The organism is Rhodococcus sp. 05-340-2 (assembly GCF_002258915.1).
Lineage (GTDB): Bacteria > Actinomycetota > Actinomycetes > Mycobacteriales > Mycobacteriaceae > Rhodococcoides.
The window spans coordinates 1-56,769 of the sequence record NZ_NOYU01000043.1 but is presented as its reverse complement, the minus strand read 5'-3'; the positions used below and the strand labels follow the sequence as shown (position 1 = coordinate 56,769).

Below are 56,769 nucleotides of genomic sequence, written 5' to 3'. Positions count from 1 at the left end.
ACGAGGTCGATGAGCCAGATCCCGATGAACGGGGTGATGACACCGCCCACTCCGTAGAGCAGCAGATTGCGGCGCAGCAGTGTCGAAGCGCTCGACGGGACGTAACGAACACCCTTGAGCGCCAGCGGAATCAGCCCGATGATCACCAGAGCGTTGAAGATGACCGCGGACAGGATCGCCGATTCGGGGGTGGCTAGCCGCATGATGTTGAGGCCGTCGAGTTGTGGGTAGACGACGCTGAACATCGCCGGCAGAATCGCGAAGTACTTCGCGAGGTCGTTGGCGAGGGAGAACGTCGTCAATGCTCCGCGGGTGATCAGCAACTGCTTACCGATCTCGACGACCTCGATCAACTTGGTCGGATCGGAATCGAGATCCACCATGTTGCCGGCCTCTTTTGCTGCCGACGTTCCGGTGTTCATCGCGACACCCACGTCGGCCTGCGCCAGAGCGGGGGCGTCGTTGGTGCCGTCGCCCGTCATCGCGACCAGCCGGCCGCCTTCCTGCTCCTTGCGGATCAATGCGAGCTTGTCCTCGGGTGTGGCCTCGGCGAGGAAGTCGTCGACACCTGCTTCGGCTGCAATGGCTTTCGCGGTCCGCGGATTGTCACCCGTGACCATGACGGTCCTGATGCCCATGGCCCGCAACTGAGCGAATCGCTCCGCGATGTGGGGCTTGACGACATCGGAGAGTTCGATGACACCCAGTGCGCGGGCAGGACCGCCCTGGGGTGCAGTGGCGACCACCAGGGGTGTCCCGCCCATCTCGGCGATGCTGTTCGAGATGTCGTCTATCTCGACGGCGATCGACGGACCGCCGTTGCTGCGCACCCATGCCAGCACCGAATCGGAAGCCCCCTTACGGACCTGGGTGCCGTCGAGATCGATTCCGCTCATACGTGTTTGGGCGGTGAAGGCGACGAACTCGCCGGTCTTCTCGGTGTCCGTGGCGTGCAGCGGCAACGAGTATTCCAGTCCGCACAGATCGACGATGCTGCGACCTTCGGGTGTGCCGTCGGCGAGTGAGGACAACCGTGCTGCTGCGGCGAGTTCGCCTGCCGTCGTGCCGGGTGCGGGATGAAGCCCGGTGGCGCGACGGTTGCCGAAGGTGATCGTGCCGGTCTTGTCCATCAAGAGTGTGTCGATGTCGCCCGCTGCCTCGACGGCGCGGCCGGACATCGCCAGGACGTTGCGCTGAACCAGTCGGTCCATACCGGCAATTCCGATGGCGGACAACAACGCTCCGATGGTGGTCGGAATCAGGCATACAAGTAGCGCGATCAGCTTGATCGGGTCTTGCTGCTCGCCGCCGTACGCGCCCATCGGTCCGATCGCGACGACGGCCAGCATGAAGATGATCGTCAGCGAAGCCAACAGGATGTTCAGCGCGATCTCGTTCGGGGTCTTCTGGCGCGATGCACCCTCGACGAGGGCAATCATCCGGTCGACGAAAGTCTGTCCCTGGGCCGCGGTGATCCGTACGACGATTTCGTCGGAGAGAACTCCGGTGCCGCCGGTCACTGCGGAACGGTCACCGCCCGATTCGCGGACGACCGGCGCAGATTCGCCGGTGATGGCCGACTCGTCCACGCTCGCAATGCCTTCGATGACATCGCCGTCTCCGGGAATGATCTCGCCGGCCGAGACGACGACCTCGTCACCGACCTTCAATTCGGTGCCGGGAACCTCTTCGATGGTCCCGTTCGATGTCCGACGGCGCGCGACCGTGTCTCGCTTGACGGCACGCAGGCTCGCGGCCTGGGCCTTGCCTCGGCCCTCGGCCACGGACTCGGCAAGGTTGGCGAACAACAGCGTGAACCACAGCCACGCCGCTACGAGCCAGGAGAACACGGAAGGATCGAGGACCGCGAGCACGGTGGTGACGACGGAGCCGATGAGTACGACGAACATGACCGGGTTGCGGGCAAGATGCCGAGGGTCGAGTTTGGCGAACGCGGACGGCAGTGACGTCCACATCTGCCGGGGGCTGAAGTAACCGGATCGAACCGGGGTGGGGGAGTCGTCGACGTCGGACTCGTCGTCGATGAGCCTGGATGAGGTGACGGTCATTGCAGTGCCTCTGCGATCGGGCCCAAAGCCAGGGCCGGGAAGAAGGTCAGTGCCGCAACAAGAACGGCGGTTCCGAGTACCAGTCCGGTGAACAGCGGTCCGGTCGTGGGAAGAGTGCCCGGGTTCGGAGCGGTGCGTTTGGACGTGGCGAGCGAACCGGCCAGTGCCAGCACGAAGATGATCGGCAGGAAGCGTCCGAGCAGCATCGCGATGCCCAGGGAGGTCTGGAACCAGTCGCTGGTGACGGTCAACCCGCCGAACGCGCTGCCGTTGTTGTTCGAGGCGGAGGCGTAGGCGTAGAGGACCTCGGTGAATCCGTGGATCGATCCCGGCGTACCTGGGTCACCCGAATTGCCCTGGAAGCCGGTCGTGGAGGACAGGATCACGGTGATCGAGGTGCCGATCAGAACCAATGCGGGCATCACCAGTACCGACAGTGCGGCGAGAGTGATCTGGCGCTGCCCGATCTTCTTGCCGAGATACTCGGGCGTACGCCCCACGAGGAGTCCACCCACGAACACCGCGATGATCGCCAGCACGAGCAGTCCGTACAGACCGGTTCCGACACCACCCGGGGCGATTTCACCGAAGAGCATGTTGAGCAGGACTGCTCCTCCGCCGAGCGGGGACATACTGTCGTGCGCGGAATTGACTGCGCCGGTGGAGGTTCCCGTCGTTGCGACGGCGAAAAGGGTGGATCCGGGGATGCCGAACCGAACTTCCTTGCCCTCCATCATCGAACCTGCGGCCTGTGCTGCGACGCCGCGCGCACCGGACTCCGCGACGGCAGCGACAGTGAGGAGAGCTGCGAACAGTGTCGCCATGACTGCCAGCAGGGTCAGACCTTGACGACGGTCGCCGACCATCGTGCCGAAGGTGCGGGTCAGTGCCACCGGGATGAGCAGGATCGAGATGATCTCGACGACGTTGGACAACGGGGTCGGGTTCTCGAACGGGTGCGCGGAGTTCGCGCCGAGGATCCCGCCACCGTTGGTGCCCAGTTCCTTAATCGCTTCCTGTGACGCGACGGGAGCCAATGCATTGGAGACGGACGACCCGTCGAGCCCTGTCGAAGGGAAGCCCGTGCTGAAGGACTGAATTACGCCTTGCGTCAACAGAATCAGCGCGATGACGAACGACAGAGGTAGAAGGATGCGTAGGATTCCTCGAACGAGATCGACCCAGAAGTTTCCGATCTCGCCGCCGGTCCGCACGCGCACGAAGCCTCGGATGACGGCGATGGCGACAGCGAGGCCGACGGCGGCAGAAACGAAGTTCTGCACTGCCAAGCCCAGGGGCTGCGTCAGGTTCGACATCGTCGTCTCGGGTGTGTACGACTGCCAGTTGGTGTTGGAGACGAAGGAGATCGCGGTGTTGAACGCGACCGACGGGCTCACTCCCGACAGTCCTCCGTTCAGTGGAAGTACACCCTGAACTCGTTGCAGCACATAGAGAAAGAGGACGCTCGCAGCGGAGAAGCCGAGTAGCGAGAGTGCGTATCCGACCCAGGTCTGCTGGGACCGTGGGTCGATCCGGCAGAGGCGGTAGATCAGCTTTTCGATACGAAGATCTGCCCACACGGTCGTGCCGCCGCGCGTGCGCTGCAGGGTGGCTGTACTCCCCGCGGCGCCGAGGCTTCCTGCGTCTGTATCGACATCATGTTCGGTGGCAAAGACTTTCGCCATGTAGTCGCCGAGGGGCACGTACGCGATCGCCAGAACGACGACGACCACGAGGATCTGGAGCGATGCTGCCAGAGCTGCAGTCATGTTCTCAGAACCTCTCCGGGTCGAGCAGAGCGACGAACAGATAGATGACCACTGCGGCGGCGATCACCACGAGTACGACGTTGATGGTTCCGTCGAGCGTCATTTCGCCTTCGCCTTCGTAGTGGCAGTGGTCGCCAACGCCCGCAGAATCAGTGCACACACACCGAATCCCGCGGCCGTGACGAGGAGATAACCCAAATCAGCCATGAACGTTCGAGCCTCTTCGACATAGTGCGGTCCAACGCATCTTCAGCGCTGGCGGTCCAACGCATCATCAGCGCTGGTCGGAGGGCTTATGGCCCTCCGGTCACCGATATGTTTACGCCGTCGAAATTGGCCTGAAGACGATCCTTACGGATCCTTTACGCCTGGGAATTCAGTCATGACACAAATATGACGCGGCCTTTTAGTCAGCTCTCTCCCAGCAGAGCCGAGCGCTGCTCGGTGACGACCGCGCGGATCGCGTCGACCACTGCCGATACCTCCGGTCGTCGCAAGGTTTCGGTGCGGGTGACGAGCCAGTAGGTCAGTTTCACCGCGATGGCGTCGGGCAGGATTCGTCGTAGGTCGGGGTGGCGGTCGGCCATGAAGCACGGCAGCAGTCCGATGCCCGCCGAGGCGCGAGTGGCCTCGACGTGGACGAAGACGTTGGTGGAGGTGACCGATTCGCGCATCGTCGGGGTGAAGTTGGGGGCCAGATCCAGATCGTCGACGTGCAACATGGAGTCGATGAAATAGATGAAGGGGTGTGCGGAGAGGTCGGCCGGCACCTGCGGCGTTCCGTGGTCCTTCAGATAGGCCTCGGATGCGTAGAGGCCGAGTAGATAGTCCCCGAGTCGGATGGCCTCGGCGCGATGCACCTGCGGTTGGCCGACGACGATCTCGATGTCCAGGCCAGATCGTTGCTGCGACGCGCGCCGGGTGACCGCCACGATCTCCACGGACACCCGCGGATGAGCACGCTGCACCCGCGCCGCGGCCGGAGCCGCGATGTAGGCGCTGAATCCGTCGGTCGCGGAAATACGTACGACGCCCTCCAACGCACCTGCGTCGGTCGAGACGAGGGTCCGTAGCGCATCCTCGACGGCCTCGGCAGCGGCCAGCGCGCCGCGGCCCAGCTGTGTCAGTTCCCAGCCACCGGCACCTCGGGTCAGGACGCGGCCGCCGAGCGTGTCCTCGAGTGCGGCGATGCGTCGGGAAATGGTCGTGTGGTTGATCCCCAGGTCGTCGGCCGCGGAGCTGTAGCGACCGGTTCGACTGACAGCGAGCAGCACCAGCAGGTCGTCTGCACTGGGGATCTTCGCGCCACCGAGCGTCATGTGTGCAGTTTTGCAGATCCGACCTGCGTTCATGGCTCTTGCGCCCACAAACATCTGCACCAATACTCAGAGCAACCCGCAGTTGTGTGGTCCATCACATGCATGAACGTGACGTGCTGAGTAACACAGGAGAAAACATGAGCGTCGATCAGCCGCTGACAGAACGACCCGAACCGGATCCCGATGCCACCCCCACAGGCCTGAAGAAGGTCGTCGGAGCATCGATGGCAGGCACCATCGTCGAGTGGTACGAGTTCTTCCTCTACGGCACCGCCGCAACACTGGTGTTCAGCAAGATCTTCTTCGCTGCCGGAACCAGTGAGCTCGACGCGATCCTCGCGGCCTTCGTCACGTACGCCGTCGGCTTCGTCGCCAGGCCGTTGGGCGGCATCGTCTTCGGCCACTACGGCGACAAGTACGGCCGAAAGAAGTTGCTGCAGTTCAGCCTCGTCCTCGTCGGCGGAGCCACGTTCCTCATGGGCTGCCTACCGACCTTCGAGGCGATCGGCTACTGGGCCCCGGCCCTGCTGGTGACGCTGCGATTCATCCAGGGCTTCGCCGTCGGAGGCGAATGGGGCGGCGCGGTTCTCCTCGTCGCAGAACACAGCCCCAACAAGTCTCGCGGATTCTGGGCCAGCTGGCCGCAGGCAGGCGTCCCCGCAGGCAACCTGCTCGCCACCGTCGCGCTGCTCGTCCTGACCACCACCCTGTCCGACGAGGCCTTCCTCAGCTGGGGCTGGCGCGTCGCGTTCTGGCTCTCCGCCGTCATCGTCTTCGTCGGCTACTACATCCGCACCAAGGTCTCCGACGCCCCGATCTTCCTCGAGGCCCACAAGCAGGCCGAGGTCATCAAGGCCGCGTCGTACGGCGTCTTCGAGGTCGTCAAGCGTTACCCGCGTGGCGTCTTCACCGCGATGGGACTGCGCTTCGGTGAGAACGTCATGTACTACCTCGTCGTCACCTTCTCCATCACGTACCTCTCGGTCGAGGTGGGTACCGATACCTCCACGATCCTGTGGTGGATGCTGATCGCCCACGCGATCCACTTCTGCACGATTCCGTTGGTGGGCAAGCTCGCCGACCGCATCGGTCGTCGCCCGGTCTACTTCGCCGGTGCCGTCACCGCGGCGACGTGGGGTTTCTTCGCCTTCCCGATGATGAACAGCGGCCACAATGTCGTGATCATGCTGGCCATCATCATCGGCCTGATGTTCCACGCCTTCATGTACGCCACACAGCCGGCCATCATGGCCGAGATGTTCCCGACGCGGATGCGGTACTCCGGTGTGTCCCTCGGCTACCAGGTCACCTCGATCGTCGCCGGTTCGCTGGCCCCGATCATCGCCGTGAAGCTGCTCGACGTCTACGGCTCGTCCGTCCCGATCGCGGTGTACCTCGCCGTGGCCTGCGCCATCACCGTCGTGGCGGTCGTCGTCGCTCGGGAGACCAAGGGACTGGCGCTCGAGAGCATCGATATCGCCGACGCCAAGAACCTGGCCACCGAGGCCGAGCTGGCGAAGGCCGGTCTCAAGTGACCGACCTGAACGGACGCTCCGCCCTCGTCACCGGGGGAGCGTCCGGCATCGGGGCCGCCTGCGCTCGCGAGCTGGCCGGCCGGGGTGCGCACGTCACCGTCGCCGATGTGAACGACGTTGCGGCAAAGGAATTGGCGTCGGAGATCGGCGGTGACGTCTGGTCGGTGGATCTGCTCGACACCACCGCGCTGGACGACCTCCGCTTGGACGTCGACATCCTGGTCAACAATGCGGGCATCCAGACCGTCGCACCGATCGTCGACTTCGACCCCGGCGCATTCCGCAGAATCCAGACGCTGATGGTCGAGGCTCCGTTCCTGCTCGTTCGAGCTGCGTTGCCGCACATGTACTCTCGCGGCTTCGGTCGAGTGATCAACCTGTCGTCGGTGCACGGACTGCGGGCCTCGGAATTCAAGGTCGCCTACGTCACCGCCAAGCACGCACTCGAAGGACTGTCGAAAGTGACGGCCCTCGAAGGCGCAGCCCACGGAGTGACGAGCAACTGCGTCAACCCGGGATACGTCCGAACGCCGCTGGTGGAAAAACAGATCGCCGACCAGGCCAAGGCACACGACATCCCCGAGAACGAGGTACTCGAGAAAGTCCTGCTGACCGAGGCGGCCATCAAGCGACTCGTCGAACCGGACGAAGTCGCCTCACTGGTGGGGTGGTTGACCTCCGAGAACGCGGGCATGGTCACCGGCGCGTCGTACACCATGGACGGTGGTTGGTCGGCTCGCTAGGTTCGGTGCCGCCCGCTCGGCGTCAATGGACCACTGCATACGTCTGAACGCTGCACTGTGCCATTGACGCAGAGCGCGCCGCCGCGTGAATGGACCACTGCATACGTCTGAGCGGTGCAATGGTCCATTGACGCGAACGGGGTAGACGCGAACGGGGTGGGCGCGCGGCCCGGTTGACGCGGGCAGGCGAATGGCAACACCCTCGAACAGCAAGAAGCCCCCGTGACATGTCACGGGGGCTTCTCTGGCGGAGGATAGGGGATTTGAACCCCTGAGGGCGTTAACCCAACCCGCGTTCCAGGCGAGCGCCATAGGCCACTAGGCGAATCCTCCGTGGGGGAGCTTACCCGGTTACCCCCACCATCTCCCAAATCGGGAGGCGCGAAGGGTGGTGATGCGTTGCCCGACGGGAGGCGGCTACACTTCCTAACGGATCCCGCGCGGCGCGCATCCTGTGAACTCCCCCAGGGCCGGAAGGCAGCAAGGGTCAATGGGCTCTGCCGGGTGCGCGGGGTCCCCTTTATTTCAGTGACATCAACACTGTCCGGGGAACCAGTCACCGAGAGGCCGCTCCGCATGTCAGCGCAAACCCAGTTGGGTCTGATGAACCATGAGGAGCTTGCCTCCGAGCACGAGCGGCAGAGCGCGAAGTACACGCAGCTCAAGACCGAGAAACTCGCACTCGACCTCACCCGTGGCAAGCCGTCACCCGAGCAGCTCGATCTCGCAGCCGACCTGCTGACGCTCCCGGGCGCGGATTTCAAGGACGGCAACGGCACCGATTGCCGCAACTACGGCGGCCTTGCCGGCCTGCCCGAACTGCGGGCCATCTTCGGTGAACTCCTCGGCATCCCGGTGAAGAATCTGCTGGCCGGCAACAACGCCAGCCTCGAAATCATGCAGGACCTCGTCGTCTGGGCGCTGCTGCACGGTTTGCCCGACTCGCCGCGAGCCTGGTCGGCCGAGCCGAACGTGCGCTTCCTGTGCCCGGCCCCCGGCTACGACCGGCACTTCGCGATCACCGAGAGCTTCGGCATCGAGATGGTCCCCGTTCCCGTGGGACCCGACGGCCCGGACGTCCACGAGATCGCCAACCTGGTGGCGTCGGATCCGCAGATCAAGGGCATGTGGGTGGTCCCGAACTACTCCAACCCCACCGGTGCCGTGTACTCGGAGGACGTGGTTCGCGCGCTGGCCACCATGCCCACTGCTGCACCCGACTTCCGTCTGTTCTGGGACAACGCCTACGCGGTGCATCCGCTGACCGAGGAATTCGCGCCGTCCTACGACGTCATCGGCATGGCCGCCGAGGCCGGTTTCCCCAATCGTGCGTTCGTGTTCGCCTCGACGTCGAAGGTCACGTTCGCCGGTGCGGGCGTCAGCTTCTTCGGCAGCTCCGAGGAGAACCTCGCCTGGTATCAGAAGCACCTCGGCAAGAAGAGCATCGGCCCGGACAAGCTGAACCAGCTGCGGCACCTGCGTTTCTTCGGTGATGCCGAAGGTGTGCGGGCCCACATGGCCAAGCATCGAGAGATCCTGGCTCCCAAGTTCGCTCTGGTGCAGCAGATTCTCGAGGACCGGCTCGGTGCGTCGAAGATCGCGTCGTGGACCGAACCCAAGGGCGGTTACTTCATCAGCCTCGACGTGCTCGAGGGCACGGCTGGGCGGTCGATCGCGCTGGCCAAGGACGCCGGAATTGCTCTGACGGCCGCCGGTTCGGCCTTCCCGTACGGAAAAGATCCGGAAGACAAGAACATTCGCCTCGCCCCGAGCTTCCCCTCGCTCGGTGAGCTGGAGAAGTCGATGGACGGCGTCGCGACCTGCGTATTGCTGGCCGCGACCGAAAAGTTGCTCGAAGGCTGACGCACGTGAGCGGAACCTCGCAGCAGGCTACGAGGTTCCGCTCACATGCGGCGAAGCCGCTCAGTGTCCGACGACTACCGCACCTTCGGGAGCCGAAGGCAACGGTCCGTTCTTCAGAAGCGTGGCCGAGAGCACCGCGCCGAGCAGGAAGATTCCCGACGCCCACCAGAACGTGGTGGTGTAGCTGGCGATCTCCGCGTTGGCCTGCAGCAAGGCCGCATCGGTTGCCGTCGCCATGTTCGAGCTGACGTAGCTGGTCGCCGCATTGGCGGCCACGGTACTCAGCAGCGCGGTGCCGATCGAACCACCGACCTGCTGCATCGTGTTCACCGTCGCCGATGCGACGCCGGAGTCGTCCGGATCGACGCCCGAGATCGCGCCCTGCATGGCCGGGGCCATGGTGGCACCGAGGCCGAGGCCCATGATGACCAGGCCGGGCAGGATGTGCGTGACGTAGCTGCTGTCGACGTCGATCTGCGTCAGCAGTGCCATGCCGATGGACGCCACGACCAGGCCGGTCGTCATCAGGATGCGGGGTCCGAAGCGGGGGAGAACCAGCGCGGTCGACAGTGTCGCGGTGAGGATGAGCGACGCGATCATCGGCATGAACGCGAACCCGGTGGTGATGGGTGTGTACTTCAGCGTGTTCTGCAGGTAGTAGGTCAGGAACAGGAACACTGCGAACATGCCTGCGCCGGTGACGAATACGGCGAGGAACGACCCTGCGCGAGTCCGGTTCAGGACGATCCGCAGCGGCAGCAACGGATGCTCGACGCGCATCTGGATGGTCACGAACACCGCGAGCAGCACCACACCTGCGGCCAGGAATCCGAGGGTGACCGAGTTGCCCCAGCCGTCGGACTCGGCGTGAGCGAAGCCGTAGACGATGGAGAACAGTGCGGCCGAGACGGCGAGGGTGCCGGGGATGTCGAGCTTGGGCCGGACATCGACCTTGTGCTTGGCCAGGAACAGGAACCCGCCGACGAATGCGAGCGCGGCGAAGATCAGGTTGACGTACAGGCTCCAGCGCCAGTTGGCCCATTCGGTGAGCATGCCGCCGAGCAGCAGGCCGAGGGCGCCGCCGCCGCCGGCGATGGCACCGAAGATGCCGAATGCCTTGGCGCGTTCCTTGGTGTCGGTGAAGGTGGTGGCCAACAGGGACAGGGCCGCGGGGGCGAGCAGAGCGCCGAAGAGACCCTGACCGGCGCGAGCCGCGACCAGCATGCCGAAGTTGACGGCCGCGCCGCCCACTGCCGACATCAGCGCGAAGCCGACGAGCCCGATGAGGAAGGTGTTGCGTCGTCCGAAGAGGTCGCTCAGTCGTCCACCGAGCAGCAGCAGGCTGCCGAACGCGAGTGCGTACGAGGTGACGACCCAGGAGCGGTCGGCGTTGTCGAAGCCCAGGTCGAGCTGGGCGGCGGGGAGTGCGATGTTCACGATGGTCGCGTCGAGCACGACCATGAGCTGAGCCAGTCCGAGCGTCGCGAGAATCAGCCAACGATTCCGATGCGAACGTTCGTCGACCGGCGAGGTGGTCGACGTGGCGTCGCCCACGTTCTCCGATGAAAGGGTGGTCATAGTGTCCTCGGTTCGACTATGCGGAGGTGTACCCTCCGGTTGTAGAGCTAAGGTAGCAGCTAAGTGGAGGAATGTCCTCCGCTTATCGGGTGAAACGGACATCGAATGAGTGTGAGAGCGGACACAGCGGCATCGAAGCCGCTACGGGCAGATGCCGAGCGCAATCGACGACGCATCGTCGACGCGGCCCGTGAGCTGTTCGCCTCGCACGGCATCGACATCACGCTCGACGACGTCGCAGCGCACGCCAAGGTGGGCGTCGGTACCGTCTATCGACGCTTTTCGTGCAAGGAAGAACTGATCGACGGCGTGTTCGAGCAGCGTCTCGAAGACATGCTCGCCACCGCACAGCGCGCGCTCGAGGCCCAGGACCCGTGGGAGGGGCTGGTGCAGTTCCTGACCGATGTGTGTGAGGGAATGTCGGCGGACCGCGGTCTCGGTGACGTCGTCCTCGGGTCCGACGAGGGCTGCCGCGGTATTGCTCAGGTTCGCTCGCGCATCGATCCGTTCTTCGAGAAGATCGTCGATCGAGCACTGGCGTCCGGGCAGCTACGGCCGGACGTGGCGGTCAACGACTTCTATCCCGTGCTCGGCATGATCGGCTCGTGCGTCGAATTCTCCAGCGCCGTCGACGCCGCCAACTGGCGTCGCTACTTCACCGTGCTGCTCGACGGCTTGCGGGGTGACGGCGTCCCCCGATCGGCTCTGCCGGGGCGTCCCTTCACCAGCGACGAGGTCGACGCGGCCAAGACTGCGATGCATCGCCGACGCCGCTGATCGTGAGGAGCCCGAACCAGCCCCTATGCGTTGTGTGGTGCATCACGTAAGGTGCGTCACGATAAGTGCTACACGGGGTAGCGCTCACTTGAAGACAAGTGATCGACGTTGGGGGTTTCCAGGGTGCGGTACAAGCGCGTGTTCGGTTCGGCCGTCGCAGTGGCGGCAGTGTTCATCGGGGTGACGGCACCGGCCGTGTCGGCTGCTCCGTCCACGGGTTCGACCGTCGAATCCGATTTCTACGTTCCACCGAGTCCGCTGCCCGCAGGCTCGCCGGGTGACGTGATTCGGTCGGAGCCGTCGAATCTGGCTCTGTCGGTTCCCGGAATCGGCGGTCCGCTGCCCGGCGCGGCAACGCGAATCATGTACCGCAGCACCGATTCCAACGACGCAGCCAATGCTGTCACGGGAACCTACATCGATCCTGCTGCGGAGTGGACCGGGCCCGGTCCGCGTCCGCTCGTCGTCCTCGCCCCGGGAACACAGGGGCAGGGCGATCAGTGTGCGCCGTCGAAGATGCTCAACAACGTCATCACCTACACCCCGCCGCTCGGCTTCATGGTCGAGTACGAGGTGCTCGCGGCGTACTCGCTGCTCTCGCAGGGTTACGGCGTGGTCATCACCGATTACGAGGGTCTCGGTACGCCGGGTGCGCACACCTACGTCAATCGCGCCTCGGAAGCTCACGCTGTGCTCGACGCGGCCCGCGCAGCGCAGAACCTGCAGGGCACCAAGATCTCCGCTGATGGCCCGGTGGCCGCGTACGGCTACTCCCAGGGTGGTGGCGCAGCCGCTGCCGCAGCGGAACTCGCCGATGAGTACGCACCCGAGATGAACCTCGTCGGCACCTACGCAGGCGCACCTCCCGCGGATCTGAAGGCGACCCTCGAGCAGGTCGACGGCACCATTCTGACCGGCGTCATCGGGTACACCCTCAACGGTCTGCTCAACTCCGACCCCGGCCTGCGGCCCATCATCGACGAGAACATCAACGACGCAGGCAAGGCCATGCTGAATCTGGTCGCGAATCAGTGTGTCGGAGAAACGATTCTGAACGTCGGGCTGCACCGCACCAACGAGTACACCAAGACCGGTGAGCCGTTGTCGGTGGTGCTGGACAGGCTGCCCGTCGCTCAGGAGGTCCTGGCCAAGAACAAGATCGGCGAGCGGACGCCGAATGCTCCGGTGCTGATTCAGTCCGGTACGTCCGACGACATCGTTCCCCACGGACAGGCCGTCGGACTGGCCGGTGACTGGTGCGGCAAGGGTGCCACCGTGCAGCTGAGCGCCGCGCAGGTTCCGGCCATCGTGCCGGGTTCCGGTGCAGGACACCTCATTCCGGACCTCCTCGGCCTCGGCGAGGCGCAGAACTGGATCAAGGACCGGTTCTACGGAGTGCCCGCGCCGTCCAACTGCTGATCTGTCGAAGTACGGCCCGTGCGAATCAGCGCGGGCCGTACATGATCACCGCGACACCGATCAGTGCGATCGACGCACCGGTGATGTCCCAGCGGTCGGGTCGAAAGCCGTCGAGCACCATCGCCCACACCAGAGATCCAGCGACGAACACTCCGCCGTACGCGGCGAGGATGCGACCGAAGTTCGCGTCGGGCTGGAGGGTGGCGACGAAGCCGTAGGCGCCGAGGGCGATCACGCCCGCTCCCGCCCAGAGCCACCCGCGATGCTCGCGGATTCCCTGCCACACCAGCCATGCCCCACCGATCTCGAACACAGCTGCCACCGCGAACAGCATGACCGACCTCACAATGTTCATGCGACAAAGGCTCCCACAGCAGCGACTCGGTGTAGAAGGATGCGTTTGGGGGTACAGGCCTACAGGCCCCGCGTCGAGGGCCGATTCGGTAGGGGTGAGTGGTACATGCGGGACAGTTACACGGAGGCGCTGGACTCACTGGCGTCGAACCTGTCCGAAATGTCGAGAATTGCCGAAAAGGCGATGGTCGATGCCACCAGTGCGCTGCTGACCGCCGATATCGTGCTGGCCGAGCAGACCATCGAATACCGCGAGGAGATCGACGCACTCGCGGCCGATTGGGAACACGGAGCCTTCGGCTTCCTGGCCCTGCAGGCACCCGTTGCCCACGATCTACGACGCGTCGTCTCCGGAATCAACATCGTCGCCGATCTGCAGCGGATGGGCGGCCTCGCCGTCCACGTCGCAGAACTGGTCCGTCGTCGCCATCCCGCGCACGTACTGCCGCCCGAGGTCGAGGGTGTGTTCGAGCAGATGGGTCGAGTTGCCGTCGCGCAGGCGGAGGCAACGCAGCGCGTCCTGGAAACCCGAGACGCCGAACTCGCCGCCGACCTGCGAATCCAGGATCAGGAAATGGACGCGCTGCACCGCAGCCTGTTCATGCTGACCTCCGCACCCGACTGGCCGCACGGCGTCCCGGCCGCAGTGGACATCACGCTGCTCGGGCGCTTCTACGAGCGATACTCCGACCACACCGTCGAGGTCGCCAAACGAGTCATCTTCCTGGTGACCGGCGATCGCCTCACCGACGAGTCATAGTCTGCGCGAACGGCCCGAAGATGGCAGGATCGGCACGATGAAACGTGACGTCTCTGCGTACCTCGATGTCGACGTGACCGAGGCCAGCACCCTCGAGTTCCAGATCGCAATCGCTCCGCATCCAGGAACCGATGTGTGGGAAGCACTCTCGTTCACACTCGACGGTCAGCCGATCGAAGCGCAGGAGATCAGCGGTGCTCACGGCACCCGTATCCACAAGATCCACGCCGGCGTCGGCAAGCTCGAGGCGTCGTACTCGGCAACGATCTACGGCAACACCGAGCCTGCTCCGGTCTCCGATTACGACCTCTCGCTGTACCTGCGGCCCAGCCGATACTCCGAGGCAGACAAGTTCTTCGGCTTCGCGGCAACGGAATTCGGGTCCTACCCGCCGTCGGAGAAGCTGCTCGCCGAGGTCTCGTCCTGGGTCGGAGCGCGGCTGAGCTACGTCCCGGGCAGCAGCGACCCCATCGACGGCGCGGTCGACACCCTCCTCGCCGGTGCCGGAGTGTGCCGCGACTACACCCACCTCGTGGTGGCACTGCTGCGCGCAGTCAACGTCCCCGCTCGCCTGGTCGCGGTGTACGCACCGGGCTGCGATCCGATGGACTTCCACGCGGTCGCCGAAGCGTTCGTCGAAGGACAGTGGCGAGTGGTGGACGCGACGTGCCTCGCACCGCGATCGACCCTGGTGCGCATCGCCACCGGACGCGACGCAGCCGACACCGCCTTCCTCGACAACCACGGCGGATCGATCATCCTCAACAGCGCCGTCGTCGGTGCCGTCGTCGACGGACCGCTGCCCTTCGACGACATCACCCAGTTGGTCTCGATCACCTGATCTGCACGCTCTGCTCCTGGCACCCGCCATCGCAGGGCATGGCAGGATCGGTCTCATGTCTCGCACACTGCACCTCGTCGGCGATCCTGAGGCCGATGCACTGCTCGCCGAGGATCCCTTCGCACTGTTGATCGGCATGCTGCTCGATCAGCAGGTACCGATGGAATCGGCGTTCGCAGGACCGAAGAAGCTCGTCGACCGTCTCGGTGACCTGAAGGTCGACACCGTCGCCGACGCCGATCCGGAGGAATTCGCGACCCTGTGCGCGCAGACCCCGGCCGTCCATCGGTTCCCCGGTTCGATGGCCAAGCGCATCCAGGGGCTCGCGGCGTTCCTGGTCGAGAACTACGACGGGAAGCCGCAGGAGATCTGGACCCGCGACGATCCCGACGGTGCCGAAGTGCTCAAGCGTCTCAAAGCGCTCCCCGGCTACGGCGATCAGAAGGCCCGCATTTTTCTCGCACTGCTCGGCAAGCAGATGGGCGTCACGCCCGACGGGTGGCGCAAGGCCGCCGGAGCGTACGGCGACGACGGTGCGCGTCGATCCATCGCCGACGTGGTGGACGAGAAATCGCTGCTCGAGGTTCGCGAGTTCAAGAAGGCAGCGAAAGCCGCAGCCAAGAACAAGTAAGTCTGTCGGTGCCCGTCGATACAGTGACCAGAACTTTCACCGGGGGGCGAGATGACCGAGAGTATCGGGACCTACGAGGGCTGGCTGGCGTCTCTCGACGAGGACGCACTGACCGATCTGCTGCACCGTCGGCCGGACGTGGCCACCGACCCGCCACCGCGCTCGTTCGGCTTGCTCGCGCAGTTGCTCGGTGCACCGTCTCGGGTGTCGATGCTGCCGCGTCGACTCGACAGTGGCGCGCTCGCTCTCCTCGAATTGTTCGCGCTCATGGGCGATCTGAGCCGCGCCGAGATTGGGCACTGGGCCAGTGAGGGCCCGATCAACGAGACACCGCACATCGATGCCGCTCTCGCCACACTGACGGCCTACGGGTTGATCTGGCCGCACTCCTCACCCGGCGCCGGCACCGTCGAGTATTCGGCCATCGATCTGTCCGGGGTGTTCTCGCATCCGTTCGGACTTGCCCGCAGGCAGCGAAAGCTGTTCCTGCACTGCGCCGTCGAGCAGGACCGGCTGGCTGTGCTGTCGTTCCTCGGTATCGACCCGATGCTCGAGCGAGGGGCGCGCGCCGACTCCGTTGCAACTGCGATGACGCCCGAGCGTATCCGCGCACTGTTCGACGGCGGGCCGGAGGAGATGCGAGCGATGTTGTCTCGCTTCGTCGATGGCAAGCCGGTGTCACTGATCTTCGACATTCCATCGAGCGCGGGGACCCCTGCCTTCGAGCGTGGATTGTTGTATCGACTCGACGGGCACCGTGTCGAGATGCCGCTGGAGGTGAGCATCGCCTTGCGCGGGGTCGGGTGGCGTTTGCCCATCGAACTCACGCCGCCGACCTTCGATACCCGAGTGCTCTCGCACGACGACGTGCGGCGCACTCGTTCCATTGCGCTGCTGCAGTTCTGCGAACACACGCAGGCGTTGCTGACGGCCGTCGACGCCGACGGCCTGACGACGATGAAGACCGGTGGCATCAGTGCCAAGGAACTCCGGTCGCTGACGAGCAGGTTGGGATTCGCCGACGAACACGACACCGCGTTGATGCTGATGCTGGCACGCGAAGCCGGGCTGCTGGCCGAACGCGGAAAGACCGGCGTCGCGTTGACTGCGGCCTACGAGACGTGGTCGACGAGCACCCGAGCCGAACAGGCGGCCACGCTGGTGACCGCGTGGTGGAGTTCGCCTTTCACTCCCACTCACCGAGTTCCCCGTGCGTCGCAGAAGACGGTTCCGGTGCTCAAGAAGATGCTCGACGACCCCGCGGCAGCGGACCTGCGCGCGACGGCGCTGACAGCTCTGCTCCGATACGAGGACGCCGACTCACCGGTGACGGTTCTGCACGATTCGGAGGACTTCGACCGGTACCTGGACTGGCACATCCCGGTCGTCTCGACGAGCGCCGGGCCCGGTCACGTGCACGCGCTGTGGCGGGAGGCCGGTCGACTCGGGATACTGGCCGACGGTGCGCCGACCGATCTGTGCCGCACGCTCACCGAGTTCCCTGTGGGTCGAGACGGTGACCCTCACGAAATCCGTGCGGCTCTGGCCGCACAGTTGCAGGACATGGCGGAGTGGGTTCCGTTCTCCGTTCGGCTGCTGCCCGATTCCACGGCGGTGGTGACCGGGCCACCCAGCACCGAAGTGGCGTCGATACTCGGCGCGGCCGCACAGCCCGAGTCGAGGGACGTCGCATCGGTCTGGCGGTTCACCCCGGCGACCATCCGGGGTTTCTTCGACACCGGCGGCACCGGCGAGGAGTTGATCGATGCCTTGACCGCGATGGCCGACACCGACCTGCCGCAGGCTCTGAACTACACGATCCGGGACTGCTGGCGCACCTACGGCGCACTGGCCGTACGCAGGATTCCCTGCGCCATCGTTTCCGAGGACGTCGTCCTGCTGACGAACATCGAGACCGACGAGTCCCTGGCCGTGCTGCAGTTCCAGCGCCTCGCGCCCACCGTCCTCGTCAGTTCGGCCACGCCGATCGACACCATCGCCGTGCTCCGCAGGAACGGATACTCCCCGGTGCGGCACTCCGACACCGGGCAACTCCAACTCGACAGCGCACCTCGGATCCGCGCGGGAGACAACCGGCCGACGCATCGTGCCGTCCATCCGGCGCAGCATCGACGCGAACCACGAGAACTCGCGCGGCTCCTGCTGGCCGGTGGCAGCGGCACCGTCGACGAGGCACGATTGAGGTCTGCACTGGACTCCCACAGCCGGCTGCTGCCCCGTGAGCTGGATCTGTTGACCGACGCCGCAGCGCGCGGCACACCCGTCTCCATCGACTACCAGAACTCGAGGGGAGCCATCGTGCGGCACGCGATCTCGGATGCGCTGCAGGACGGCCACTGGCTGTACGCGCTCTCGGAATCGACCGGCGGCCGCGAGAGCTTCGCCATCATGAACATCAGAGCGGTGTCCACCGGCCCACAATGACCGGCGATGCAACTGTGTCCGTGGTCGCCGGTACCCTTTCGGGCGTGGCCCTCTACCGGAAGTACCGTCCTGCGACGTTCGCCGAGGTCGTCGGTCAGGAACACGTCACCGAGCCGATCAGCGTGGCGTTGGACAGCAACAGAATCAACCACGCCTACCTCTTCTCCGGGCCGCGCGGCTGCGGAAAGACCTCCTCGGCGCGCATCCTCGCCCGATCGCTGAACTGCGCCGAAGGTCCGACGTCGACGCCCTGCGGCGTGTGCAACTCCTGCGTCGCTCTCGCCCCGGGCGGACCGGGCAACTTCGACGTCGTCGAGATGGACGCGGCCAGTCACGGTGGCGTCGACGATGCCCGTGATCTGCGAGACAAGGCCGTGTACGCACCGGCCGAATCGCGCTACGTCATCTTCATCATCGACGAGGCACACATGGTGACCCCGGCAGGCTTCAACGCGCTGCTCAAGGTCGTCGAGGAACCACCCGAGCACCTCGTCTTCATCTTCGCGACCACCGAGCCCGAAAAGGTGCTCCCCACCATCCGCTCGCGTACCCACCACTACCCGTTCCGGTTGCTCGCGCCGTCGACGATGCGCGTTCTGCTGGAGAAGATCTGTGGCCAGGAACAGGTCCCGGTCGAGGATGCGGTCTACCCGTTGGTCATCCGCGCAGGCGGCGGTTCGCCCCGTGACTCGCTCAGCGTCATGGATCAGCTCCTGGCCGGAGCCGGACCCGAGGGCGTCACGTACCCGCGGGCACTCTCGCTCCTCGGCGTCACCGACGTCGCACTGATCGACGAGGCCGTCGACGCATTGGCCGCCGGCGACGGCGGCGCACTGTTCGGCACCGTCGACAAGGTGATGGACGCGGGCCACGACCCGCGTCGCTTCGCCATCGACCTCCTCGATCGCATGCGAGACCTGATCCTGATGAAGGCCGTGCCCGACGCCGGAGAACGCGGTCTGGTCGACGTGCCGGGCGACGTACTCGAGCGACTGCGTGACGAGGCCGATCTGTTGGGTTCGGCGACGCTGACTCGCTACGCCGAGATCGTGCACTCCGGACTCGGCGAGATGCGCGGTGCCACGGCCCCGCGTCTGCTGCTCGAAGTGATGTGCGCCCGCATGCTGCTGCCCTCGGCCTCCGATGCGGAGTCCGCGGTGCTGCAACGACTCGAACGCGTCGAACGTCGCTTGGACGTCACGCTTCCGGCGGGGGAGCAAGCAGCCGTCGCGCAGGCAGCCGCGGATCCGACGCGACCGCAGTTGCAACCCACCGAGGAACCCGCACCTTCGGGTCCGGCACCGGTGAGCAAGTTCCAGCGACCGTCGCAGCGCCCGCCGGCCGCAGAGCCGGCAGCGCCCGCTCCCGTGGTGCCCGCACCGGCGCCAGCTCCCGTAGCGCCCGCACCCGCTGCCTCTATTCCGGCACCGGCACCGGCACCGGCACCCGAGCCGGCCCCGACACCCGAACCGGCCCCGGAACCCGAGCCGACTCCGACCCCGGAGCCCGAGCCCGTCCCGACCCCGGAACCCGCGCCCGAGCCGACCCCTGAACCGGCACCGGCACCCGAGCCGACTCCGGAACCTGTTTCTGCACAACAGGACTCGGTTCCCGTCGCCTCGGTGCCGCACGAGGATTTTCCGCCGGAGCCCGAGGACGATTACGGCCCCGAACCGGATCCCGTGTTCGAGTCGGAACCGGAACCCGTGGCGGCCCCTGCAGCCGCGTCGAGCGAGCCCGACGCAGCTGCGGTTCGCGCGGTGTGGTCCGAGGTGCGCACGAAGGTACGAGACCGCAGCCGGACCGTCGAGGTGATGCTCTCCGGTGCCTCGGTGCGCACCGTCGAGAACGGCACCATCACGCTCGGCCACGACTCGGCACCGTTGGCCAAGCGGCTGGAGGAACCCCGCAACGCCGACGTCATTCGCGACGCTCTGCGTGACGTCTTCGGTGTCGAATGGTCGGTGGTGTGTCTGGTCGGTGCCGCGGCACCACCGGAACAGTCATCAGCAAAAAAAGATGAACCGGCAGCGAAACCCGCGTCGCTGCCGAAGTTCTCGAGGCCGAGCCAGGCAGGGGCTCCCCGTCCCACGTCGGACGGGTTCGGATCAGCGGGCGACGGATCCTCGGCGGGCATCGGGGCGGACGACATTCCGATGCCGGAAGCGCCGGACTACCCCGACGAGCCCGAGCCGATAGGCCCACCGCCACCGGAGACCCCGGAGGACGAGGAAGAGCTGCTCAAGGCCGCGGCCGAGCCTGCCGATCCGACGGTGCGCCGCGACCCGGAAACCGTCGCGATGGAGCTGTTGGTCAGCGAGCTGGGAGCGGTACCGCTCAAAGAGATCTGATCGACGGGCGTGTCAGCCGACGGTGAGATCCTCGTTGTCGGCGAACACCAAGCGGCCACTGTCGAGTGCCACGGCCCAACGCCGTGCCACCGCCCAGTCCCGTGAGGTGGTGTCGGGTGTCTGAACACCGAAGTCCTCGACGATGGCTCCGGTTTCGTAGGCGTCATGACCGGCCTCGTCGTCGGTGCTGGTGGAGTGAATACGTACTTTGACGCGAGCGCCCACGGCCAGTTCGTCGTCGGTTTCCATGGAGGTCTTCTTCCGCGTTCGGTAGATCTGATCTATCGGGGTGTCCCGAGCCGACGTCGTTCAAACCTCAACAGTCGGATCGGTCATGGAGGACGCTCGTTTCGGTCCTTATATCGGATCCACCCGCGGCCCTACTGTGGCATGAGCTGAGGTCTGTCATGGCCTCGCACCGATGCGGCCGGCCGCGACGGCGACCGCGAGAAGATCGAGTATCTGGAAGGAACTGCGCGCTGTGACTACAGAGGCATTCATTTATGAAGCCATCAGGACTCCCCGAGGCAAGGGAAAGAACGGCTCCCTGCACTCGGTGAAGCCGATTTCCCTGGTGACCGGCCTGATCGACGAGCTTCGTCGACGTTTCCCCGACATGGACGAGAACCGAATCTCCGATCTCATCCTCGGAGTGGTCTCACCCGTCGGAGATCAGGGTGCCGATATCGCGCGCACGGCAGTGCTCGCAGCGAAGATGCCCGACACCGTCGGCGGATTCCAGCTCAACCGCTTCTGCGCGTCCGGTCTCGAAGCCGTCAACCTGGCTGCGCAGAAGGTGCGCTCGGGTTGGGACGAGCTCGTCGTCGCCGGTGGCGTCGAGTCGATGTCGCGCGTGCCGATGGGCAGCGACGGCGGCGCGTGGGCCATGGACCCCGTCACCAACTACGACACCTACTTCGCCCCGCAGGGCATCGGTGCCGATCTCATCGCGACGATCGAGGGGTTCAGCCGCGAAGACGTCGACGCCTACGCCGTGCAGTCCCAGGAGCGCGCCGCAGCGGCGTGGTCCGGTGGCTACTTCGCCAAGTCCGTCGTTCCGGTGACGGATCAGAACGGCCTTCTCATCCTCGATCAGGACGAGCACATGCGTCCGGGCAGCACCGTCGAATCGCTCGGCAAGCTGAACCCGGCCTTCACCGGTATCGCGGCCATGGGCGGGTTCGACGACGTCGCGCTGCAGAAGTACCACTGGGTCGAGAAGATCGATCACGTGCACACCGGCGGCAACAGCTCTGGCATCGTCGACGGCGCAGCACTCGTCCTCGTCGGCAGCGAGCAGGCCGGTAAGGACCTGAACATGGTGCCGAGGGCGCGCATCGTCGCGACGGCCACCAGTGGTGCCGATACGACCATCATGCTGACCGGGCCCACCCCGGCGTCGAAGAAGGTTCTCGCGACCGCGGGCCTGACCGTCGACGACATCGATCTCTTCGAGCTCAACGAGGCATTCGCCTCCGTCGTGCTGCGTTTCCAGAAGGATCTGAACATCCCGAACGAGAAGCTCAACGTCAACGGTGGTGCCATCGCCATGGGCCACCCGTTGGGAGCAACCGGAGCGATGATCACCGGCACCGTGCTCGACGAGCTCGAGCGCCGCGGCGGTCGATACGCGTTGATCACCCTGTGCATCGGCGGCGGCATGGGCGTCGCCACCATCATCGAGCGAGTCTGAGGTATTACGATGTCTGACAACATGATTCAGTGGGACCAGGACGCCGACGGTATCGTCGTTCTGACGATGGACGACCCCAACCAGGGCGCCAACACGATGAACCAGCTGTACAAGGATTCGATGGGAGCGACCGTCGACCGCCTCGAGGCCGAGGTCGACTCCATCACCGGCGTCGTGCTCACCTCCGCCAAGAAGACGTTCTTCGCAGGCGGCGATCTGCACACCCTCATCGCCGCTCAGCCCGAGGACGCCCAGCGGGTGTTCGACGAGGTCCAGGAAGTCAAGAGCCAGCTGCGTCGCATCGAGAAGCTCGGCAAGCCCGTCGTGTCCGCCATCAACGGCGCTGCACTCGGCGGCGGACTCGAGATCGCCCTCGCGACGCATCACCGCATCGCGGCCGACGTTCCCGGTGTCCAGATCGGTCTGCCCGAGGTCTCGCTGGGACTGCTGCCCGGTGGCGGTGGCGTTGCCCGCATCACGCGACTCCTCGGCATCCAGACCGGCTTCATGACCGTCCTCGCCCAGGGCACCCGGTTCCGTCCGGCGAAGGCTCTCGAGATCGGTCTGATTCACGAATTGGTCGGCAGCATCGACGAATTGGTGCCCACCGCCAAGGCCTGGATCAAGGCCAACCCCGAGGGTGGCGTCGCACCGTGGGACGTCAAGGGCTACAAGATCCCCGGCGGCACGCCGTCGAATCCGAAGCTCGCCCAGATCCTGCCTGCATTCCCGTCCAACCTGCGCAAGCAGATCAAGGGCGCACCGATGCCGGCTCCGCGTGCGATTCTCGCCGCCGCCGTCGAAGGTGCGCAGGTCGATTTCGACAACGCGTGCACCATCGAGTCGCGTTACTTCACCGAGTTGGTCACCGGTCTGGTGTCCAAGAACATGATTCAGGCGTTCTTCTTCGACCTGCAGGCGATCAACGCAGGCAAGTCCCGTCCCGACGGCATCGAGAAGACCACCTTCACCAAGGTCGCCGTTCTCGGCGCAGGCATGATGGGCGCGGGCATCGCGTACGTGTGCGCCAAGGCCGGAATCGACGTGGTGCTCAAGGACGTTGCCCTCGAGTCGGCGCAGAAGGGCAAGGCCTATTCCGAGGCCATCGAGGCCAAGGCGCTCTCGCGTGGCAAGACCACCCAGGAGAAGTCCGACGCACTGCTTGCGCGTATCCACCCGACGGCCGATGCCAAGGACGTCGAGGGTGCCGACCTCGTCATCGAGGCCGTGTTCGAGTCGGAAGAGTTGAAGCAGAAGGTGTTCCAGGAGATCGAGGACCTCGTCGATCCGACGGCGCTGCTCGGTTCCAACACCTCGACGCTGCCCATCACGAGCCTCGCTCAGGGCATCAAGCGTCAGGAAGACTTCATCGGAATCCACTTCTTCTCCCCCGTGGACAAGATGCCGCTGGTGGAGATCATTCGTGGCGAGAAGACGTCGGATGCGGCCTTGGCCAAGGCATTCGACCTGGTGCAGCTCATCAAGAAGACCCCCATCGTCGTCAACGACAGTCGCGGCTTCTTCACCTCGCGGGTCATCGGCACGTTCATCAACGAGGCCATCGCGATGCTGGGCGAGGGCGTCGAGCCGTCGACCATCGAGCAGGCAGGTCTGCAGGCCGGCTACCCGGCTGCGCCGCTGCAGCTCTCGGACGAGCTCACGCTCAACCTGATGCAGAAGATTCGCAAGGAGACCTACGACGCGCTCATCGCCGCGGGTCAGACTCCTCCCGAGGATCCGGCCGGTGCAGTCATCGACAAGATGGTCGACGAGTTCGAGCGTCCGTCGAAGGCCAAGGGCGCGGGCTTCTACGAGTACGAGGACGGCAAGCGCACCGGACTGTGGCCCGGACTGCGTGATGCGTTCAAGTCGGGTTCGGCGGACATCCCGTTCGAGGACCTCAAGGAACGCATGCTGTTCATCGAGGCCATCGAGACGCAGAAGTGCTTCGACGAGGGTGTGCTGAACACCACCGCCGACGCCAACATCGGCTCGATCTTCGGCATCGGCTTCCCCGCCTGGACCGGAGGCGTGCACCAGTACGTCGTCGGCTACCCGGGAGGTCAGGCCGGATTCGTCACTCGTGCAGACGAATTGGCGAAGAAGTACGGGGATCGCTTCCAGGTTCCCGCCTCACTGCGCTAGCACCACTGCCGAAAGCACCTACCCGCGGTGCGCGATCAACCTCTCGGCGCCGTCTGTGAATTGTTGCTTCATCAATTCGCAGGCGGCGTCGATGTCGTTTCGAACGAGTGCCTCGATGAGTTCCTCGTGGTTGCGCACTGCCGCCCGGCCCCATTCGCGGTCGGTGGCATAGAGGCGAGTGGGTGTGTAGCGAGTGGCATTGTTGAGAAACCACGCCAGTTTCGCGGATTCGGCGAGTCGGTTGAGGACTCGGTGGAACTCGAATTCGCAGTTCTCGACGTCCTCCGGCCTACCGTTCTCGACCGCGATCGACAGTGCGGCGGTGAGTTCGGCGAGCCGGTCGAGCTCGGTCTCGGTGATCTTCGGCGCGGCGCGGCGAACCAGCTCGACGGCGATGCGCCCCTGCAGCCAGAAGATGTCGACGATGTCGTTGGGAGTCAGCGGCGAAACCTTGTATCCGCGATGCGGGACGAGTTCGACGATGCCCTCACCCCGCAGCGTCAGCAATGCCTCGCGTACCGGAGTGACGCTCACTCCGAGTTCGGCGGCGGTCTCGTCGAGTCGGATGAAGTCGCCCGGGCTCACTTCGCCGGACATGACGAGGTGCCGGACGTGGTTGGCCACCTCCTCCGACAGCTGCGGCCGTCGGCGCAGAACCGATGCTCGACGCTTGTCCACCATGGGGAAAGCCAATCACACCGTGGGCTTGGTTCGTAGCACGACCTTCGCGACGGGTTCGACGACGCGGGCGGCGATCGGTCCGAGGATGGCCATCAACAGCACGTATGCCGTCGCCAGAGCGGTCAGCTCGCCCTCGACGGCTCCGGCGGCCACGGCCAGCCCGGCGATGACGATGGAGAACTCACCGCGCGCCACCAGCGCGGCACCGGCACGCAGCCGTCCCGGACGACCGATTCCCTGACGGCCCGCCGCCCACCAGCCCGTCGCGATCTTCGTGGCGGCGGTGGTCACCGCGAGCACGACGGCCCAGCCCAGAACGGGTGGGATCGTCGCGGGATCGGTGGCGAGCCCGAACACCACGAAGAACATGGCTGCGAACAGGTCGCGTAGCGGTTCGAGGACGCGCGTGGCGTTGTCGGCCGTCGACCCGGAGATCGCGATGCCGAGCAGGAACGCGCCGACGGCGGCCGAGACCTGCAGTTCCGACGCGATGCCGGCCACCAGCAGGGCCGACCCGAGGACTTTGAGCAGCACGACCTCGCGGTCGGGACTGTCGACGATCGCGGAGACCAACCTGCCGTACCGCAGCGCGACGACGAGCACGAACGTGATGACCAGCAGTGAGATTCCCAGGGCTTCGAGTCCGCCGAGGAAGCTCACGCCGCTCAGTACCGCGGTGAGGATGGGCAGGTAGACGGCCATCGCGAGGTCCTCGAACACCAGGATGGACAGCACGACGGGCGTTTCACGGTTGCCGAGTCGGCCCAGATCGGTGAGGACCTTGGCGATGATCCCCGAGGACGAGATGTAAGTGACACCGCCCATCACCAGGGCTCCGATTCCGCCCCAGCCGAGCAGTAGTGCGACGGCAGCGCCAGGAGCGAAGTTCAGGACGATGTCGACCAGTCCGGCCATCCACGATCGACGCAGTCCGGTGACGAGTTCGGTGGCGGTGTATTCGAGTCCGAGGAGAAGCAGCAGCAGGATGACGCCGATCTCGCTGGCTATTTCGCTGAACTCGTCGATGCCACCGAGGGTGACGATGCCGCCGTTGCCGAAGGCGAGGCCACCGAGCAGATAGAACGGGATGGGGGAGACGCCGATTCGACCGGCGAGCCGAGCGAGCAGACCGAGAACGAAGAACACTGCGCCCAGCTCGGTGAGGGCGAGCGCGCTCTCGGCCATCGCTCAGCCCCGACTGGTCTCAGGCATGGCCGAGCAACTTGGCCGCTGCGTCGAGTCCCTCTGCGGTGCCGACGGCGACCAGCAGGTCACCTGCGGCGAGCGTGAAATCGGGGGTGGGTGACGGCTGTACCTGACCGGCGCGCATGACAGCGACGATCGATACTCCGGTCTTGGTGCGCATCGCGGTGTCGCCGAGTGTGCGGCTGACGAACCGGGAATTGGCGCGAATGGGGAGTTGGCGGGTGTTGATTCCGGGGAGGTCGCGATGCTCTTCCCCGAGCTGAGCGATGAGTTGCGGCGACCCGAGCAGATTGCCCAGGGCCGCCGCTTCCTCATTGCTCAGCGTGATCGATGCCTGCGTGGCATCGGGGTCGTCCTTGCGCGAGACGATCAGCTCGTTCGCGCCGTCCTTGCGGGTGATGACGCCTATGCGGCGCCCGGAAGCGAGGGCGAAATCCTTCCGCACCCCGATCCCGGGCAGCAGGGTCACTTCGACGTTCATGGCCGAAATGCTAGCCCTGCAGGCAGCGCATTATCGCAGGATCGGGCGTGGAGCCCGACCCATCTCGATCAGGATGCGACGGCAGCCAGGAGGGCTTCGCGCTGGTTTGCACCGAGGCCACCGATACGGCGGGTATCGGCGATGGACAGCTGCTCGAGCAGCTGTGCGGCGCGCACGGAACCAACACCCGGCAGGGCCTTGATCAGGGCGGACACCTTGGTCTTCTTGACGATCTCGTCGTTCTCCGCCTTGGCGAGAACGTCAGCGACGCTGAGTTCGCCGGACTTGACGGATGCGAGCAGCTTCGACCGCGCAGTGCGTGCCTCGGCCGCCTTGGCCAGCGCCGCGGTGCGCTGTTCCGGTGTCAATACTGGTAAAGCCATGGCCTGTTCTCCTCGATTGTGGTGACCCGTCGCTCGTTGACAGGTCTCGACCCTCTTGCATCGTGCCTGGTGGCTCTTCCAATCTAACCGAACAACACGGGTGTCATTCACGGTCGAACCACCGAACCTTCCCAGCCAGGCTACGTCCTATCCGATTCGTGGTGTGCCCCGACCAGCACATCGGCCCTCCGAGGCCTGATGTATCGGGTCCGTTCGACGGCTCATGCCGGGTCCGCCGATGCCAGCAACCAACGGTCGCCCGAGCGTTCGAGTCCGATCAACATCCGGGAGGAATCGGTCCGCCCATCGGGCACCGCGAGATTGGACACCTCCTGATCGAGGAACACCGCAACGACGGCGTGTTCACCGTCGATCTCGACGATTCCGGCCGTAACTGCGTGACCGGTCGCTCGGCCCTGACCCTGGGTCAACAAGTCGGTCAGGCTCGTCGACACGTCCCGATAGTCGGTGGCGAAATCGTCGGTGGACGATGCGATCACACGGTCGAGATTCGTTGTCGGTGTGGCGTAGTCGTAGGTGGAGAGCTCCTCGGTGTACTGCCGTGCCGAGTCCAGCGCCTCGGTTCGGAGGCCGTCCATCGTCCGGCTGCCCTGATACAGGTAGCCGAGCACGGCGACGCCTGCGACGAGAGCGATGAACAGCACTAGTGCGATTCCTCGGCGGATGGTCATTGCTGTACTCCTTCGAGCAGTTTCTTCCAGTAGTCGAGCGCCTCGAGTCCAGTGGGAATCAGCACCGGATCGTCGGCGATCGGTGGTCCGGTCACGTTGCCGGGACGGGTCGAATCGGTCAGGCCCAGGTCGTTGGGACGGGGTGCGTTCTGTGACCCGCGTTGGGCCAGGTTCTCGCCGGGCGGGCAGTACAGCGTCAGATTCGGATCGCGCGGAGATTCGTCGCCGACGGCGCGGCGGGGGGTGTCGTACCAGCAGACCGGGCCCTGGGTTGCGACCAGCGTGAAGTCTCCGCGGTCTCCGTGTACGACGGAGGTGAGTTTGCCGAGCGTGTCGGGCAGGGCGGTGAGCAGCGCCGACAGTGCGGGGGTTCGGTCGCCCAGAACTCCGGTCACCGACACCAGATTGGTGAGAAGGGCCCCTGCTGTTCCTCGGGTGTCGTCGAGAAGGTGCTGGGTTCTGGTGAGCATCGCGGGGGACCGGTCGAGCAGGTAGACCAGTGACGGTTCGTTTCCCACGAGTTGTCCGGTCACATCACGTGTCACAGCAGCGGTGGCCGGGAGCGAGTCCGATGCAGGCGCGAGTGCGTCGAGCATCGGGAGCCCGGTATCGAGAATGTTGGCCAACGCCGGTGCCTGCGCGTCGAGCATTCGGGTGAGGGTGTCGACGTCGTCGATCACTCGGCCCAGCGCAGGCCCGGTCCCGTCGAGGGCCGTCCCCATGGTCTGCGTGAGGGAACTCACCGTGGCGGGATCGATCGAGTCGACCAGTGTCGAGATGCTGGTGATGACCTCGTCGAGTCGGCGAGGCCGATCGGCGTCGTCGACGGTCAAGGTGTCCCCGTCGACGAGATACGGGCCCTCGGCGGTGGTCGGCACGATGTCGAGTGTCTGAATGCCGAGTGCGTTGCTGTCGGTCACCCGAGCCGGTGAGCCGACGGGAACGGAGGCGTCGGGGTCCAACGAGACTGCGATGTCGGCGCCGAGCCCGTCGGCGGACAGCGCGACGTCGGTGACTCGACCGATCTCGATGCCGCGATAGGTGACACCCGCGCCCACTCCCAGGTTCGCGGCATCGGTCGTCGTGGCGGTCACCGTGATCGAACCCTGCAGTGCCGAGGGGCCGAGCGCATAGACGGTCCCTGCGACCAATGCCACCACGGACGTGATGGCGAAGAGAATCAGCTGAACGGTGACGGGCCGCCTCATCTCGGGCCCCGCAACACCGGTGCCAACAGCTGTCCGAGTGCCGAGGGCACGTCGGCGATGCGCCCACCGGTGGTCAATTCCCCCACTGTCTCGGGCAGGTCGAGTGCACCGTCGAAGGCGAGGTAGTCCCCCCGCACGGCTCCGCTGAAGCCTGCGATGAAGTTGTTCATCTCGTTCAGTGTCGGGGTGATCGAATCGTTCCATCCCTGAACCGAACTCAGTACGCGGGCGATGTCGTCGACACCGTCCTCTAGTTGCTTCCCGTTGTCCGACAGGATGTCTCGAGCCGTTGTGGCCAGCGAGGCGGTGTTGTCGAGCAGGGACGCCAGTCGGTCGCGTTGCTGGACGAGCAACTCGATCGTCGGCGCGGACATGGCGAGCCCGTCGTCGATGACGGTGCGATTGTCGGCCAGCGCGGCGGAAACGTCGCGTGCGGCCTGCAGTACGCGATCGAATTCGCGACGCTGCGCGTCGGCTGCGGCGAGGATGGTGTCGGTGCTGCGCAGCAGCTCCCCGACCTGCGGCCCACGGCCGGAGAATGCCGTGTCGAGCTCGGTGACGATGGTGTCGAGCTGGCCGATTCCGCTGCCGTTCAGTACCAGACCGAGTGCAGCGAGCGATGATTCGAGTTCGGGCCCGATGTCGGTGTCGGTGATGACGGCACCGTCGGACAGCCGATCTCCCGACGGCGTCTGCGGTGGATCGAGTCGGATGTACGGATCCCCGAGCGCCGACGCCACCTCGATCGATGCGGTGACATCTGCCGGAACCGCTACGGCTCGGGACAGGCTCAGCCCGACCCGAGCCATACCCCCGTCCGTCGACAGGTCGTGGACCCGGCCGACCAGTTGCTGCCCGCTCCGCACCTCGGCACCGAGCCTGATGCGGTCGGCTCGCGAGAACTCTGCGGTCACACGGTAATCGGACCCGTCCGCAGACCGGCCAAGTGGAAGTTCGCCCAGACCGACACCGCATCCGGTGAGTGTGCCGACGAGGACGGCCGACACCGCCAGGGCAGCGGGGCCTCTCATCGGCCCTGCGCCAACAGTTGAATGAGGCCCAGTGGATCGGATGCTCCGATGGGCACCGGTATCGGGTTGGTGAATCCGGCCCCGGTGCAGATGGGCAGAGCCAGGTCGCGGCACAGCGGAACCGTCGAGGCGAACTGGTCGAGATCGGTGGAGACGTTCAGACGGATGCGTCCTCGCTGGTCGTCGCCGATGGTTCTGCCGATGTTCTGCATCGCCAACGGCAAGACGTCCATCAGTTCGGCGAATTGTGCTTCGTGCGTGGCCAATCGACCGGTCAGGTCGGCGGCGTTGTCGAGTGCGGCGCGTAGGTCGTCGCCCCGGCCGGCGAGCAGACGGTCGAGTTCGTCGAACATGGACGTCAGTTGGGCGATCGGAGTGCTCACATCGAGGTCCTGAGTGCGGAACTCCTGCCCGAGACGATCGAGTGAGTCCACCACCGATTCCACTGCACCGTCCCGTCGGTCGACGGCGGTGATCAGCTGGTTCACGGTCTCGACGAGTGCGCCGATGTTCTCGCTGTTTCCGCCGATCACGGCGGTTGCCTGCGCGATGTTGCGGATGGCCTCGTTGACCGCCGGTCCTGTTCCGTCGGTGGATTCGGCGAGCTCGGCCGCTGCGGCCCCGAGGTCCGCTCCCTCGGGACCGACTGCAGTGGCGATCACGTCAACACTGTCGAGGAGCTGGTCGAAGTTGATGGGCGAGTGGCTGCGCTCGACCGGAATGACGCTGTCACCGAGCTCTTCTCCGCCCTGATACACCGGTCCGATCTCGACGAATCGGTCGCTGATGACCGACGGATTCATGACGTACGCCTCGGCGTCGGCCGCAATGGCGTCGTCCGAGGTGATGGACATGACGACGCGCACCGCATTGCCCCGGGGCGTGATATCGGTGACGGTACCCACCGGAACTCCGAGAATCCTGACCGGGCTTCCGGGGTGGACGCCGTTGATGTAGGCGAAATCTGCTGTGACGGTGGTCGAGTGCTCGGAACCGTGGAGAACGAACCAGCCGCCGACCAGAGCAGCTACCGCGATCAGCGCTGTCGGTGTCTTCTTCATCGGCATCCCGTCTGAATGCCAAGGGTGCACAGGAGATTGTCGGCGATGGGGCCGGCCGGGGCCGAGACGTCGACCCAATTTCCGTTGCCGGTGGCGTCGGTGACTGCGCGCAAGGCGGCGGGCAAGGTCGTCATGAGTGTGTCGATGTTCTGCCCGTTTCGGTCGAGGGTGTCGGTGACCCCGCGCAGGTTGCCGATCAGACGATCGAGCTCCTCGGAGTTGTCGTCGAGGAACGTCGACGCGGTGGCGGTGACGGTTCGGAGGTCGTTCACCAACTGGCTCAGTGCAGTTCGTCGATCGGCCAGGACCGACAGCACGAACTCGGCGTTGCTCACCAGAGACGACAGCGATGCACTCTCCGCGGCGAGCGACGTGGTCAGGGATCGGGATGCATCGAGCAATCCGGAGATCTGCTCGTCGTTCTCGGCCAGCAGTGCCGATGCCGAACCGATGCCGGTGATGGCGTCACGGACCGTCGAACTGTTCTCCGGCAACGACTCTCTCAGGGTCCGAACCATCTCCTCCAGTCCGGGTACGTCCACCTCTGCGGCGGTGGTGTTCGCGGCGGCGGAGATCTGGTCGAGTGAGTACGGAACCGACGTTCGCTCGAGGGGGATGGTGTTGTCCGTTCCGAGGGAACCGCCGCCGTCGGGGACGATCTCGAGGTAGCGCTTTCCGAGGATGGTCCGCAGCTGGATCGACGCATGCGTTCGGTCGCCGAGCGTGTGGTCGCGGTCGAGCCGGAACGTGACCTGGACGTGCGTACCGACGATGTCGACGCTGTCGACCCGGCCCTCGGGTACTCCGGCGACGTAGACGGGATCGGACTCGGTGAGCCCGCCGGCATTCTCGAATTGTGCTGTGTAGGACCGAGTGCGGACCAGGTACCAGGCCTGCGGTATCGCCAGGGCGCACACCAGTGCCACGACGATCATCACGATCCCGCCCACACCGAGCTTGGTGGCCGTCATCGGCAGATCTCCGAGTGAGTCGTGCCGAAGATGTTCGCTTCGGAGCTGCCTGCCAGCAGCGTGAAGTTGCACGTGTAGAGGTTGAGCCAACCGCCGTAGTCGCCGATGCGATTGATGGACCGGGCGAGCTCGGGAAGCAACGTCATGGTTCGGTCGAACGGTTCTGTGTTGGCCGTCCATGCATCGGTCGTCGCAGTGCTGTCGGCTACGACGGCATCGAGCGGAGCGGCCGCATGCGTCAACAGTTCGGCCAACGAGCGCATCGAGTCCGATCCGTCCTCTAGTACGGATACGAGCTGATCTCCGTGTCGGACCGCCACATCGCCGAGCTCGGCAAGCCCGTCGATCAGGCGCGTGATGTCGGCAGAACGCGAGTCGAGATCGCTCGTCACCGATCCGAGGTTCGCGATCAGTTCGTCGAGAATCTGCTCGTTGTCGGTCAGCCCGCGGGTCATCGACGCCACTCGCACCAACAGCGATTCGATCGCGGAGGACCGACCCGAGAAGGCGTCGACGATCGAGCGCGCCAACGAGTTGATCTGGTTCGGGTCGATCGCGTCGAACAGCGGCTCGAAGCCGTTGACCAACGCGGTCAGGTCGACGGGAGGAGAGGTTCGCGACAGCGGTATCACCTCGTCCGCCGCCAGGGTGCCGGACGGGTCGGCGGGGGTTTCGAGCGCCAGATACCGGGCACCGAGCATGTCGCCGTAGCGAATTGCGGCGGTGATGTTCCCGGGCAGGTGCACGTCGGACCGGACGGAGAACGACACCGCGGCAATGCTGGTGGGTCCGTCGGTGGTCGACCGAACGTCGGCGACCTTGCCGACCCGGACTCCTGCGAGGGTCACGTCGTTGCCGTCCCGCAGGCCCTCGACGCCGACGAACTCGGCGCTGTATCGGGTCGTGGCACCGCCGACCGGGACATCGAGCGTCTGGATGACGACCACGGCCGACAGAGCACCTGCGGCGACGAAGGCGGCAAGCGAGATCAGGGGTCGGATACTCATCGGACGGTCACCTCGGTGCCACGGAGCAGCGGAGCCAGCAGCAACGTGCTGGCGGGATTCAACGGGAGCGATGTGCCGGTTGCGGTGTCCTGTAGCTCGGCCAGCGCGCAGTTGGGACCGGCGAGACCGGGATACTGCGGGCAGTCGGCGGCGGTGTAGGGGAGCGGTTCGGAGAAGTCGGGTACCGCGGTGACGTCGAACTTGCCCGAGGCGAAGATCCGCGCACCGGCCTCCCCGAACGGCCCCAACCGATCGAGCGTCGCCGTGAGGCCGTCGGAATCCTGCGCGAGCGCACCGAGTGCCGCGCCGCCGCTGTGAACGACAGTGATTGCTGCACTGCGGTTCTCGGCTACGACGGCCCGAGTGGACTCGACTGTCCCTGCCGCAGCGGTCAGTAGTGCCCGCACGCCGTCGGATCGATCGAGCAGCGTCTGCGACACCCTGGTCGCAGCAGCGACCGAGGCGAGTACGTCGGGTGTTGCGGCAGCGATGTTCTCGGTCAACTCGCGCAGCTGCGGCATACTGCTCAGGGCGGCCTCGATGTCGGGTTCGAGTCGCTCGGTGACCGAGGCGAGCCGGTCGATACTCTCGCCGATGCTCTGACCTCTGCCACGTAGTGCGGTGCCGAGCGCGGTCAGAGCCAGCTGCGCCTGATCCGGTTCGAGGCCGTCGAGGAGGTCGGTCACCGTGCGGAACAGATCGCTCGCCTGGACTGCGTCGGCAGACGCGTCCGGTTGCAGCGCCATCCCGTCCGCCAGTGCCGAGAAGGACGATCGATCGACCGCAACGAGCTGAATGTAGATGTCTCCGAACAGAGTCCGCGGCACCACCCGAACACGCGCGGAGGCAGGCACCGTACCGATTCGGTCGGCATCGATACGCATCGTCACTCGAGATCGATCGACACCCGGCTCGATGTCGACGACCTCACCCACACGAACGCCGAGGTACTGCACGCCGATCTCCCCGGTCAGCAATCCCGCTGTCGCGGGAAGCACGACCGATACTTCCGGTGCGGAGTCGAAGGCGCCCGAGCTGTAGGCAACCGATGCCACCGCCGCGACCACCGCGGTGCAGGACGCGACGATTCCGCGGAACACGAGCATGCTTCGGCCGGGTCCGAGACGACGGGGAGCCGGCTGGTTCGGGCCGGTCACGAGGCACCGAGCCCGGGCACCGTCGGCACGATTCCCCACAGCGCGAACGTCAGGAACACGTCGGTGATCCCGATCGCCAGAATCGAGGTACGCAGCGCGCGGCCGGCGGCGCGGCCGACCCCTTCCGGTCCGCCCGATGCGTGAAAACCGTACGAGCAGTGGACGAGCGCGACGATGATCGCGAACACGACCGCTTTGACGACCGAATACAGCAGATCGCTCGGGGCCAAAGCGAGGTGGAAGTAGTAGTCGTACGTGCCGGCCGAGCTGCCGCCGAACGTGACGACGACCAATCGTGTGGCGACGTAGGCGGCGATGAGGCCGACCATGTAGATCGGCACGATGCACACCACTGCCGCGATCAGCCGGGTGGTGGCCAGGAAGGGAATGGGCCGCACCGCCATCGAATCGAGTGCGTCGATCTCCTCGGAGATCCGCATGGCACCGAGTTGGGCGGTGAATCCGGTCCCGACCTTGGCCGCCAGGGCGATACTGGCGATGACCGGTGCCAGCTCCCGGGTGTTCGCCAGTGCCGAGAGCAGCCCGGACAGGGAGGTCAAACCGATCAGGTCGAGACCGCGGTAGGTTTCGACACCGACCATCATCGCTGCGACGGCCGACATCGCGAACACGATGCCGATGGTGCCGCCGCCGGCGAGCAGCGACGCGTATCCGAAGCTCACCTCGCCGATGTGGCGCAGAACGTGTTTCGAGTATCGGCGCATCGTGTACGGGATGGCCGCGATGGTCTCGAACCAGAAGGTGACGTGCCGGCCGACGTCCACCATGGCCGAGGTTGCAGCCCGGGTTCTGCGCTGGAGTCGAACGCGGGTGTCGAAGACCATCAGTACGTACCGACCGCGGGAACGACGACTGCATAGAGTTGCGACAGAACGGTATTGACGACGAAGACCATGACGAATGCCAGTACGACGGCCTCGTTCACCGCGTCGGCGACGCCACTCGGTCCGCCTTCGGCGTGCAAACCCCGGTACGACGCGATGAGCGTGGACGTCACCGCGAAACAGGCCGATTTGATCATGGCCATGACAAAATCGGAGACGCGGCCGTATTCGGTGAAGGTGGCCAGAAACGCGCCTGCGGACTGATCGGCAACGAGTACCTGGTAGAACAGGCACGCCGACACGCCGACGAGGGTGACCATGGCGCAGATGACAACGGCGACGACAACCGAGGCGACGAGCCGGGGAACCACCAGTCGGGCGACGACGTCGACGCCCATCACTTCCATGGCGGCGATCTCCTCGCGGATCGTCCTCGATCCGAGATCGGCACAGATCGCCGATCCGGCAACGCCAGCGAGCATCAGTGCGCACACCAATGCAGCAGCCTGACCGACCACCACGAACGCCACGACTGCGCCGGAATATGCTCCGGCACCGAGCCTTCCCGCCAACGACCCGACCGACACCGCGATCAGTACGCCGATGGGGAGCATCAACAGCAGAGCGGGAACCGTGCACACACGCGCGACGAACAGAGCCTGGTTGACGGTCTCGGCGACCGGTAGCCGGCCTCGAACGATGTCGGTCACGGCGCGCGTGCAGGCGGTCGTCGAGAACGCCGACAGGCCACCGATCTGATCGACGAGATCGCGAACCGGACCTCGCGCGACCGGTGGCTCGAATCTCATCGGTCAGGCCGGCGTCGGCGAATAGGTTTTCCTGAGCGAGACCTTCAGAACCTTGCCGCTGGCGTTGCGGGGCAACGCATCGACGATCACCAGATCCTTGGGGTGCTTGAACCGGGCCAGGTGATCACCGAGCCACACGGTCAACTCCTCGAGCGTGAGATCGGGCGTGTTCTGGGAATCGTGAAGTGCGACAACGGCGACGGGTACCTCGCCCCACTTGTCGTCGAGGCGCCCGATCACGGCGGCTTCGAGAATTCTCGGGTGCGAGAACAGTACGTTCTCGACCTCCGCGCAGTAGATGTTCTCGCCGCCCGAGATGATCATGTCCTTCTTCCGGTCGACGACGAAGACGAAGCCTTCCTCGTCCTGCCGCACCAGATCGCCGGAGTGGAACCAGCCGCCGTGGAACGCGTCGGCCGTGGCATCGGGGTTCTCCCAGTAGCCGCGCATCAATGTCGGCCCCCGGTAGACGATTTCGCCGATCTCACCCTGAGCTACATCGTTCATCTCGTCGTCCACCACTCGGGCCGCGATGGTCGGGATCACGCGTCCGACGGATCCGATCTTGCGCAGTGCATCCGAGCCGTCGAGGACACAGGTGATGGGTGACATCTCGGTCTGGCCGAACACGGCGACGTTCAGCGCATCGGGGAACGTTGCCGACATGGCCTTCAGCACGGTGTCCGACGCAGGTGCCGCACCCCAGGAAATCACCCGGAGCGCAAGCTTTCTGGGGCTGCGAGACTGCTCGGCGCACATGGCCTGCCATTGCACCGGTACGAGAAACAGGTTGGTGACGCGTTCTGCGGCCAGGACATCGAGCAGAGTGCCTGGGTCGAAAGCGCCCACCGGGTAGATCACCGTGGTGATGCCGAGCAGCAGGCTCGGGGCGAGGCTTCCCAGTGCCGCGATGTGGAACATCGGGGAGGCGCAGAATCCGACCTCGTCGGTCTCGCTCATCTGCAGTGCGCGAATGCAGGTGAACGCCTGGGCCTGCATGTTCGCGTGGGTGAGAACGGCACCCTTGGGTCGTCCGGTGGTGCCCGAGGTGTACATGATCAGTGCGGACGCGTCGTCGGGCACGTCGACTGCCGCTGCGGGTTCGCTTTCGGCGAGCAGGCGCTCGTAGGATTCGCCGACGGTGATGACGACCGGTGGTGAATCGGCCTGTCCCACAACCGCGTCGACGAGTGGTGTGAGAGTCTCGTCGGTGATCACGATGGTGGATCCGCTGTTCAGGGCGAGAAACGCGACTTCGGGTGGAGTCATTCGGAAATTGACCGGGACGGCCAGAGCGCCCAGTGCGTTGATGGCCAGGACCGCTTCGAGGTACTCGGGTCGATTGAGCATCACGATCAGTACTCGGTCGCCGAAGCCGACCCCGCGTTCCTTCAGCGCCCCCGCGAACCTCGCCACTCGATCGTCCAGTTCGCGCCAGGTGATCGATCGCCCCTGGAACCGCAGGGCCACGTTCGTCGGCTGCATCGATGCGTGCCGTCGAACATGGTTGTTCCAGTTGCTTCGGTTGGAGAGCTGGGGTTCGTCGGTGTGAATCGTGCGTGCAGTCGAGTCCGTGTGAGCGGCCATCGCCGGTTCCTCTCTGAGCCGTGAGGCGGGGGTTCGAGTGTGGTGCAGCTTACCTGGGGAGCGGTGGTTTGTCTGTGGTTTGTGGAGTGCATTTCTGCAGGTCACTTGGTCAGTAAGTTCGTGGTGATTCGCGTCGGGAACGAGGCTGTCGGTGGTTCAGCACGGCGTCGAGTCCCTGGACGAATTCCGGTGCCGTCAGCAGTTCGACCTGCCCGGCGGTCTCCCTCTCGAGTGCGTCGTCGAGCAGTGCCAGCGTCGACGCCGTCAGAGCCCGCTTGGTCAACTCCAGTGCGCGACGCGGACCGCGGGAGAGCGTGCGTGCGATCGTGCGAACATGCTCGTCGAGGTCCTGGGGAGCAACTGCCGCGGTGATGAGCCCGCAACGGGCGGCATCCGCCGCGCTCATCGGCTCACCGAGCAGCGCCATCGCGCCTGCGCGTGCGCGTCCGATCGCGGCCGGGACCGACAGGGTGCTACCACCGTCGGGCATCAGGCCGAGCGACGTGAACGGCAAGAGGAATTGGGCGTCCTCGGCCGCGTAGACGAGATCCGCGGCCAGCGCGATCGACACCCCGATCCCCGCTGCGATGCCGTTGACCTGTGCTATCACCGGCATCGGCACGTCGAGCACCGCACGTACCAGGGCCGCGGCTACCCGCATCGTCTCCTCGGCGTCGGCCTGTGCGTCGGAAGACGGCTCGGCAGCAGCCATTTCGGCGATGTCGGCACCGGTGCTGAAGGCGGAACCGGTGCCCGTCACGATCACCACTCGCACCGCAGGGTCGGACGCGGCCGTGGTCAGTGCGTCGATCAGGGCCTCGGCGGTGGGGCCGTCGAGAGCGTTCATCCGGTGGGGCCGGTCGATGCGCAGCGAGAGGATTCCAGCGGCCGACGTGCAGTGCAGGCCGTTCGTCACGATGAACTCCTGTCGGCCGTCGGTGCTACCCAGTTGCGAATTGCGGCTAACTTAGCGCATCAAATCGACTGATTGTCAGTGTTTCAGAGAAATCCGTCGAACGGATCGTTCGTGTTCGAGCTACCGCTACGATGGGGAACGAACGTCGGGTTCGGTCCCGTCGGTACGAGGACAGGTCATGACTGACACAGGTGCAGCGACGCAACGCCGTCGACCACGAAATCGCAAAGCGCAGATTCTGACAGCGGCGGCAGAGGCGTTCAGTGAACGCGGCTACCACCCTGTCGGCATCGAGGAGATCGCGGCCACGGTCGGGATCTCGGGTCCCGCGCTGTACCGGCATTTTCCGACCAAGTACGCACTGTTCGCCAGTGCGGTCCTGCGATTGGCCGATTCGTTGCTCGCGGCAACCGATCCCGCGGTCATCACTCGAGAGGATCCGGAGGACCGGCTCGACGCGGTCATCGGTGCCGTGATCCGAACCACCATCGACAACCGTCGAACCGGTGGACTGTATCGGTGGGAAGGCCGCTACTTGGTGGGGGACGATCGGCGCGCCCTGCGCCGGTCGATGGCAACGCTGCACGAGCGCGTGACGAATCCGCTGCGACAGCTTCGCCCCGATCTGTCCGAGGCCGACGCAGCCATGCTGGCCACCGCGTCGATCAGTGCGGTCGCCAGCATCACCGCGCATCGATCCGCGTTGTCGGCCAAACAGATCGAGGAGTCGATGCTCGCTGCCGCACGGTCGATACTGCGGACCGATCTTCCGCAGCAGGGCAGTGAATCTCCTCACCACGAATCCGTGTTGGAGCATGCATCGAAACGCGAAGAGCTGCTGCACCATTCGATTCGGCTGTTCTATCTGCACGGCTATCACGAGGTGGGCCTGGACGACATCGGCGCAGCAGCGTCGATCACCGCCTCCAGTGTCTACCGATACTTCCCCAGCAAGGCCGAGCTGCTCGAGGCTGCGTTGCACCGTGCCAACGTCCAGCTCACCGACACTCTCGCCGGTGCGCTCGAGCACTCGGATTCCCCGGTCGACGCGGTGCGGACCTTCGCCAGGCTGTACACCGAATTGACCTTCCGGCAGGGCGAACTGGTGGCCGTGTACTTCGCCGAGATCGGGAACATTCCGGCCGATCGGCGGACCGCACTGCGCCGGATCCAGCGCCACAACATCGACGGCTGGGCGCAGCTACTGCGTGAGGCACGGCCGAACACGAGCGTGGTGGTCTCAAAATTTCTGATCCACGCCGCTCTCGGGTTGGTCTTCGATGTCGGTCGCACGGTGCGGTTCGAGCGCTCCGACCGAACCATGGCCAGGGTGCAACAGACGATGACAGCGGTACTTCTGGGATGAATCCACTCGATGTGAAACGGAGAACAACGATGACCGATCGTGAAACGATCACGCGTACAGACGAATTGCTGGCACGGACCTCGGGTGTCTCGGCAGCGGAACTCGACGAACTCTGGTCGCAGCTCGCCCCCGTACGCGCCGAGGACATCCTCGGAAGCTGGACCGGTGCCGCCTTCCAGACCGGCCACGGACTGTGCCGGGCACTGCCGGCCAGCAAGTGGCACGGTAAGAACTTCATCTCCGTCACCGAGGCGCAACCGTTGATCTGCCGCGCCGACGACGGCTCGCTGTTCTCCAACGTCGAGATGGGGTCGGGGGAGGCATCGCTGTGGAACATCGAGTTCCGGGGCGAGGTGACCGCCACGATGGTGTACGACGGCAAAGCCGTCTTCGATCACTTCAAGCAGATCGACGACGGCAGGCTGATGGGCATCATGAACGGCAAACCGGAGCTCGTACTCTCTCGCGGCGAGCACTTCTACTTCGTGTTGGAGCGCAACCGATGATCGCCGCGCGGGCGCTGCTCTCGCGTGATCCAGCCGAGTCCTTCACCGTCGAGAACATCGACGTCGACGAACCCCACGACGACGAGATCCTGGTCCGGATGAAGGCGACCGGGATCTGTCACACCGATCTCGTTGCGCGACGGGCAGGTTCGGCCGAGAGGCCGGTACTGCTCGGGCACGAGGGTGCAGGCGTGGTCGAGTCGGTGGGCCGGTCCGTCCGCGGGATCGATCCGGGCGACCATGTGGTGCTGACGTTCCGGCACTGCGGTGTGTGCGGCAATTGTCGGCAGGGACGGCCGGCCTACTGCGTGGACGGCCACGCTCTGAACCAGTTCGGTGCACGCGCGGACGGCACGTCCCGCGTTGTCACGAGTACCGGCGCTCCGTTGCTGGACGGATTCTTCGGGCAGTCGAGCTTCTCCGAGTTCGCGCTGACCCGCCAGGACAACACCGTCGTCGTCGATCGGGATATCGACCTCGCTGTTGCCGCTCCGCTGGGGTGCAGCGTGCAGACCGGTGCCGGGGCGGTGCTGAACGTCCTGAAGCCTCGGTCGGGGGACACCGTGGTGGTGCACGGAGCAGGTGGGGTGGGGATGGCGGCCGTGCTCGCGGCGATCACCACCGGCGCCCGCGTGATCGCGGTGGAGAGATCCAGCGCCAGAAGAGAATTGGCGTCGAGTCTCGGTGCACACGTGGTGATCGATCCGGCGTCGGAGGATGCGCGCGCCGAGTTGTCGGACGCGACCGACGGAGGCGCGACGCACGCACTCGACACCACCGGCAACGCAGAGGTGATCGTCGACGCGATGGCCGCTCTCGGCAAGGGCGGCACGCTGGCGATCGTGGCTCTCGGCCGCGGTGTGTTGCAGCTGGATTTGCTGGATACGGTGTTGAGCGGCAGGGGTATTCGCGGATGCCTCGAGGGGGACGCCGTACCGCAGCAGTTCATCCCGGCACTTGCCGAGATGTACTGCGCGGGGGCGCTCCCCGTCGATCGGCTGATCACCCGCTATCCGTACGACCGGATCGACTCCGCTCTCGGCGACCACCGCCGCGGAGACACCGTCAAGCCGGTGCTGGAGTGGCCCTGACCGGTGCTGCCGAATCAGCGGTGTACGGGCAGGTGGTCGCTCCCAGATCCCGAGGGCGGTAGCCGACGGGGTAGCCGGGGTAGGTCTTGTTCGACGCGTCGGCGGTGGCCCGCGAGTGCGTCCGCTTGGGTAGGAACCGCTCCACGCGGGCCCTGGCGCGAAGACCCCGCACGGCGGCCCGCTCGACCGTCGCCGAGCCCGACGGGAAGCCGAAGGCACCCGCCATCCGGTCGTCCAACAGCGCGAAGACTGCCTGCTTGACTGCAGGGGTCAGCGCAGCGGGGTACCAGGAGCAGTACAGATCGAGGGTGTACGTGCCGATCCGTCGATTGTCCTCGGTGAAGCGGAACGTGCGCTCCTCGTAGTCGAGCTTGAACTGCGCGAGCTCGGTGTACGACTCGGGAATGTTCTTGATGCCCATTCGTTTTCCCACTTCGCAGTAGAAGTGGAACGTGGCGAGTCGTTCCTTGGGGTGCAGGCGACGCCATCCGTAGGTGTCGATCCACTCGATCGGCTCGTAGATGAACGTCGTCAACACGTAGAGCATGTCGTCGTTCGAGATGTCGTACTTTCCGTGCATTCGGTTGACCATCCGAAGCGACTCGCGCCCCCGCTCGGAGTCGTATCCGTGCTCGAGCAGTTCGGCCATCAACAGCGAGGTGTCGTCGTAGCGCTTCTGCGGTCGTTTCTCGAATTCGCCGGTCTCGGCCAACAGCGCCGAGATGGTCGGCACGCAGTAGGTACGGAACAACGCGAATTCGAGTGCACGCTGGTAGTCCCAGGGGAACTCGTAGCCGGCGGTGATGCGGTGGATCGTGTGGCAGTCCCGCACCGGGTCGAGTTCCTCGATACGCCGGAGCCAGCCGAAGCGCCCCTTCTTCGGCGTGATGTCCATGGTCAGCTCCGTCCGTGCCGAAGCTTGAGCACCAGCGCCGAGATCTTCATGTCCCGTGCCTTCCGCTTCATCGTCAGCAGATTGAGCGGAGATGCGAAGCTCTGCACCGCAAGCGATTTGACGGTGCTGAACTCTCGCAGGCCGTCGGCGCCGTGGATGCGGCCGAACCCCGAGTCACCGGTGCCGCCGAAGGGCAGTGCCGGGATGCCGGCGAAGCCGAGGACCGAATTGACCGTCACCACACCGCAATCGAGCTTCTCGGCGGCGCGTCGACCCACCGCGGTGTCCTTGGTGAACACCGACGCACCGAGTCCGTAGGCGGAGGCGTTGGCCCGCTCGATGCCCTCCTCGAGATCGCGAACCTTGTTGACCACCACCGTCGGACCGAAGGTCTCCTCGGTGATCGCCGTGGAATCCTCCGGCACGTCGGTGAGGATGACGGGGTCGATGTAGGGGCCGTGGAGCGAGTCGAGTCCGCCGAGCACGGCCTTGCCGCCCTTGGCCAACGCGTCCTCGATCTGGCCGCGCACGATGTCGCTCTGTTTGGCCATCGTCATCGGGCCGTACGACGAGGTTCCCACGCCGCCGGGCTTCAATGCCCGTACCGCGGAGGTGAACTCGGTGACGAACCGGTCGTACGCAGGCTCGGCGACGTAGATGCGTTCCACACCGGCGCACGTCTGCCCGGCGTTGCCCATCGCGCCGAACGTCGCGAACTCCACTGCGGCAGCGATGTCAGCGTCGGCATCGACGAGCATGGCGTCCTTGCCGCCACACTCGGCGACCAGGGGAGTCAACGTCTTCGCGCACGCGGCCATGACCTTCTTGGCCGTGGCGGTCGAACCGGTGAAGGCAATCTTGTCGACGGTGGATTCGCACAGCGCCGAGCCGGTGGAGCCGTCGCCGGTCACCGTCTGGAACACCGGGTGCGGGGCGGCGAGCGACGCCCATTTCTCGGCCAACCACACACCGACCCCCGGCGTGAGTTCGCTGGGCTTGAAGACCACGGTGTTTCCGGCGGCCAGTGCGTAGGCGATGGAGCCCATCGGGGTGTACAGCGGGTAGTTCCAGGGACCGATCACCCCGACGACGCCGAACGGGCGGTAGCCGACGTACGCCTTCTGGTTCACCGAGATGAGCCCGGAGCCGACCTTGCGCTGCCGGAGGATCTTCTCGGCATTGCGGGCCGCCCAATCGATGTGTTCGACGCCCATCATCACTTCGAGTATCGAGTCCTCGTCGGGCTTGCCGGTTTCGGCGGCGATGACGGCAGCGAGACTCGCGGCGTCCCTGGCGATGGCGGACTTGAATTCGAGCAGCCACCGTTTGCGTCCGACGAAGCCCTGCACATCCCACCAACGCGCGGCCGACCGGGCGCGAGCGACGGCGGCGTCGACCTCTGCGGGGCCCGCGATCGGATACGCGGCGAGTGCGACACCTGTTCTGGGGTCGAGGCTTTCGAAGGTGCTCTCGTTCGTTCGTTCGATCTGGTCCGTCACGGGCTCTATCCTCCAGCAGATCGCATCACATATATTTGATGTGATTCAATGTTGTCCAGGACACACTATGCGTCGCTTCCGGTTGCTACAACCCCCCGTTGCCCCGATGTGCAGGAGCCGATCCATGAGTATCGATCTCACCCAGGAACAGACTGCGTTCGCGCAGGCCGTCGCGTCATTCTGTGCCAAAGAGGCGGGCACCAGGTCCCAACGGGATGCCCTCACCGAACACGGCAAGCACACCCACAACCAAGCGCTCTACGACAAGATGGCCGACCTGGGCTGGTTGGGAGCGATCATCTCGGAGGACCACGGTGGGGCAGGCGGCAGCACCGTCGACCTGTGCATCCTCCTCGAAGAATCAGCCAAGGCCATGGCACCCATCGGCGGTATCGGACCCACCTTGATCACCGGCGCGGCGTACGAGAAGTTCGGCACGCCCGCGCAGAAGGACACTGTTCTCGGCGGCATCGTCGCCGGGCGCAGCTACTCGATCTCGATGTCCGAGCCCGAGGCCGGCTCGGATGTGGGAAATCTGACCTGCCGTGCCGAGAAGACCGACTCCGGTTGGCTGATCAACGGCCAGAAGACCTGGTGCTCGAATGCGCATTTCGCCGATCGGATCCTGCTCGTCGCACGTACGGGCAGAGAAGGTGGCAAGCACGAGGGTCTGACGATGTTCGACGTCCCGGCCGATATCGAGGGCCTGAACATCGTCGGCATCGACACGATGGGCGGGAAGGAAGTCAACGACCTGTACTTCACCGACTGCGTGCTTCCCGAGGACGCGGTGGTCGGGGTGGAAGGGCAAGGCTGGTCTCAGCTGATGACCGGTCTGAACATCGAGCGCCTCATTCTCGCGGCGATGATGCTCGGTACCGCGCAACGAGCGTTCGACGACACACTCGACTTCATCACCCAGCGAAAGCAATTCGGCAGGCCCGTCGGGACGTTCCAAGCACTGCGGCATCGAATTGCCGATCTGGCCACCGAGATCGAGTGCGGACGGCTGCTGGTCTACCACGTGGCTCGGTTGGTCGACGAGAACCCGACGAAGCTGTTTCCCCGCGAGGCCTCGATGGCCAAGCTCAAGCTCACCGAGACCGCGAAGAAGGTGGCACTCGAAGGCATGCAGATGATGGGCGGTTACGGTTACGCCACCGAGTTCGACATGGAGAAGCACGTTCGCACGACTCTGGTCTCTTCGATCTACGGCGGTACCAACGAGATTCAGCGTGACATCATCGGCAAGACGTACGGACTCTAGGTCATCGTGTTGCGTCGTCGCCCGCAGCTCTCGGAGGATGTCGCCGCAAGTATTCGCCAGCAGATCGTCACGGGTGCGCTCGAGCCGGGTGCATTCGTGCGAATCGACGAAACGGCTACCGAGCTGGGTGTGAGTGCGACACCGGTGCGTGAAGCGCTGGTGTCTCTCCGCGGTGAAGGACTGGTGGAGCTGGTACCGCGGCGCGGCTACCGCGTCAGCGAACTGACGCAGCAGGACATCGACGACATCTTCTGGTTGCAGGGCACGATTGCGGGCACACTTGCCCGCCGCGCGGCCCACGTCATCACCGACGAACAGATCGACGCGGTGCGCGCGCTGAACGACCGGCTACGTGATGCGGTGTTCCGACGCGACCTCGACGGCATCGAATCCTGTGAGTTCGAATTCCACAGGTACATCAACAAAGTCGCCGGTGGAGCCAAGCTGGCATGGTTTCTGTTGGGTGCCGTCAGATACACGCCGGCCCGAATGTACGCGTCGAACCGGCAGTGGTGCGAGCATGCGCTCAGCAGCCACGAGGAACTGATCGAGGCATTTCGTCGACGGGACGCCGACGGTGTCGCAGACCTGATGTGCACGCAGTTCCTCGTCGGTGCGACATTGGTTCACGGGCTTCACGGGTGAGGTGGTTTCACCGGTGAGGTGGCCAACAACAGTTCGGTGCACCGGTCGACAACGGCGTCCTCGCTCAGTTCCAGTTCTCCGCCGAGCCACGCGGTGAGGACCTGAGCGAATCCGCCGACGACGAAATGGGTTGTCAGATCGAGATCGTGATCCCTTGTCGTGCCGTAGAACTCGGTGGCCTGAGTGGCCAGCAGATGGGCGAACATCTTCGTCGACTCGGCTCGTTTGGCCACCAGGATGTCGCCGACCGACGTGGCGGAGAAGAGGAGGAACCCGCGGCGTGGGTCTTCGGCGACAGCGCGCACGATCGCACGGATCCCGGCGTGTACCCGTTCGCGGTCGTCCTTCGGTGCTGCGGCGACCGCGTCGAGCGCGATGGCCGCGACATCGTCGACGACGTGGTCGTACACCGCCACCATCAGCGCGTCCCGGTCTGCGAAGCTCTCGTAGAAGTAGCGGCTGACGACGCCGGCCCGGCGGCATACCCCGCGAACGGTCAAGTCGGGCTTCGCTGTTCCGAGCAGATCGAGGCCGGTCTCGATGAGGATGCGCCGACGCTCGGCGACTCGCGCCGAACCGTCGACGCCGCCGTAGGTGCGGGGTGAATCGGGCATGGATACATCTTGACATCCCCTGGCATCCACGCCTAGCTTGATCTGAACACAGGCGTACTCAGATTGCTGACAGTGAAGGAATCGATTGCATCATGACTGTCGACACCGACTTTCTGCGCAAGTCCATGACCGGGTTCGGCCTGCTCGCCGGGTCGGCGAACGTCATCATGCAACTCGGGCACCCCGCCGTCGGGTACGGAGTGTTCGAGAGCCGCGTGGAATCCGGACAGATCAACCGGCACCCGATCAAGCGCACCCGAACCACGTTGTCCTACCTCGCCGTCGCGGGTATGGGAGACGACAAGACCAAGGCCGCATACCGCAAGGCGACCAACAGATCCCATGCGGCCGTGCGGTCGACGGCCGACAGTCCGGTGAAGTACAACGCCTTCGATCCCAACCTGCAGCTGTGGGTGGCGGCGTGCCTCTACCGCGGTTTCGAGGATGTGTACGTTGCGCTGTACGGGCCACCCGATCCGGCCGTTGCAGACGAGATGTATCAGGCGTGCCACGTACTCGGCTCGACACTGCAGATGCCGCCCGAGATGTGGCCCGCAGATCGAGCGGCGTTCGAGAAGTACTGGGAAGCAGCGCTGGACGACATTCACATCGACCCGACGATCAGGCGTTACCTGTACGGCATCGCCTCGGCCACGTTCGCCAGACCCGCAGCATTGCATCCGCTGATCGGGCCGTTCTTTCGCTTCGTGACCACCGGATTCCTACCCCAGCGATTCCGGGACGAGATGGAATTGCCCTGGGACCCGGTCAAGCAGAGACGGTTTGCGCTACTGCTGCGCAGCGCGTCCCTGCTCAACCGGATGTTGCCGCCTGTCGTGCGAGCACTGCCGTTCAACATCCTGCTGCGCGATGTCGAGCGTCGGATGCGTTCGGGGCGGGCGCTGGTCTAGTTCGAGCCTCAGCTCAGATGATGCGGCTGCGGGTGCGACTTGTGACCCTCGTCCGAGCCCTCGTTGTCCTGATGGCCGTTCGCTGTTCCCTGTACACCCGTCCCGGCCGGAACCATCGAGATGATCACCGACTTCGAGGTGGGGCAGTTGCTCTGCAGCGCAGTCGAATCCAGCGGGATCAACGGATTGGTCTCGGGGTAGTACGCAGCAGCCGATCCGCGCGGGGTGTCGTACTCGACGATGCGGAACGACGGCGCGCACCGTTCCACGTCGTCGTCGTCCCACTTGGTGACGAGATCGACCATGTCGCCGTCGCGGAAACCGAGCGTCGAGATGTCTTCTCGGTGCACGAAGATGACGCGTCGGCCGTTCTCGATGCCGCGGTACCGATCGCTGAGGCCGTAGATGGTCGTGTTGAACTGATCGTGGCTGCGCAGGGTCTGCAGAATCAGATGGCCCGGTGGAACCTGCAGCACGTCGATCGGTGACACCGCGAATTCACCACGGCCGCTCTTGGTTTCGAACGTCCGACTGTCGCGCGGGGGGTGCGGAAGAACGAAGCCGCCGGGGCGTCGAACATTGACCTCGTAGCCCTCGCAACCGGCGACGACGCGGGAGATGTGCTTGCGGATGTTGCGGTAGTCGTCGCGGAAACCCTTCCAGTCGAGACCGTATCGGTCACCGAGGGTCGCCTCGGCGATACCGCTGACGATGGCGACCTCGGAACGAAGGAATTCGCTCGCGGGCTTCAGCGGTCCGCGTGAGGAGTGCACCGAGCAGGTGGAGTCCTCGACCGAGATCCACTGCTCGCCACTGGCTTGCACGTCCTTCTCGGTGCGGCCCAGGGTCGGCAGAATCAGTGCGGTCTCGCCGCAGACCAGGTGCGAACGGTTGATCTTGGTGGAGATCTGCACCGTCATCCGCATCTTGCGCAGCGCCTCGAAGGTGACGTCACTGTCCGGAGTTGCCTGGACGAAGTTTCCGCCGAGTCCGAGGAAGAAGTGCGCCTTGCCGTCGCGCATGGCCCGGATGGAATCGACGGTGTCCAAGCCGTGCTCGCGCGGAGGCTCGAAGTCGAACTCCGCGGCCATTGCGTCGAGGAACTTCACCGGAGGGCGTTCCCAGATGCCCATCGTGCGGTCGCCCTGGACGTTCGAGTGGCCACGAACCGGCAGCAGACCCGCACCTTCCTTACCGATGTTGCCTTGCGCGAACGCGAGATTGGTGACTTCCTTGATGGTAGCGACGGCGTTGCGGTGCTGCGTCAGGCCCATTGCCCAGCAGAAGACGGTGGCCTTGGAGTCGCGCAGCATCTCGGCGGCCTCGGTGATCTGCGCTACCGACAATCCGGTCACCTCGGTGACGAGATCCCAGTCGACCTCGGCGACGTGCGCCTTCCACGCGTCGAAACCGACGGTGTAGGTGTCGAGGAACTCGTGATCGAGCGCATCCCACTTCACCAGCAGCGAGCCGATGGCCTGGAAGAGTGCGAGGTCGCCGTTGAGCTTGATCGGCAGATGCAGATTCGACAGGTCCGTTCCCGGCCCCACCATTCCGCGCGGAGTCTGTGGATTCTTGAAGTTGAGCAGACCCGCTTCGCGAAGTGGGTTGATGGACAGAATCTTTGCGCCGTTCTGCTTCGCCAGCTCGAGGGCCGAGAGCATACGCGGGTGATTGGTGCCGGGGTTCTGGCCCGCCAGGATGATCAGCTCGGCGTTGTGGACGTCGTCGAGCGTCACACTGGCCTTGCCGATGCCGATCGACTCCTGCAGAGCGATGGACGTCGACTCGTGACACATGTTGGAGCAGTCGGGCATGTTGTTGGTGCCGAACGACCGAGCGAACAACTGATACGTGAACGCGGACTCGTTGGAGGCGCGACCCGAGGTGTAGAAGATGGCCTCGTCGGGACTGGCGAGGGACTTCAGCTCGTCGCCGATCAGGCGGAACGCGTCGTCCCACTCGATGGGCTCGTAGTGGCTGCCGCCGGGCAGCTTGATCATCGGGTGCGTGATCCGGCCCTGCTGGCCCAGCCAGTGCTCGGTATGTGCGTCGAGTTCGGCAATGCTGTGTTGCGCGAAGAACTCCGGCGTCGCTCGCGTCGTCGTCGCCTCCTCGGCAACCGCCTTCGCGCCGTTCTCGCAGAATTCCGCCGCGTGCCGGTGGCCCGGATCCGGATCGGGCCAGGCGCAGCTCATGCAGTCGAAACCCTCGGCCTGGTTGAGCTTGAGGAGCGTCTGCGCGGTGCGCTTCGGGCCCATGTGCCCGAGTGCCCGCTTCATCGACACTGCGACGGCGACGGGGCCTGCCGCGTGGGTCTTCGGCTTCTCGATGTCGAGCTCGGCCTCGTCGACGTCGCTGTCGGTGCGTCTCATGCGGGTCCCTTCGTTGCGTTACCCCCGCACTCGACCATAGCCGTAGGCTCAGCCGGCGAGGAGCTTGGTCACCAGATCCACGTACTGCTGCTTCGCCGAATCCTGGCTCGTACCTTCGAGCTTCGCCCAGGCATCGAACTTCGCGCGGTTCACCATGTCCAGTCGTCCGGGCCGCTTACCCGAGGCGTCACCGATCGAACCCTGCTTGTAGAGCGAGTACAGGCTCAGTAGGTCGTCGTTGCTCGGCTTGGACGTGAGCTTCTTGACGTCTACCTGCGCGTCGGCGAACGACTGGTCGAGATCGGACATGAAGAACTCCTTCGGTTAGAGGTGCAGTCATCCTCGCACGGAGGCTTCGGAAATCAGCCGAATGCAGTGCGCCACGAGGGCTTCGCGGGTGACGGTGACCGTGCCGTCGAGATAGCCGATGAACAGGGCGGTCAGTGCCCCGACGGTTCCGACGGCGATCAGCTGTCGATCGGTGGAGTCGGGGAGTTGGGCGTGCACCAGTTCGACGAAGCCCGGTAGCAGGTCGAGTCCGCGGCGGCTGAGTGCCGGTTCGGCCAACGGCGCGATGAGCAACACCCGCCCCGTTTTCGGTTCGTCGATGATGAGTTCGACGAATGCGCGCACCGGCGCCGCGATGGTGTCCTCGGCGGTGGTCGCCTGCATCACGGCGTCGAGCAAGGCCTTCTGCGCTCTCGTACCCACCCAGGCGTACACGGCCCGGACGAAGGTATCGCGGTCGGAGAAGCTCTCGTAGAAATACCGTTCGGTCAGTCCGGCGGTACGGCAGACGGCGCGCACGTTGACGGCAGGTCCGTCCGGGGAGCCGAGCAGCTCGACCCCGGCCGCGAGCAGCGCGTCGTACCGCTTGGATCTGCGTTCCTCCAACTGTTGACTACGCATGTTGTCAACTCTAGTCTGACAACATGCGTAGTCAGTCCGATCGACCCGTCCCGCTCGGTCCCGATTCACTCACCTGGAAGTACTTCGGCGACTGGCGGGGGATGCTGCAAGGCGTCTGGGCGGGGTCGATGCAGAACATGCACCCCGGGCTCGGAGCCGGGGTGGAGCAGCACTCCACATTCTTCGACGAGCGCTGGCAGCGGCTGTACCGATCGCTGTACCCCATCGGCGGGGTCGTGTTCGACGGCGATCGCGCCGAGGAGACCGCACTGCAGGTCCGCGGATACCACACGAACATCAAGGGAATCGACGCCAAAGGCCGCAAGTACCACGCACTCGATCCCGACACGTTCTACTGGGCGCACGCCACCTTCTTCATGGGGACGGTGCTCACGGCAGACCACTTCATGGGCGGACTGACCGAGGCTCAGAAGGTGCAGCTGTTCGACGAGCACGTGCAGTGGTACCGCCTCTACGGAATGAGCATGCGGTCGGTGCCCGCCACCTGGCCCGAGTTCCAGAAGTATTGGGAACACATGTGCAGCACCGTGTTGGAGGACAACATGGCCGCGCGCGGGGTGCTCGACCTGTCGAAGCTGGGACCACCGCCGTACGCATCCTGGCTGCCCGAGCCCATCTGGGCCTTGTGCCGGCGTCCGGTGGCGAGCCTGTTCGTCTGGATCACCGTCGGGCTCTACGACGAGCCGGTACGCACGCTCCTCGGCTACAGCTGGTCCGAGCGGGACGAGAAGCGCCTGGCGCTGTTCGGCAAGGCGGTGAACCTCGTATTCGGGTTGGTGCCACCACGACGGCGACTGCATCCGCGGGGCCGCGCCGGATGGGACCGCGTCAAGGGCCGAACCCCGAGAACGGCACCGTTGGTGCACACACCGGCCCGCAATCTGCCGCCCGTGGAGCGGCGGTCGGACCCCTCGCACTACAGCCCGAAGGTGTAGATCGGTGCGCTCGGGGTACTACGCGGTTATGCACAGTGTCAGAACCGGAAGCGGAACCCCGATCGTCCTCGTCCACGGGCTCGGGTCCTCTCACGGAAACTGGGACCCGATCGTCCCCGCCCTCGCCAAGCATCGTGAGGTCATCGCCCTCGACCTGCCCGGGTTCGGGAAGACTCCGCCGCTGCCCGAGGTCTCCATCGCGTCGTTGACCGACGCCCTGAGGGAGTTCCTCGACAACGAAGGTCTCTCCGACGCCGACCTCGTCGGTAGCTCCATGGGTGCGCGCATGGTCGTCGAACTGGCCCGCCGCGGTCACCGAGGCTCGATGGTGGCACTCGATCCGGGCGGCTTCTGGAACGACCGCCAGGTCAAGATCTTCGGAGCCACGATCACCGCGTCGTTGGCACTGATGAAGAACGTGCAGCCGCTCGTGCCGTTCCTGGCCGGTAACCCGGTCACCAGAACGGCTGCGCTGGCTCAGTTCTCGGCTGCGCCGTGGAAACTTCCGAGAGGTCTGGTCGAACAGGAGCTCAAGGGCTTCTCCTCCACGACGTCACCGTCGCTCGACGCTGCGCGCAAAGCCTTGATCCACGGGCCGAAGCAGATGGGTGCAGCGAAGGGATCGTTGCAGGGCCCACTGCTCATCGGCTGGGGCCGTCAGGACAAGGTGACGACGCCCAGCCAGGCACAGGTGGCATTGGAGCGATTCCCCGACGCCACCCTGCACTGGTTCGACAAATGCGGACATTTTCCGCACTGGGATCAGCCGACCGAGACCGCGCGGGTCATCCTGCGGGCGACGGGTCGCTGACGCTCACAAGCGTCAGCCGTTCCACCAGGGCCGCAGAGGGACGTCCGCCTGGCCCTTCGGCCCGAGTTTGACCGCCAGAACCTGGTGCAGCTGAACCACATTGCGCTCGAATCCCAGACGGGAGCCGGCCATGTAGAGGCCCCAGACGCGGGCCGTTCCCTCACCGGCTTCGGCAACGCAGGCATCCCAGTTCTCGACGAGGTTCCGGCACCATCCGGCGAGGGTCAGGGCGTAGTGCTCGCGGAGATTCTCCTCGTGACGAACCTCGAGTCCGACGTCCTGGATCTCGGTGATGATGCGGCCCGAGCCGGTGAGTTCGCCGTCCGGGAAGACGTACCGGTCGATGAAGCTGCCCGCCTTGGCGTGCGCGCGATTGTCCGGCCGGGTGATCGAGTGGTTGAGCAGCCGACCGCCGTCCCGCAGCTTGGACTGAATGAACGTGAAGTACGACGGGTAGTTGTGCACGCCGATGTGCTCGGTCAGACCGATGGAGGAGATGGCGTCGAAGTTGGTCTCGGGCACGTCGCGGTAGTCCGAGAAGCGCACCTCGGCGAGATCGGAGAGCCCCTCGTCGGCGATGGCCTTCTGCGCCCACGACGCCTGCTCCTGCGAGAGCGTCACGCCGATGACCCGGACGCCGCGGCGAGCGGCGTAGCGCACCATCGAGCCCCAGCCGCAGCCGATGTCCAGCAGGCGATCACCCGGCTGCAGGCCGAGCTTGTCGAACACCAGGCGGTACTTGTTCTCCTGAGCAGCCTCCAGAGACTGATCGGCGGCCTCGAACGCCGCGCAGGTGTACGTCATCGAGGGGCCGAGCACCTTCTCGTAGAAGGCGTTGGACACGTCGTAGTGGTGGTGGATCGCTTCTGCATCGCGAGTCTTGGAGTGACGCAGACCTTCTGCGATGCGACGCCACCGCGGAATCGCTTCCTGGGGCGGGGGAGCGATGGGCCGCAACACATCCCAGCCGAGTGAACGGGCGATCGAGGTCAATGTCATTGCCGAGGGGCGACGGAAGTGCAGCTCGTCGCCCATCAGTGCCAGCAACTCGTAGGGGTCACCCGGATGGACGCCCGTAGCTTCGAGATCGCCGGAGACGTACGCGCGCGCCATGCCCAGATCGCCGGGAGCGGTTGCGAGATAGGTGGTTCCGCGAGGGCTCTTGAGGTTGAGGCCGATTCTCGCGTCCTCGGGTCCTGCGGTGCTGCCGTCGTATGCGGTGAAGCGCAGTGGGATGTTGCCGTCGGAGATCAGCTCCAGAATCTCGGAGATCTTGAGCTTCTGGGCACCGTTCACCGTGCGATTGCCGGAGTCCTTGAACGTCGTCATCTGCGTTGCACCGCCTTCGAGTACAAATCCAACAATCGGGATTCGGGATCGTATTTCTTCTTCAGCTGGATGTATCTCTCGCCGCCGTACAGCACGGCGAATTCGTCCTCGGTGTAATAAGCATCCGAGTACAGCGATTTATGCCCGTCGAACTCGGTCACTTTCTTCTCGATGGCGCGGTTCGCGGCACCCTCGGGTTCGCCCGAAACGATCGGGACCGAAGACCAGAAGCCGATGTTGACGTAGGTGCGTTTCGGTTCGAGTGGATACAGCGGCCACGGCCGAGCCGGATTCGCTCCTGGCGCTGCCGGCTCACGAAGTCGCAACGGGCACAACCACAACGGCTCGATCGGGATGTTGTCGAGGAACCACGCCACGAAGCCTGCGGTGTGTTCGATCGGAACCTCGACGTCCTGCACGACGCGTTCGCGCGGCGGATTTCCTTTGCGCTTCTCGAGTCGGTCGGCAATGTCGTACTTGCGATCGAGGCCGATGAGCTTCCAGTAGAAACTGCTGCGCCGGTACTTACGCGGCCAGAAGCGTCGGATTCTCGGGTTCTGTGTTCCGAATGCGCGGGAGCACCAGAACCAGTCGGTGTCCCAGCGCCACAGGTAGTCGTGAATGGTGAGGCGGTCGGTCTTCGGTGTGTCCGACGCATGCTGGATCGAGCGGTAGAAGATGTCGGCACCGGTGTAGTCGCTGACCGGCCCCGGTTCGTCGGTCTGGACGCCGAGGGTGAGGTAGCTTTCGTCTGCGCCGAAGACCACACCGTCGAGGTATTGGACCTCGATGCCGTCGTACTCGCGCTGCTCGACGATGGTGTCCATCGTGGATTGGAGAGTGTCGAGATCGTGAAATCGTAGGTGGCGCAACGCGACATACGGCAGCACGGGTTCGAGCTGAATCCGCAGCCGAGTGGAGTAGCCCAGGGTGCCGTACGAGTTGGGGAAGCCCCAGTAGAGATCTGCGTGTTCGCCCTCCGGTGTCGCGGTGACGATCTCGCCGCTGCCGGTGAGGACGTCGATCTCGAGCACCGATTCGTGCGGGAGTCCACTACGGAACGACGTCGACTCGATACCGAGGCCGGTTACGGCTCCACCGAGAGTGATCGTCTTGAGCTGCGGGACGACGAGGGGCGCGAGACCGTAGGGAAGCGTCGCGTCGACCAGGTCCTCGTAGGTGCACATGCCGGCGACATCGGCTGTGCGCGTGGCGGGATCGACGGTGATGACCTTGCTCAGGCCCGAGACGTCGAGCCCCGGCGTGGTGGTGGTCGTCCTGGCCCGGAACAGGTTGGACGTCTTCTTCGCCAGACGCACCGTCGCATCGGTCGGAATTGCGCGATAGCTGCGAAGCAACTGCTCGACACCCGACCGGTGCGCTGCGTAACCGCTCTCCCTCGGTTCTGGCCGTCGTCCGAGAAGAGCATTCACTGAAGCCACATACAGACGCTATATCTCGTACCGCACGGTATCCACCGGCATTGGCGTCCGACCGGTGAAACTTCACGCAACTGTTGCCGAATCCGAGTGAGGAATCGGAGTAAATCGGACAAATGGTTGCGTCATGCATGTGTTTTGCGCGTACGAGAATTGTCGTGTGAAGCACATCACACATGCATCGGCGCGATGCCGAACGTGGCCTCGAGGAGAGGCAGGATGGACGCACATCCCGTCCGCTAGAGAAGGAGAACGTTTCCGTGGCTCAGGTCAGTGCATCCAGTTCCGCCACCATCGCTGCCACACCGGATCGGGTGCTCGCCGCGCTCGCCGACTACGAGACGGTGCGCCCGCGCATCCTCCCCGAGCAGTACCGCGACTACGAGGTGATCCAGGGCGGGCAAGGGGACGGAACAGTGGCCACGTGGACCCTGCAGGCCACCGAGAAGCGAGTGCGCAACGTCGCCGCGACCGTCACCGTCGCCGGATCGACCATCACCGAACGCGATGCCAACTCCTCCATGGTCACCACCTGGTCGGTTGCTCCGGACGGCGCAGGCACCACGGTCACCACGACGACGGAATGGAAGGGCGCAGGCGGCATCGGCGGGTTCTTCGAGAAGACCTTCGCACCACTCGGACTGAAGAAGATCCAGGCCGCGACGCTGGACAACCTGCGTCGCGAGTTGATCTAGTTGGGTCGTTCCGCAGGCTCCACTCCTGCCTAGACCCGCTCGAAATCCGGGGCCGCGATCAGCGTCAGGGTTCCGACCACCACGGTGCGCATCGACCACAGGAACATCCCGTCGGGCCCACGGTCGACCGTGTCGTAGGCCCCGGGGAGGGTGTCGAGGTCGGTGCGGGCAGCAATCGCGTCGTCGTATTCACGATCGCGTCGGGCATCGTTGTAGACGACCTCCGCCAACGCCAGCGCGTGCTCGACGACGGTGATGACGGCCCACGTCGCCTGCTTCGGAGTGAGGTCGTAGCGAATCCGGTAGCGCGTCTGCACGGCGTCGGCCATCCGAAGAGCGTCGATCGAACTGGGAGTCAGACCGATCAGATACTCCGCGATGCCAGGGTTGGAGTGCACCAGCTCGCGCATCGCGGAGGCGAGGGTCAGCAGAGCGTCGTGCATCGATTCGTCGTCACCGGGAAGCGGCGGCGACCACCTGCGCAGAATCTCCTCCGCCACGAGGGCCTTGAGGGAACCGAGATCGTCGATGTTGTTGTAGATGGCGACGATCGACACGCCCAGACTCTCGGCCACCGACTTCACCGACACCTTCGGCAGCGTCAGCGCGATACCGGCCTCGGCCATGGTCTCGGGCGTCACCCGACGCTTACGAGGGGAGTGACCCTCGGAGTTCGTCGGTGCGTGCATTCGAGGATGGTACGCGTCTCAGTACTGACAGATGTTCAGGCGAGGGGCTCCAGAATCGCATCGTGTCCTTCTCTTCCGCACTACCCGCGACCGACGGGGATCGGACGCTGGTCGAAGACGGATGCGGGATCTGATGAGGACGGCATCCACACGATGGGTGCGGCGGTGAGAGTGGCGGACGGCCGAACCTTCGCCAGGGTGAATCTCTAGCACTTCACCGGTGGCCCGTGCGCAGAGACCGTCGCGCGGAGCAACGCTGATCCTCGTTACCGAGGGCGAACCGTCGTGCGGCATCGCCGGAAGGCACTGCGCTGAGTGTCCACTATTCGTCACCGCAGTCGGGATCCGGGCTGTTGCGCTTTCGAGGTGGCTTCCCTCGAGCTGTGATGGACGGCGGATATCGATACGGCCGCGGGCGGGCTACCGACCTCAGGTGAGTGCCGGG

General features: G+C 65.1%; 52 protein-coding genes, 1 tRNA gene and 1 other RNA gene (1 of these 54 only partly in view). 22 read left to right on the top strand and 32 right to left on the bottom strand.

The window, feature by feature from the left end:
* From kdpB to CH271_RS27965, 4 genes are all read right to left on the bottom strand, one after another.
* On the bottom strand, positions 1 to 2,069 hold the 5' portion of the coding sequence (gene kdpB / locus CH271_RS27980; RefSeq protein ID WP_094635710.1) for a potassium-transporting ATPase subunit KdpB. It extends 28 nt beyond the left edge of the window; only the first 2,069 of its 2,097 coding nucleotides appear in the window; its start codon is at positions 2,067 to 2,069; its stop codon lies beyond the left edge, outside the window.
* The gene (gene kdpA, locus CH271_RS27975) at positions 2,066 to 3,838 is read right to left on the bottom strand and encodes a potassium-transporting ATPase subunit KdpA (RefSeq protein ID WP_094635709.1); all 1,773 of its coding nucleotides are present in this window, start codon (positions 3,836 to 3,838) and stop codon (positions 2,066 to 2,068) included. The genes kdpB and kdpA overlap by 4 nt, the downstream gene beginning before the upstream one ends.
* Positions 3,839 to 3,842: 4 nt before the next feature.
* Positions 3,843 to 3,941 carry a K(+)-transporting ATPase subunit F gene (gene kdpF / locus CH271_RS27970; RefSeq protein WP_080734555.1) on the bottom strand — a complete coding sequence of 33 codons (99 nt, stop codon included), beginning with the start codon at positions 3,939 to 3,941 and terminating at the stop codon, positions 3,843 to 3,845.
* A gap of 307 nt (positions 3,942 to 4,248) precedes the next feature.
* Entirely contained in the window at positions 4,249 to 5,157 is a 909-nt protein-coding gene (locus CH271_RS27965; RefSeq protein WP_179274691.1) for a LysR family transcriptional regulator, read from the bottom strand.
* A gap of 137 nt (positions 5,158 to 5,294) precedes the next feature.
* Here CH271_RS27965 and CH271_RS27960 point away from each other — a divergent pair, with 137 nt between their 5' ends.
* Together CH271_RS27960 and CH271_RS27955 are read left to right on the top strand one after the other, a co-directional pair.
* Positions 5,295 to 6,692, top strand: coding sequence for an MFS transporter (locus tag CH271_RS27960; protein ID WP_094635707.1), 1,398 nt, complete (start codon positions 5,295 to 5,297; stop codon positions 6,690 to 6,692).
* Positions 6,689 to 7,435: a 3-hydroxybutyrate dehydrogenase gene (locus CH271_RS27955; RefSeq protein ID WP_037187737.1), complete on the top strand. Its 747-nt coding sequence runs from the start codon at positions 6,689 to 6,691 to the stop codon at positions 7,433 to 7,435. The genes CH271_RS27960 and CH271_RS27955 overlap by 4 nt, the downstream gene beginning before the upstream one ends.
* Positions 7,436 to 7,680: 245 nt before the next feature.
* Here the strand turns inward: CH271_RS27955 and CH271_RS27950 are convergent.
* Positions 7,681 to 7,768 (bottom strand) — tRNA-Ser (locus CH271_RS27950).
* Between the two features lie 95 nt (positions 7,769 to 7,863).
* On the opposite strand from CH271_RS27950, the gene ffs reads away from it, so the two are divergent.
* An RNA gene (gene ffs, locus CH271_RS27945) (signal recognition particle sRNA small type) lies at positions 7,864 to 7,958 on the top strand.
* Between the two features lie 53 nt (positions 7,959 to 8,011).
* Positions 8,012 to 9,298 carry an aminotransferase class I/II-fold pyridoxal phosphate-dependent enzyme gene (locus CH271_RS27940; RefSeq protein ID WP_094635706.1) on the top strand — a complete coding sequence of 429 codons (1,287 nt, stop codon included), beginning with the start codon at positions 8,012 to 8,014 and terminating at the stop codon, positions 9,296 to 9,298.
* Positions 9,299 to 9,358: 60 nt separating this feature from the next.
* On the opposite strand, the gene CH271_RS27935 is transcribed toward CH271_RS27940, so the two are convergent.
* Complete coding sequence (locus CH271_RS27935; protein ID WP_170945875.1) at positions 9,359 to 10,876, bottom strand: DHA2 family efflux MFS transporter permease subunit; 1,518 nt, start codon at positions 10,874 to 10,876, stop codon at positions 9,359 to 9,361.
* Positions 10,877 to 10,981: 105 nt separating this feature from the next.
* Between CH271_RS27935 and CH271_RS27930 the strand changes: the two genes are divergently transcribed.
* Both CH271_RS27930 and CH271_RS27925 read left to right on the top strand, forming a co-directional pair.
* Positions 10,982 to 11,653, top strand: a complete 672-nt coding sequence (locus CH271_RS27930) for a TetR/AcrR family transcriptional regulator (protein ID WP_094635705.1) — start codon at positions 10,982 to 10,984, stop codon at positions 11,651 to 11,653.
* 123 nt (positions 11,654 to 11,776) lie between these two features.
* On the top strand, positions 11,777 to 13,072 hold the full coding sequence (locus CH271_RS27925; protein ID WP_037187747.1) for a lipase family protein: 1,296 nt from the start codon (positions 11,777 to 11,779) through the stop codon (positions 13,070 to 13,072).
* A 25-nt stretch (positions 13,073 to 13,097) separates the two neighbouring features.
* On the opposite strand, the gene CH271_RS27920 is transcribed toward CH271_RS27925, so the two are convergent.
* Positions 13,098 to 13,427, bottom strand: a complete 330-nt coding sequence (locus tag CH271_RS27920; protein WP_037187749.1) for a YnfA family protein — start codon at positions 13,425 to 13,427, stop codon at positions 13,098 to 13,100.
* Between the two features lie 105 nt (positions 13,428 to 13,532).
* On the opposite strand from CH271_RS27920, the gene phoU reads away from it, so the two are divergent.
* The 5 genes from phoU to CH271_RS27895 are packed head-to-tail and all read left to right on the top strand — an operon-like array spanning position 13,533 to position 20,454.
* A complete protein-coding gene (gene phoU / locus CH271_RS27915) occupies positions 13,533 to 14,186 on the top strand; it encodes a phosphate signaling complex protein PhoU (protein WP_037187751.1) in 654 nt (217 codons plus the stop codon).
* Between the two features lie 37 nt (positions 14,187 to 14,223).
* Positions 14,224 to 15,027: a transglutaminase-like domain-containing protein gene (locus CH271_RS27910; RefSeq protein WP_052047332.1), complete on the top strand. Its 804-nt coding sequence runs from the start codon at positions 14,224 to 14,226 to the stop codon at positions 15,025 to 15,027.
* Between the two features lie 55 nt (positions 15,028 to 15,082).
* Positions 15,083 to 15,658, top strand: coding sequence for an HhH-GPD-type base excision DNA repair protein (locus CH271_RS27905; RefSeq protein ID WP_094635704.1), 576 nt, complete (start codon positions 15,083 to 15,085; stop codon positions 15,656 to 15,658).
* 51 nt (positions 15,659 to 15,709) lie between these two features.
* On the top strand, positions 15,710 to 18,103 hold the full coding sequence (locus CH271_RS27900; protein WP_094635703.1) for a helicase-associated domain-containing protein: 2,394 nt from the start codon (positions 15,710 to 15,712) through the stop codon (positions 18,101 to 18,103).
* 44 nt (positions 18,104 to 18,147) lie between these two features.
* Complete coding sequence (locus tag CH271_RS27895) at positions 18,148 to 20,454, top strand: DNA polymerase III subunit gamma and tau (RefSeq protein WP_094635761.1); 2,307 nt, start codon at positions 18,148 to 18,150, stop codon at positions 20,452 to 20,454.
* A 12-nt stretch (positions 20,455 to 20,466) separates the two neighbouring features.
* On the opposite strand, the gene CH271_RS27890 is transcribed toward CH271_RS27895, so the two are convergent.
* The gene (locus CH271_RS27890) at positions 20,467 to 20,703 is read right to left on the bottom strand and encodes a hypothetical protein (RefSeq protein WP_094635702.1); all 237 of its coding nucleotides are present in this window, start codon (positions 20,701 to 20,703) and stop codon (positions 20,467 to 20,469) included.
* A 232-nt stretch (positions 20,704 to 20,935) separates the two neighbouring features.
* Here CH271_RS27890 and CH271_RS27885 point away from each other — a divergent pair, with 232 nt between their 5' ends.
* The gene (locus CH271_RS27885; protein WP_094635701.1) at positions 20,936 to 22,147 is read left to right on the top strand and encodes an acetyl-CoA C-acetyltransferase; all 1,212 of its coding nucleotides are present in this window, start codon (positions 20,936 to 20,938) and stop codon (positions 22,145 to 22,147) included.
* Positions 22,148 to 22,156: 9 nt separating this feature from the next.
* Entirely contained in the window at positions 22,157 to 24,292 is a 2,136-nt protein-coding gene (locus CH271_RS27880; protein WP_037187762.1) for a 3-hydroxyacyl-CoA dehydrogenase NAD-binding domain-containing protein, read from the top strand.
* Positions 24,293 to 24,310: 18 nt separating this feature from the next.
* On the opposite strand, the gene CH271_RS27875 is transcribed toward CH271_RS27880, so the two are convergent.
* The 15 genes from CH271_RS27875 to CH271_RS27805 form a co-directional block, all read right to left on the bottom strand.
* Complete coding sequence (locus tag CH271_RS27875) at positions 24,311 to 24,973, bottom strand: GntR family transcriptional regulator (RefSeq protein WP_052047333.1); 663 nt, start codon at positions 24,971 to 24,973, stop codon at positions 24,311 to 24,313.
* 12 nt (positions 24,974 to 24,985) lie between these two features.
* Positions 24,986 to 26,158 carry a cation:proton antiporter gene (locus CH271_RS27870; RefSeq protein ID WP_037187764.1) on the bottom strand — a complete coding sequence of 391 codons (1,173 nt, stop codon included), beginning with the start codon at positions 26,156 to 26,158 and terminating at the stop codon, positions 24,986 to 24,988.
* Between the two features lie 19 nt (positions 26,159 to 26,177).
* The gene (locus CH271_RS27865) at positions 26,178 to 26,660 is read right to left on the bottom strand and encodes a cation:proton antiporter regulatory subunit (protein WP_037187765.1); all 483 of its coding nucleotides are present in this window, start codon (positions 26,658 to 26,660) and stop codon (positions 26,178 to 26,180) included.
* A gap of 68 nt (positions 26,661 to 26,728) precedes the next feature.
* A complete protein-coding gene (gene mihF / locus CH271_RS27860; RefSeq protein ID WP_008712632.1) occupies positions 26,729 to 27,043 on the bottom strand; it encodes an integration host factor, actinobacterial type in 315 nt (104 codons plus the stop codon).
* A 221-nt stretch (positions 27,044 to 27,264) separates the two neighbouring features.
* Positions 27,265 to 27,735 carry a hypothetical protein gene (locus CH271_RS27855; RefSeq protein WP_094635700.1) on the bottom strand — a complete coding sequence of 157 codons (471 nt, stop codon included), beginning with the start codon at positions 27,733 to 27,735 and terminating at the stop codon, positions 27,265 to 27,267.
* The gene (locus CH271_RS27850; protein ID WP_094635699.1) at positions 27,732 to 28,943 is read right to left on the bottom strand and encodes an MlaD family protein; all 1,212 of its coding nucleotides are present in this window, start codon (positions 28,941 to 28,943) and stop codon (positions 27,732 to 27,734) included. The genes CH271_RS27855 and CH271_RS27850 overlap by 4 nt, the downstream gene beginning before the upstream one ends.
* Entirely contained in the window at positions 28,940 to 29,974 is a 1,035-nt protein-coding gene (locus CH271_RS27845; RefSeq protein WP_256986581.1) for an MCE family protein, read from the bottom strand. Before CH271_RS27845 ends, CH271_RS27850 begins: the two co-directional genes overlap by 4 nt.
* The gene (locus CH271_RS27840; protein ID WP_256986580.1) at positions 29,971 to 31,035 is read right to left on the bottom strand and encodes an MCE family protein; all 1,065 of its coding nucleotides are present in this window, start codon (positions 31,033 to 31,035) and stop codon (positions 29,971 to 29,973) included. Before CH271_RS27840 ends, CH271_RS27845 begins: the two co-directional genes overlap by 4 nt.
* Positions 31,032 to 32,006, bottom strand: coding sequence for an MCE family protein (locus CH271_RS27835; protein ID WP_094635697.1), 975 nt, complete (start codon positions 32,004 to 32,006; stop codon positions 31,032 to 31,034). The genes CH271_RS27840 and CH271_RS27835 overlap by 4 nt, the downstream gene beginning before the upstream one ends.
* The gene (locus CH271_RS27830; RefSeq protein WP_094635696.1) at positions 32,003 to 33,013 is read right to left on the bottom strand and encodes an MCE family protein; all 1,011 of its coding nucleotides are present in this window, start codon (positions 33,011 to 33,013) and stop codon (positions 32,003 to 32,005) included. The genes CH271_RS27835 and CH271_RS27830 overlap by 4 nt, the downstream gene beginning before the upstream one ends.
* Positions 33,010 to 34,170: an MCE family protein gene (locus tag CH271_RS27825; protein ID WP_256986579.1), complete on the bottom strand. Its 1,161-nt coding sequence runs from the start codon at positions 34,168 to 34,170 to the stop codon at positions 33,010 to 33,012. Before CH271_RS27825 ends, CH271_RS27830 begins: the two co-directional genes overlap by 4 nt.
* A complete protein-coding gene (locus tag CH271_RS27820) occupies positions 34,167 to 35,015 on the bottom strand; it encodes an MlaE family ABC transporter permease (protein WP_094635695.1) in 849 nt (282 codons plus the stop codon). The genes CH271_RS27825 and CH271_RS27820 overlap by 4 nt, the downstream gene beginning before the upstream one ends.
* Positions 35,015 to 35,824, bottom strand: coding sequence for an MlaE family ABC transporter permease (locus CH271_RS27815; RefSeq protein WP_094635694.1), 810 nt, complete (start codon positions 35,822 to 35,824; stop codon positions 35,015 to 35,017). Before CH271_RS27815 ends, CH271_RS27820 begins: the two co-directional genes overlap by 1 nt.
* Positions 35,825 to 35,827: 3 nt before the next feature.
* Positions 35,828 to 37,411: a fatty-acid--CoA ligase FadD5 gene (gene fadD5 / locus CH271_RS27810; protein ID WP_094635693.1), complete on the bottom strand. Its 1,584-nt coding sequence runs from the start codon at positions 37,409 to 37,411 to the stop codon at positions 35,828 to 35,830.
* A 109-nt stretch (positions 37,412 to 37,520) separates the two neighbouring features.
* Positions 37,521 to 38,327 (bottom strand): enoyl-CoA hydratase-related protein, encoded by an 807-nt coding sequence (locus CH271_RS27805; RefSeq protein ID WP_256986578.1) that lies wholly within the window; start codon positions 38,325 to 38,327, stop codon positions 37,521 to 37,523.
* 178 nt (positions 38,328 to 38,505) lie between these two features.
* Between CH271_RS27805 and CH271_RS27800 the strand changes: the two genes are divergently transcribed.
* Genes CH271_RS27800 through CH271_RS27790 form a run of 3 tightly spaced genes read left to right on the top strand, consistent with a single transcriptional unit; the run spans position 38,506 to position 41,290 of the window.
* Complete coding sequence (locus CH271_RS27800) at positions 38,506 to 39,693, top strand: TetR/AcrR family transcriptional regulator (protein WP_037187783.1); 1,188 nt, start codon at positions 38,506 to 38,508, stop codon at positions 39,691 to 39,693.
* 29 nt (positions 39,694 to 39,722) lie between these two features.
* Entirely contained in the window at positions 39,723 to 40,199 is a 477-nt protein-coding gene (locus CH271_RS27795; protein WP_094635692.1) for a DUF4334 domain-containing protein, read from the top strand.
* Complete coding sequence (locus tag CH271_RS27790; protein WP_094635757.1) at positions 40,199 to 41,290, top strand: NAD(P)-dependent alcohol dehydrogenase; 1,092 nt, start codon at positions 40,199 to 40,201, stop codon at positions 41,288 to 41,290. Before CH271_RS27795 ends, CH271_RS27790 begins: the two co-directional genes overlap by 1 nt.
* On the opposite strand, the gene CH271_RS27785 is transcribed toward CH271_RS27790, so the two are convergent.
* Both CH271_RS27785 and CH271_RS27780 read right to left on the bottom strand, forming a co-directional pair.
* Entirely contained in the window at positions 41,265 to 42,185 is a 921-nt protein-coding gene (locus tag CH271_RS27785; protein ID WP_037187789.1) for an oxygenase MpaB family protein, read from the bottom strand. The two genes, CH271_RS27790 and CH271_RS27785, sit on opposite strands and share 26 nt — an antisense overlap.
* Before the next feature lie 2 nt (positions 42,186 to 42,187).
* Positions 42,188 to 43,684, bottom strand: a complete 1,497-nt coding sequence (locus CH271_RS27780) for an aldehyde dehydrogenase family protein (RefSeq protein ID WP_037187791.1) — start codon at positions 43,682 to 43,684, stop codon at positions 42,188 to 42,190.
* Between the two features lie 124 nt (positions 43,685 to 43,808).
* On the opposite strand from CH271_RS27780, the gene CH271_RS27775 reads away from it, so the two are divergent.
* Together CH271_RS27775 and CH271_RS27770 are read left to right on the top strand one after the other, a co-directional pair.
* On the top strand, positions 43,809 to 44,951 hold the full coding sequence (locus CH271_RS27775; RefSeq protein ID WP_037187793.1) for an acyl-CoA dehydrogenase family protein: 1,143 nt from the start codon (positions 43,809 to 43,811) through the stop codon (positions 44,949 to 44,951).
* A 6-nt stretch (positions 44,952 to 44,957) separates the two neighbouring features.
* Entirely contained in the window at positions 44,958 to 45,596 is a 639-nt protein-coding gene (locus CH271_RS27770; protein WP_037187795.1) for a GntR family transcriptional regulator, read from the top strand.
* On the opposite strand, the gene CH271_RS27765 is transcribed toward CH271_RS27770, so the two are convergent.
* Entirely contained in the window at positions 45,587 to 46,210 is a 624-nt protein-coding gene (locus CH271_RS27765) for a TetR/AcrR family transcriptional regulator (protein WP_094635691.1), read from the bottom strand. The two genes, CH271_RS27770 and CH271_RS27765, sit on opposite strands and share 10 nt — an antisense overlap.
* A 92-nt stretch (positions 46,211 to 46,302) precedes the next feature.
* On the opposite strand from CH271_RS27765, the gene CH271_RS27760 reads away from it, so the two are divergent.
* Positions 46,303 to 47,121 carry an oxygenase MpaB family protein gene (locus CH271_RS27760; protein WP_094635690.1) on the top strand — a complete coding sequence of 273 codons (819 nt, stop codon included), beginning with the start codon at positions 46,303 to 46,305 and terminating at the stop codon, positions 47,119 to 47,121.
* Between the two features lie 8 nt (positions 47,122 to 47,129).
* On the opposite strand, the gene CH271_RS27755 is transcribed toward CH271_RS27760, so the two are convergent.
* From CH271_RS27755 to CH271_RS27745, 3 genes are read right to left on the bottom strand one after another with little or no spacing between them, the layout of a single operon-like run.
* Positions 47,130 to 49,496, bottom strand: coding sequence for an FdhF/YdeP family oxidoreductase (locus CH271_RS27755; RefSeq protein WP_094635689.1), 2,367 nt, complete (start codon positions 49,494 to 49,496; stop codon positions 47,130 to 47,132).
* A gap of 48 nt (positions 49,497 to 49,544) precedes the next feature.
* Positions 49,545 to 49,805 carry an acyl-CoA-binding protein gene (locus CH271_RS27750; protein ID WP_032379982.1) on the bottom strand — a complete coding sequence of 87 codons (261 nt, stop codon included), beginning with the start codon at positions 49,803 to 49,805 and terminating at the stop codon, positions 49,545 to 49,547.
* Positions 49,806 to 49,832: 27 nt separating this feature from the next.
* A complete protein-coding gene (locus CH271_RS27745; protein ID WP_037187806.1) occupies positions 49,833 to 50,405 on the bottom strand; it encodes a TetR/AcrR family transcriptional regulator in 573 nt (190 codons plus the stop codon).
* Between the two features lie 23 nt (positions 50,406 to 50,428).
* Between CH271_RS27745 and CH271_RS27740 the strand changes: the two genes are divergently transcribed.
* Positions 50,429 to 51,361 (top strand): oxygenase MpaB family protein, encoded by a 933-nt coding sequence (locus tag CH271_RS27740; protein ID WP_094635688.1) that lies wholly within the window; start codon positions 50,429 to 50,431, stop codon positions 51,359 to 51,361.
* Positions 51,362 to 51,389: 28 nt separating this feature from the next.
* Entirely contained in the window at positions 51,390 to 52,172 is a 783-nt protein-coding gene (locus CH271_RS27735) for an alpha/beta fold hydrolase (protein ID WP_094635687.1), read from the top strand.
* A gap of 12 nt (positions 52,173 to 52,184) precedes the next feature.
* On the opposite strand, the gene CH271_RS27730 is transcribed toward CH271_RS27735, so the two are convergent.
* Both CH271_RS27730 and CH271_RS27725 read right to left on the bottom strand, forming a co-directional pair.
* On the bottom strand, positions 52,185 to 53,501 hold the full coding sequence (locus tag CH271_RS27730) for a class I SAM-dependent methyltransferase (protein ID WP_037187809.1): 1,317 nt from the start codon (positions 53,499 to 53,501) through the stop codon (positions 52,185 to 52,187).
* Positions 53,498 to 54,943, bottom strand: coding sequence for an FAD-binding oxidoreductase (locus CH271_RS27725; RefSeq protein ID WP_170945876.1), 1,446 nt, complete (start codon positions 54,941 to 54,943; stop codon positions 53,498 to 53,500). Before CH271_RS27725 ends, CH271_RS27730 begins: the two co-directional genes overlap by 4 nt.
* A gap of 257 nt (positions 54,944 to 55,200) precedes the next feature.
* On the opposite strand from CH271_RS27725, the gene CH271_RS27720 reads away from it, so the two are divergent.
* A complete protein-coding gene (locus CH271_RS27720) occupies positions 55,201 to 55,635 on the top strand; it encodes an SRPBCC family protein (protein WP_094635755.1) in 435 nt (144 codons plus the stop codon).
* 29 nt (positions 55,636 to 55,664) lie between these two features.
* On the opposite strand, the gene CH271_RS27715 is transcribed toward CH271_RS27720, so the two are convergent.
* Positions 55,665 to 56,324 (bottom strand): hypothetical protein, encoded by a 660-nt coding sequence (locus CH271_RS27715; RefSeq protein WP_141217010.1) that lies wholly within the window; start codon positions 56,322 to 56,324, stop codon positions 55,665 to 55,667.
* Between the last annotated feature and the right edge of the window lie 445 nt (positions 56,325 to 56,769).

Excerpts from the sequence above, each read along its gene's own strand:
- CH271_RS27890 (WP_094635702.1), bottom strand. The coding sequence starts at position 20,703 with ATGGAAACCGACGACGAACTGGCCGTGGGCGCTCGCGTCAAAGTACGT.
- CH271_RS27865 (WP_037187765.1), bottom strand. The coding sequence starts at position 26,660 with ATGAACGTCGAAGTGACCCTGCTGCCCGGGATCGGGGTGCGGAAGGAT.
- CH271_RS27795 (WP_094635692.1), top strand. The coding sequence starts at position 39,723 with ATGACCGATCGTGAAACGATCACGCGTACAGACGAATTGCTGGCACGG.
- CH271_RS27875 (WP_052047333.1), bottom strand. The coding sequence starts at position 24,973 with ATGGTGGACAAGCGTCGAGCATCGGTTCTGCGCCGACGGCCGCAGCTG.
- CH271_RS27870 (WP_037187764.1), bottom strand. The coding sequence starts at position 26,158 with ATGGCCGAGAGCGCGCTCGCCCTCACCGAGCTGGGCGCAGTGTTCTTC.
- CH271_RS27735 (WP_094635687.1), top strand. The coding sequence starts at position 51,390 with ATGCACAGTGTCAGAACCGGAAGCGGAACCCCGATCGTCCTCGTCCAC.
- CH271_RS27935 (WP_170945875.1), bottom strand. The coding sequence starts at position 10,876 with ATGACCACCCTTTCATCGGAGAACGTGGGCGACGCCACGTCGACCACC.
- CH271_RS27745 (WP_037187806.1), bottom strand. The coding sequence starts at position 50,405 with ATGCGTAGTCAACAGTTGGAGGAACGCAGATCCAAGCGGTACGACGCG.
- kdpA (WP_094635709.1), bottom strand. The coding sequence starts at position 3,838 with ATGACTGCAGCTCTGGCAGCATCGCTCCAGATCCTCGTGGTCGTCGTC.
- CH271_RS27765 (WP_094635691.1), bottom strand. The coding sequence starts at position 46,210 with ATGCCCGATTCACCCCGCACCTACGGCGGCGTCGACGGTTCGGCGCGA.
- CH271_RS27815 (WP_094635694.1), bottom strand. The coding sequence starts at position 35,824 with ATGAGATTCGAGCCACCGGTCGCGCGAGGTCCGGTTCGCGATCTCGTC.
- CH271_RS27840 (WP_256986580.1), bottom strand. The coding sequence starts at position 31,035 with ATGAAGAAGACACCGACAGCGCTGATCGCGGTAGCTGCTCTGGTCGGC.
- CH271_RS27800 (WP_037187783.1), top strand. The coding sequence starts at position 38,506 with ATGACTGACACAGGTGCAGCGACGCAACGCCGTCGACCACGAAATCGC.
- CH271_RS27835 (WP_094635697.1), bottom strand. The coding sequence starts at position 32,006 with ATGACGGCCACCAAGCTCGGTGTGGGCGGGATCGTGATGATCGTCGTG.
- CH271_RS27785 (WP_037187789.1), bottom strand. The coding sequence starts at position 42,185 with ATGGACATCACGCCGAAGAAGGGGCGCTTCGGCTGGCTCCGGCGTATC.
- CH271_RS27845 (WP_256986581.1), bottom strand. The coding sequence starts at position 29,974 with ATGAGAGGCCCCGCTGCCCTGGCGGTGTCGGCCGTCCTCGTCGGCACA.
- CH271_RS27750 (WP_032379982.1), bottom strand. The coding sequence starts at position 49,805 with ATGTCCGATCTCGACCAGTCGTTCGCCGACGCGCAGGTAGACGTCAAG.
- CH271_RS27960 (WP_094635707.1), top strand. The coding sequence starts at position 5,295 with ATGAGCGTCGATCAGCCGCTGACAGAACGACCCGAACCGGATCCCGAT.
- CH271_RS27830 (WP_094635696.1), bottom strand. The coding sequence starts at position 33,013 with ATGAGTATCCGACCCCTGATCTCGCTTGCCGCCTTCGTCGCCGCAGGT.
- CH271_RS27940 (WP_094635706.1), top strand. The coding sequence starts at position 8,012 with ATGTCAGCGCAAACCCAGTTGGGTCTGATGAACCATGAGGAGCTTGCC.
- CH271_RS27760 (WP_094635690.1), top strand. The coding sequence starts at position 46,303 with ATGACTGTCGACACCGACTTTCTGCGCAAGTCCATGACCGGGTTCGGC.
- CH271_RS27730 (WP_037187809.1), bottom strand. The coding sequence starts at position 53,501 with ATGACGACGTTCAAGGACTCCGGCAATCGCACGGTGAACGGTGCCCAG.
- phoU (WP_037187751.1), top strand. The coding sequence starts at position 13,533 with ATGCGGGACAGTTACACGGAGGCGCTGGACTCACTGGCGTCGAACCTG.
- CH271_RS27850 (WP_094635699.1), bottom strand. The coding sequence starts at position 28,943 with ATGAGGCGGCCCGTCACCGTTCAGCTGATTCTCTTCGCCATCACGTCC.
- CH271_RS27900 (WP_094635703.1), top strand. The coding sequence starts at position 15,710 with ATGACCGAGAGTATCGGGACCTACGAGGGCTGGCTGGCGTCTCTCGAC.
- CH271_RS27855 (WP_094635700.1), bottom strand. The coding sequence starts at position 27,735 with ATGACCATCCGCCGAGGAATCGCACTAGTGCTGTTCATCGCTCTCGTC.
- CH271_RS27920 (WP_037187749.1), bottom strand. The coding sequence starts at position 13,427 with ATGAACATTGTGAGGTCGGTCATGCTGTTCGCGGTGGCAGCTGTGTTC.
- CH271_RS27910 (WP_052047332.1), top strand. The coding sequence starts at position 14,224 with ATGAAACGTGACGTCTCTGCGTACCTCGATGTCGACGTGACCGAGGCC.
- CH271_RS27740 (WP_094635688.1), top strand. The coding sequence starts at position 50,429 with ATGCGTAGTCAGTCCGATCGACCCGTCCCGCTCGGTCCCGATTCACTC.
- mihF (WP_008712632.1), bottom strand. The coding sequence starts at position 27,043 with ATGGCTTTACCAGTATTGACACCGGAACAGCGCACCGCGGCGCTGGCC.
- CH271_RS27775 (WP_037187793.1), top strand. The coding sequence starts at position 43,809 with ATGAGTATCGATCTCACCCAGGAACAGACTGCGTTCGCGCAGGCCGTC.
- CH271_RS27965 (WP_179274691.1), bottom strand. The coding sequence starts at position 5,157 with ATGACGCTCGGTGGCGCGAAGATCCCCAGTGCAGACGACCTGCTGGTG.
- CH271_RS27905 (WP_094635704.1), top strand. The coding sequence starts at position 15,083 with ATGTCTCGCACACTGCACCTCGTCGGCGATCCTGAGGCCGATGCACTG.
- CH271_RS27820 (WP_094635695.1), bottom strand. The coding sequence starts at position 35,015 with ATGGTCTTCGACACCCGCGTTCGACTCCAGCGCAGAACCCGGGCTGCA.
- CH271_RS27930 (WP_094635705.1), top strand. The coding sequence starts at position 10,982 with ATGAGTGTGAGAGCGGACACAGCGGCATCGAAGCCGCTACGGGCAGAT.
- CH271_RS27880 (WP_037187762.1), top strand. The coding sequence starts at position 22,157 with ATGTCTGACAACATGATTCAGTGGGACCAGGACGCCGACGGTATCGTC.
- CH271_RS27755 (WP_094635689.1), bottom strand. The coding sequence starts at position 49,496 with ATGAGACGCACCGACAGCGACGTCGACGAGGCCGAGCTCGACATCGAG.
- CH271_RS27715 (WP_141217010.1), bottom strand. The coding sequence starts at position 56,324 with ATGCACGCACCGACGAACTCCGAGGGTCACTCCCCTCGTAAGCGTCGG.
- kdpF (WP_080734555.1), bottom strand. The coding sequence starts at position 3,941 with ATGACGCTCGACGGAACCATCAACGTCGTACTCGTGGTGATCGCCGCC.
- fadD5 (WP_094635693.1), bottom strand. The coding sequence starts at position 37,411 with ATGGCCGCTCACACGGACTCGACTGCACGCACGATTCACACCGACGAA.